The organism is Methylosinus sp. R-45379 (genome assembly GCF_001644125.1).
Lineage (GTDB): Bacteria > Pseudomonadota > Alphaproteobacteria > Rhizobiales > Beijerinckiaceae > Methylosinus.
Genome location: NZ_LUUM01000271.1, coordinates 1 through 57,671 on the forward strand (window position 1 = coordinate 1; position 57,671 = coordinate 57,671).

Annotated in this window: 45 protein-coding genes and 6 pseudogenes (1 of these 51 running past the window's edge); 28 read left to right on the forward strand and 23 right to left on the reverse strand. The window is 62.4% G+C overall.

Annotated features, from left to right (window positions below; genetic code table 11):
• Window positions 1-235, forward strand: a pseudogene (locus A1351_RS16900) (IS21 family transposase); the annotation flags it as partial.
• 98 nt (window positions 236-333) lie between these two features.
• On the opposite strand, the gene A1351_RS16905 reads toward A1351_RS16900, so the two are convergent.
• The 3 genes from A1351_RS16905 to A1351_RS16910 are packed head-to-tail and all read right to left on the reverse strand — an operon-like array spanning window position 334 to window position 1,724.
• Complete coding sequence (locus A1351_RS16905) at window positions 334-744, reverse strand: DUF3617 family protein (protein WP_024882226.1); 411 nt, start codon at window positions 742-744, stop codon at window positions 334-336.
• Between the two features lie 13 nt (window positions 745-757).
• A complete protein-coding gene (locus A1351_RS24085; protein WP_083967387.1) occupies window positions 758-925 on the reverse strand; it encodes an OmpA family protein in 168 nt (55 codons plus the stop codon).
• A gap of 7 nt (window positions 926-932) precedes the next feature.
• Window positions 933-1,724 carry a DUF4892 domain-containing protein gene (locus A1351_RS16910; protein WP_051465626.1) on the reverse strand — a complete coding sequence of 264 codons (792 nt, stop codon included), beginning with the start codon at window positions 1,722-1,724 and terminating at the stop codon, window positions 933-935.
• An 89-nt stretch (window positions 1,725-1,813) separates the two neighbouring features.
• Here A1351_RS16910 and A1351_RS24865 point away from each other — a divergent pair, with 89 nt between their 5' ends.
• Window positions 1,814-2,419, forward strand: a complete 606-nt coding sequence (locus A1351_RS24865; protein ID WP_157096359.1) for a hypothetical protein — start codon at window positions 1,814-1,816, stop codon at window positions 2,417-2,419.
• Entirely contained in the window at window positions 2,376-2,879 is a 504-nt protein-coding gene (locus A1351_RS16915; RefSeq protein WP_064033548.1) for a hypothetical protein, read from the forward strand. Before A1351_RS24865 ends, A1351_RS16915 begins: the two co-directional genes overlap by 44 nt.
• A 421-nt stretch (window positions 2,880-3,300) precedes the next feature.
• Here the strand turns inward: A1351_RS16915 and A1351_RS16920 are convergent, their stop codons facing one another.
• The 5 genes from A1351_RS16920 to A1351_RS25885 all read right to left on the reverse strand — a co-directional run bounded on the left by A1351_RS16920 (window position 3,301) and on the right by A1351_RS25885 (window position 9,024).
• Window positions 3,301-4,320 (reverse strand): hypothetical protein, encoded by a 1,020-nt coding sequence (locus A1351_RS16920; protein WP_024882228.1) that lies wholly within the window; start codon window positions 4,318-4,320, stop codon window positions 3,301-3,303.
• A gap of 3 nt (window positions 4,321-4,323) precedes the next feature.
• Entirely contained in the window at window positions 4,324-5,325 is a 1,002-nt protein-coding gene (locus A1351_RS16925) for an ABC transporter substrate-binding protein (RefSeq protein ID WP_024882229.1), read from the reverse strand.
• Between the two features lie 122 nt (window positions 5,326-5,447).
• A complete protein-coding gene (locus A1351_RS26255; RefSeq protein WP_348625831.1) occupies window positions 5,448-5,609 on the reverse strand; it encodes a hypothetical protein in 162 nt (53 codons plus the stop codon).
• Window positions 5,581-7,674 carry a TonB-dependent siderophore receptor gene (locus A1351_RS16930; RefSeq protein WP_036310364.1) on the reverse strand — a complete coding sequence of 698 codons (2,094 nt, stop codon included), beginning with the start codon at window positions 7,672-7,674 and terminating at the stop codon, window positions 5,581-5,583. Before A1351_RS16930 ends, A1351_RS26255 begins: the two co-directional genes overlap by 29 nt.
• Before the next feature lie 474 nt (window positions 7,675-8,148).
• On the reverse strand, window positions 8,149-9,024 hold the full coding sequence (locus A1351_RS25885) for a hypothetical protein (protein WP_245291677.1): 876 nt from the start codon (window positions 9,022-9,024) through the stop codon (window positions 8,149-8,151).
• 904 nt (window positions 9,025-9,928) lie between these two features.
• Between A1351_RS25885 and A1351_RS16940 the strand changes: the two genes are divergently transcribed.
• On the forward strand, window positions 9,929-10,957 hold the full coding sequence (locus tag A1351_RS16940; protein ID WP_036290077.1) for an iron ABC transporter permease: 1,029 nt from the start codon (window positions 9,929-9,931) through the stop codon (window positions 10,955-10,957).
• Window positions 10,950-11,753 (forward strand): ABC transporter ATP-binding protein, encoded by an 804-nt coding sequence (locus tag A1351_RS16945; protein ID WP_024882231.1) that lies wholly within the window; start codon window positions 10,950-10,952, stop codon window positions 11,751-11,753. Before A1351_RS16940 ends, A1351_RS16945 begins: the two co-directional genes overlap by 8 nt.
• Before the next feature lie 138 nt (window positions 11,754-11,891).
• Here the strand turns inward: A1351_RS16945 and A1351_RS26025 are convergent, their stop codons facing one another.
• Window positions 11,892-12,044 carry a hypothetical protein gene (locus A1351_RS26025; RefSeq protein WP_371441504.1) on the reverse strand — a complete coding sequence of 51 codons (153 nt, stop codon included), beginning with the start codon at window positions 12,042-12,044 and terminating at the stop codon, window positions 11,892-11,894.
• Here A1351_RS26025 and A1351_RS26260 point away from each other — a divergent pair.
• Window positions 11,982-12,197: a hypothetical protein gene (locus A1351_RS26260; protein ID WP_064033549.1), complete on the forward strand. Its 216-nt coding sequence runs from the start codon at window positions 11,982-11,984 to the stop codon at window positions 12,195-12,197. The genes A1351_RS26025 and A1351_RS26260 overlap by 63 nt on opposite strands.
• Here A1351_RS26260 and A1351_RS26265 read toward each other — a convergent pair.
• Both A1351_RS26265 and A1351_RS16955 read right to left on the reverse strand, forming a co-directional pair.
• A pseudogene (locus A1351_RS26265) lies at window positions 12,157-12,294 on the reverse strand (DDE-type integrase/transposase/recombinase); the annotation flags it as partial. The gene A1351_RS26260 and the pseudogene A1351_RS26265 sit on opposite strands and share 41 nt — an antisense overlap.
• Window positions 12,295-12,366: 72 nt before the next feature.
• Entirely contained in the window at window positions 12,367-16,500 is a 4,134-nt protein-coding gene (locus A1351_RS16955) for a non-ribosomal peptide synthetase (protein WP_064033550.1), read from the reverse strand.
• A 666-nt stretch (window positions 16,501-17,166) separates the two neighbouring features.
• On the opposite strand from A1351_RS16955, the pseudogene A1351_RS25895 reads away from it, so the two are divergent.
• Window positions 17,167-17,307 (forward strand): annotated as a pseudogene (locus A1351_RS25895) (IS6 family transposase); the annotation flags it as partial.
• An 81-nt stretch (window positions 17,308-17,388) separates the two neighbouring features.
• A pseudogene (locus tag A1351_RS25900) lies at window positions 17,389-17,803 on the forward strand (hypothetical protein); the annotation flags it as partial.
• A gap of 80 nt (window positions 17,804-17,883) precedes the next feature.
• Here the strand turns inward: A1351_RS25900 and A1351_RS16970 are convergent.
• Genes A1351_RS16970 through A1351_RS16985 form a run of 4 tightly spaced genes read right to left on the reverse strand, consistent with a single transcriptional unit; the run spans window position 17,884 to window position 26,928 of the window.
• Window positions 17,884-19,278: an efflux transporter outer membrane subunit gene (locus tag A1351_RS16970; RefSeq protein ID WP_051465640.1), complete on the reverse strand. Its 1,395-nt coding sequence runs from the start codon at window positions 19,276-19,278 to the stop codon at window positions 17,884-17,886.
• A complete protein-coding gene (locus A1351_RS16975; protein WP_064033551.1) occupies window positions 19,275-22,544 on the reverse strand; it encodes an efflux RND transporter permease subunit in 3,270 nt (1,089 codons plus the stop codon). The genes A1351_RS16970 and A1351_RS16975 overlap by 4 nt, the downstream gene beginning before the upstream one ends.
• Window positions 22,541-25,642: an efflux RND transporter permease subunit gene (locus A1351_RS16980; protein ID WP_064033552.1), complete on the reverse strand. Its 3,102-nt coding sequence runs from the start codon at window positions 25,640-25,642 to the stop codon at window positions 22,541-22,543. The genes A1351_RS16975 and A1351_RS16980 overlap by 4 nt, the downstream gene beginning before the upstream one ends.
• Entirely contained in the window at window positions 25,639-26,928 is a 1,290-nt protein-coding gene (locus A1351_RS16985; protein WP_371441505.1) for an MdtA/MuxA family multidrug efflux RND transporter periplasmic adaptor subunit, read from the reverse strand. The genes A1351_RS16980 and A1351_RS16985 overlap by 4 nt, the downstream gene beginning before the upstream one ends.
• A gap of 168 nt (window positions 26,929-27,096) precedes the next feature.
• Here A1351_RS16985 and A1351_RS16990 point away from each other — a divergent pair, with 168 nt between their 5' ends.
• Together A1351_RS16990 and A1351_RS16995 are read left to right on the forward strand one after the other, a co-directional pair.
• Window positions 27,097-27,807, forward strand: a complete 711-nt coding sequence (locus A1351_RS16990; protein ID WP_024882074.1) for a response regulator — start codon at window positions 27,097-27,099, stop codon at window positions 27,805-27,807.
• Window positions 27,804-29,117: an ATP-binding protein gene (locus A1351_RS16995; RefSeq protein WP_036310330.1), complete on the forward strand. Its 1,314-nt coding sequence runs from the start codon at window positions 27,804-27,806 to the stop codon at window positions 29,115-29,117. The genes A1351_RS16990 and A1351_RS16995 overlap by 4 nt, the downstream gene beginning before the upstream one ends.
• A gap of 59 nt (window positions 29,118-29,176) precedes the next feature.
• Here A1351_RS16995 and A1351_RS17000 read toward each other — a convergent pair whose 3' ends face one another.
• From A1351_RS17000 to A1351_RS17010, 3 genes are read right to left on the reverse strand one after another with little or no spacing between them, the layout of a single operon-like run.
• Window positions 29,177-30,283 (reverse strand): hypothetical protein, encoded by a 1,107-nt coding sequence (locus tag A1351_RS17000; protein ID WP_051592309.1) that lies wholly within the window; start codon window positions 30,281-30,283, stop codon window positions 29,177-29,179.
• Entirely contained in the window at window positions 30,271-31,536 is a 1,266-nt protein-coding gene (locus A1351_RS17005) for a glycosyltransferase (RefSeq protein WP_051465594.1), read from the reverse strand. Before A1351_RS17005 ends, A1351_RS17000 begins: the two co-directional genes overlap by 13 nt.
• Window positions 31,533-32,810 carry a glycosyltransferase gene (locus A1351_RS17010; RefSeq protein WP_024882078.1) on the reverse strand — a complete coding sequence of 426 codons (1,278 nt, stop codon included), beginning with the start codon at window positions 32,808-32,810 and terminating at the stop codon, window positions 31,533-31,535. The genes A1351_RS17005 and A1351_RS17010 overlap by 4 nt, the downstream gene beginning before the upstream one ends.
• A gap of 331 nt (window positions 32,811-33,141) precedes the next feature.
• Between A1351_RS17010 and A1351_RS17015 the strand changes: the two genes are divergently transcribed.
• The 3 genes from A1351_RS17015 to A1351_RS17025 all read left to right on the forward strand — a co-directional run bounded on the left by A1351_RS17015 (window position 33,142) and on the right by A1351_RS17025 (window position 36,555).
• Window positions 33,142-34,014: a hypothetical protein gene (locus A1351_RS17015; protein ID WP_024882079.1), complete on the forward strand. Its 873-nt coding sequence runs from the start codon at window positions 33,142-33,144 to the stop codon at window positions 34,012-34,014.
• Window positions 34,015-34,052: 38 nt separating this feature from the next.
• Entirely contained in the window at window positions 34,053-35,288 is a 1,236-nt protein-coding gene (locus tag A1351_RS17020) for an HAD-IIIA family hydrolase (RefSeq protein ID WP_036310333.1), read from the forward strand.
• Between the two features lie 121 nt (window positions 35,289-35,409).
• Window positions 35,410-36,555: an AGE family epimerase/isomerase gene (locus A1351_RS17025; protein ID WP_064033554.1), complete on the forward strand. Its 1,146-nt coding sequence runs from the start codon at window positions 35,410-35,412 to the stop codon at window positions 36,553-36,555.
• Between the two features lie 33 nt (window positions 36,556-36,588).
• On the opposite strand, the gene A1351_RS24095 is transcribed toward A1351_RS17025, so the two are convergent.
• Window positions 36,589-37,047 (reverse strand): DDE-type integrase/transposase/recombinase, encoded by a 459-nt coding sequence (locus A1351_RS24095; protein ID WP_083967391.1) that lies wholly within the window; start codon window positions 37,045-37,047, stop codon window positions 36,589-36,591.
• A 102-nt stretch (window positions 37,048-37,149) separates the two neighbouring features.
• On the opposite strand from A1351_RS24095, the pseudogene A1351_RS24100 reads away from it, so the two are divergent.
• Window positions 37,150-37,469 (forward strand): annotated as a pseudogene (locus tag A1351_RS24100) (transposase); the annotation flags it as partial.
• Between the two features lie 36 nt (window positions 37,470-37,505).
• On the opposite strand, the pseudogene A1351_RS24105 reads toward A1351_RS24100, so the two are convergent.
• Together A1351_RS24105 and A1351_RS17040 are read right to left on the reverse strand one after the other, a co-directional pair.
• Window positions 37,506-37,877, reverse strand: a pseudogene (locus tag A1351_RS24105) (IS6 family transposase); the annotation flags it as partial.
• A gap of 209 nt (window positions 37,878-38,086) precedes the next feature.
• On the reverse strand, window positions 38,087-38,722 hold the full coding sequence (locus tag A1351_RS17040) for a GntR family transcriptional regulator (protein WP_024882084.1): 636 nt from the start codon (window positions 38,720-38,722) through the stop codon (window positions 38,087-38,089).
• A 271-nt stretch (window positions 38,723-38,993) separates the two neighbouring features.
• Here A1351_RS17040 and A1351_RS17045 point away from each other — a divergent pair, with 271 nt between their 5' ends.
• The 8 genes from A1351_RS17045 to atzF are packed head-to-tail and all read left to right on the forward strand — an operon-like array spanning window position 38,994 to window position 47,245.
• Window positions 38,994-40,106, forward strand: coding sequence for a BMP family ABC transporter substrate-binding protein (locus tag A1351_RS17045; protein ID WP_024882085.1), 1,113 nt, complete (start codon window positions 38,994-38,996; stop codon window positions 40,104-40,106).
• A gap of 31 nt (window positions 40,107-40,137) precedes the next feature.
• Window positions 40,138-41,259, forward strand: coding sequence for an ABC transporter permease (locus tag A1351_RS17050; protein WP_024882086.1), 1,122 nt, complete (start codon window positions 40,138-40,140; stop codon window positions 41,257-41,259).
• 4 nt (window positions 41,260-41,263) lie between these two features.
• Window positions 41,264-42,190 (forward strand): ABC transporter permease, encoded by a 927-nt coding sequence (locus A1351_RS17055; RefSeq protein ID WP_024882087.1) that lies wholly within the window; start codon window positions 41,264-41,266, stop codon window positions 42,188-42,190.
• A gap of 15 nt (window positions 42,191-42,205) precedes the next feature.
• The gene (locus A1351_RS17060) at window positions 42,206-42,904 is read left to right on the forward strand and encodes a cysteine hydrolase family protein (RefSeq protein WP_024882088.1); all 699 of its coding nucleotides are present in this window, start codon (window positions 42,206-42,208) and stop codon (window positions 42,902-42,904) included.
• 7 nt (window positions 42,905-42,911) lie between these two features.
• Entirely contained in the window at window positions 42,912-44,444 is a 1,533-nt protein-coding gene (locus A1351_RS17065; RefSeq protein ID WP_064033555.1) for an ABC transporter ATP-binding protein, read from the forward strand.
• On the forward strand, window positions 44,444-45,112 hold the full coding sequence (locus A1351_RS17070) for a cysteine hydrolase family protein (protein ID WP_024882090.1): 669 nt from the start codon (window positions 44,444-44,446) through the stop codon (window positions 45,110-45,112). The genes A1351_RS17065 and A1351_RS17070 overlap by 1 nt, the downstream gene beginning before the upstream one ends.
• Entirely contained in the window at window positions 45,105-45,458 is a 354-nt protein-coding gene (locus A1351_RS17075) for a cupin domain-containing protein (protein ID WP_024882091.1), read from the forward strand. Before A1351_RS17070 ends, A1351_RS17075 begins: the two co-directional genes overlap by 8 nt.
• A complete protein-coding gene (gene atzF, locus A1351_RS17080) occupies window positions 45,455-47,245 on the forward strand; it encodes an allophanate hydrolase (RefSeq protein ID WP_024882092.1) in 1,791 nt (596 codons plus the stop codon). The genes A1351_RS17075 and atzF overlap by 4 nt, the downstream gene beginning before the upstream one ends.
• Before the next feature lie 88 nt (window positions 47,246-47,333).
• On the opposite strand, the gene A1351_RS17085 is transcribed toward atzF, so the two are convergent.
• Window positions 47,334-48,236 carry a DNA-binding response regulator gene (locus tag A1351_RS17085; protein ID WP_036290041.1) on the reverse strand — a complete coding sequence of 301 codons (903 nt, stop codon included), beginning with the start codon at window positions 48,234-48,236 and terminating at the stop codon, window positions 47,334-47,336.
• Window positions 48,226-51,621: an ATP-binding protein gene (locus A1351_RS17090; RefSeq protein WP_024882094.1), complete on the reverse strand. Its 3,396-nt coding sequence runs from the start codon at window positions 51,619-51,621 to the stop codon at window positions 48,226-48,228. Before A1351_RS17090 ends, A1351_RS17085 begins: the two co-directional genes overlap by 11 nt.
• Window positions 51,622-51,934: 313 nt before the next feature.
• On the opposite strand from A1351_RS17090, the gene urtA reads away from it, so the two are divergent.
• The 6 genes from urtA to fmdA all read left to right on the forward strand — a co-directional run.
• A complete protein-coding gene (urtA, locus tag A1351_RS17095; RefSeq protein ID WP_371441506.1) occupies window positions 51,935-53,134 on the forward strand; it encodes an urea ABC transporter substrate-binding protein in 1,200 nt (399 codons plus the stop codon).
• Between the two features lie 76 nt (window positions 53,135-53,210).
• On the forward strand, window positions 53,211-54,137 hold the full coding sequence (gene urtB / locus A1351_RS17100; RefSeq protein ID WP_024882096.1) for an urea ABC transporter permease subunit UrtB: 927 nt from the start codon (window positions 53,211-53,213) through the stop codon (window positions 54,135-54,137).
• A complete protein-coding gene (urtC, locus tag A1351_RS17105) occupies window positions 54,134-55,282 on the forward strand; it encodes an urea ABC transporter permease subunit UrtC (RefSeq protein WP_064033556.1) in 1,149 nt (382 codons plus the stop codon). Before urtB ends, urtC begins: the two co-directional genes overlap by 4 nt.
• A gap of 5 nt (window positions 55,283-55,287) precedes the next feature.
• Window positions 55,288-56,034 (forward strand): urea ABC transporter ATP-binding protein UrtD, encoded by a 747-nt coding sequence (gene urtD, locus A1351_RS17110; protein ID WP_198022879.1) that lies wholly within the window; start codon window positions 55,288-55,290, stop codon window positions 56,032-56,034.
• Between the two features lie 8 nt (window positions 56,035-56,042).
• Window positions 56,043-56,732, forward strand: a complete 690-nt coding sequence (urtE, locus tag A1351_RS17115) for an urea ABC transporter ATP-binding subunit UrtE (protein WP_024882099.1) — start codon at window positions 56,043-56,045, stop codon at window positions 56,730-56,732.
• A gap of 26 nt (window positions 56,733-56,758) precedes the next feature.
• On the forward strand, window positions 56,759-57,671 hold the 5' portion of the coding sequence (fmdA, locus tag A1351_RS17120) for a formamidase (protein WP_024882100.1). Its footprint extends 317 nt past the window's final position; only the first 913 of its 1,230 coding nucleotides appear in the window; the start codon lies at window positions 56,759-56,761; the stop codon falls past the right edge of the window.

The following is a 57,671-nucleotide window of genomic DNA, read 5'->3' on the forward strand; positions in this document are numbered from 1 at the left end:
GGGCGATCATCGCGGGCGAGCGGACCAAGTTGCAGGTCGCCCAGTTCAAGCTCTCCTACAGCCGCGCATTCTTCCTCCGCGCCTACCCGCAGCAGACGCATGAGATGCTGTTCGACGCCCACAACCACGCCTTCCGCGTGCTGGGCGGCGCGCCCCGGCGAGGTGTCTATGACAACATGCGCACCGCGATCGACAAGATCGGGCGTGGCAAAAACGCCAGGTCAACGCCCGCTTCATAGGGAACATCCTCGCTGGCGATGGCCCCGAAAGACACCAGGCCTACGCAGATCGCCAGTGGAGCGAAAAGCGTCGCGCGCAACCCGAGGCCTCCCGTCAAGGACATGCGCCGATGCGCCGGCCCCTGGTCCCGATGACCTGCTGATCGCCGCCCGGCCCCGACATCGTCATCGTCCCTTCATAGCTCGTCTTGGCGTAAGTGAGGTCGGACGCCATGGTCATGCCCTGACAGACGGTGGAGAAGCGGATTCTCGGGCCGTCGAGTTTCAGATCCTTGATCGTGCATTTGCCTTTCCGATTTTCCGCGCTCAGGGCGGCGGCGATTCCTTTTTCATCGCCATTGGCGCTCTTGGCTTCTTCCGCGGTGATGCAACGTTCTGTGGCGGCGCCGACCGGCTGCCCCTGTAGTAATGGCGTCACCGACCACAAGCCGGGCTCCAGACGTTCCTGCGCTATCGCCGGAACGACGGCGCACAGCGCCAATGTGACGAATGTCATTCTCTTCATGCTTCTCATGTCCTTATCGCTCGACCAGTTCGACGCGACGGTTCTTGGCGCGTCCGGCGTCATCATTGTTGAGGGCAATCGGCGACGACATGCCGGCGCCGAAAGGGGTGAGCCGCGAGGGATCGACGCCGTGATCGCGTGTCAAAGCGACGACGACGGCCTTGGCGCGGCGATCGGACAAGCCGAGATTATAGCCAAATTCCCCCTGATTTGTCGGTGTGACCGGCGACGATCAGCTTCAAGCCGGGCTGGGCCGCGAGCAGCTTGGCGATTTCGACCAGCGTCGGCTTCGACTCTGGCTTCAGATCCGACTGGTCGGTGTCGAAGAATATGCCGTAGAGCGCCACACGGCCCGAGGCCCCGAGCCCGGAGGCCATCGCGCCGGCGTCAAGAAAGACAATTCGGTCGACTTGGATCGGCTTCAGTTCCGCGGTCGTGACCGAGATGATCGGAGCGCTCCGGCTTTCGCCCACCAATATGGCGGCGTAGACATCCCCTTCCGCGCGCGCGAGCTTGGCCAGCACATAACGCACGCCTGAGCCGAAGCGTGCATTGACCATGGCCCCTTCGAGTTCCCCGCCGAGACGAAAATAGGAATTTTCGCCGCCGAGGCAGGTTCGATCGCCGCATTCGAACAGAATTTCGAACCCTTTCGTCTCGAGCGAGGATTTGAAATTTTGTTCGATTTCGAGAGCCGAGCGATCCTTCGGCCCGTCATAGCGTATAGTGGTGATCCTGCCCTGCAGCGTGAGGCTGACGCCGGCCAACTTGTCGCCGGAAGCTTTGAGATCCATCGGACGGTCGAGCAGTCGCGCTTCGCCGAACTGAGATTGCTTATAGACCGTGATCTCCGAGCCGGCGTAGCGGCCGACCAGAGGATGATCCTGCGATCCGCGAAGATCGGCGGCGCAGGCCGATTCGGCGCAGAGCGCCAGCGCGATCAGTGTGACGGCGGGAAAGAACAACTCGCATTTCGACATATTCCTGCTCCTGCCCGTTTTGCCGGGAGCGAGGTCTAGGCGTTCAGAGTGTTGAATGCTATTCCCCGCGCGGGGAGGTCCGCGCGATAATGCCCGCCAAGAAGAACACGGCCCGGCGCAAATTACATGCGCTCGATCTATTGTGCCGCGCCGGGACCGGGATCGCGCCGATCGCCCCCGCAGCCTGCCGCCAGATTCGCGAGTTGGTCGGAGCCGATGCGGCGTCGATTTTCTGGCTCGACGAGAACGGCCTTCCCCAGGGCTTCTTCCATGAGGATTCGCCGGAGAGCGCGCGCGACCTGTTCGTCAATGAATTCGAGCGGCTGTTCATCGGCCCGGCCGAATTGAACGTAACGGCGCTGGCGCGTACGCCGGGGCCGCGCGTCGGTCGCATCGCGCGGCCGGGCAAAGCCTATTTCTCTTCCAACACCTTCAACCTATTGGTCAGGGCGAGCGGCCATCATCACAGTCTCGATCTGAGAATCGATCTCGACGGACGCGCGCGCCGTCGTGCTGCTGTTTCGCGGCGGTCAACGCGCTTTCGAGACGACCGACGCGGCCGCGCTGGAACAGGTCACCCCCTATTTGCAGCAGGCCATCGCCTCGCCTGTGAGACAACAAGTCTGGAGTTGCAGCGCAAGAAGGGGACACATGCTGATCGATGTCTCCGGCGAGCGCTTAGCGATGCTCGATGAAGAGGCCGAATTGTTGTTGAAGATGTGCACGCTCGTGGGACAAGAGATCCGCCTTTGCGGACCCATCCGCTCACCGCCCCGCGTCGTGCGCGAGTTGTGCGCACGGCTCCAAGGCCGAGCGATCGTGCGCGAGACGCTGCCGATCCCCGGCGGCCGCCTCGAGGTGACGGCGCGTCGGCTGACGGCTCCGGAGGGCGGCGCCGAGCAGGTTCTCGTCACGTTCGAACTGGAAGAGCCTCGACGGCTCGAGACGATCGATCGTGTGCTCGCACTCGACGTTTCTCCGCTTCAACAGAAAATCGCCTTTGTCGCGGCTCTCGGAGGATCGCGCGGAGACAGCCTCTCCGAAACGGGAATCAGCAACGAAGCTTTGAAGAAACATCTCGCTGCGATTTATGCGGCCGCGGGCGTCGACAGCTGGGAGAAGCTCACGAGAGAACTGAACCTCGGACGCCCTTGATCGCCTGGGCGAAGCGCCGCTCGGCCGCGACGATGACGCTGGCGCAGCGATTGTCCTCGCCGGTCGAGAGCCCTCGAGGCAATGCCGAACGGGTCTCATCGATTCGCCGACTGGGTGAGGGAAGCGTTTCCACGGTTTTTCGAACTCCGGAATATAGCGTTGGACCGCGCGTGAACGTCGTCTGGAAGTTGCCGCGCAATAGCAGTGCTAACCTGGTTGTGGAGAGGACAGTTTGAACCTGGCCCCTCCGCCAGAAGTGTGAGCGCCGCCAAGCCGGCTCGACGAGCTCATCAGGCTCGTCACGAGCCATTCCAACACACGCTCGTCGGGCGATGGCCCGACCGACGCTGCAAGTTCGAGATGCTCGGCAGCCTCGCATCCCCACCGTCGCCCGGCGCGCGCGGCAATGGACCCGCGGAACTCACGAAAATTTTGTGGCGCTGATATCGAACCGACAAACATTGTCCTTCTTATAACGATCGAACCAAGCCTTCTCCATCTGCTGCACATTAAAATACAGCCTATCATTGGCGATGTCGCCATAACCCGCGCATAGCTCCTTGCGAGACGGCGCGGTAAGATGGGCCGCACGCCAGCGAGCTTCGAGCTCCGTGATGATTTGATCGCAGGAACAGGCCTCGGCCCAATCGAGACTTTGCTCATCGAGTGGGAGGCTGATGGCCATGGCTTCCGCTTCGTCATCGGGCGACCGGCGAACATGCTCGATCCACTTTTTTTCCGACCGCCAATTAGGCCTGTCATCACGAAGATAGTCTTTGAGGCGCGCGGGAAGCGAATCTATTTCCTGCTCGGTGAGACTCTGCTCCTCGACACCACGCGCCACGCCGGAATAGAAAAGCGGAATAGCCCAGCGCTCGTGGGACGCGGCTGGAATGCGGTCCAGATCAACCAGCAGCTCGTCCAAGCTCGGAACACTGTCACGGATCAACAAGATCCGCTGTTGCAGCTTCAGACCGAGTTCCGCAGCCAAATGCAGAGTGTCGAGCTGGAATTGGTAATTGCCGGCCATATTGTTCCAATGATCGTGACGAGCGCCGTGGCCGCTGAACGTCGCCACCACTGTGTCGATCCCGAGAACGCGCCGCTCCAGCAGCCATTGCTTCATCTCTCGTCGCGGTCGATGCGCAACGCCGCCGAGCAGAACGACGTGGCTTTTCCAGCCGAGGTTCTTCTCCAGCTCGCGAAGAGCTTTGGTCGTCGCCAATGTGTAATCATGGCTGTTCCCATACCAAGGCGCGATCTCGAAATCTTCGTGTCCGTCATTACGCCATTCGATGAAGCGTTCGACCAGGGCGACAAAACGTTCTAATGGCGCCGGTCGCAGCCTATAGCTCTTCAGCTGGCAATAGCGGCAATGATGGAAGCATGCCGTGGCGTTGGCGTGGAGATGAATGCCGGTGATGATGATTTCTCGTGGCATGACTCAGCGTCGCTCCGCGTCATTCGAAGCGAGGAAGCGGGCGTATTCCGCCGAGCCCGCATTTTCTCGCAAAACCAGGGCTTCGTCGATCGCATCGTCGGTGAGGACGACGCCGTAGACATCCGCATAGGCCTGCCGCAGCTTCATGCGAAATCGCCACCCGGCCCACTCCGGATAGATGACTTCCGACATCCATTGCAACATGATCGGCTCCTCGACCATTCCTTCCATGCGCGTTCCCCCATGCGGCTCGCGATAGACTTTTCGCGATCGAACGGCGGGCACACATCGTAGCGCAGGATTATCCAGCAAGCGACGAACCGCGTCGTCGCTCGGATAGGCGGAAATTATGATGACCTCCGGCTCGCGCACGATCAGCTCCTCGATCGTCATATGAGGCGAATGCAGCGAAGCACCGATATTGTCCGCATTCACCCGATCGAGATCGGCGTCGATTCCCGTTCCGCCGAACGCCATGATCAGCGGGTCGATCTGGAAGAGATAGGCGACCTTGCGACGAACTGGCGCAGCGGGGCGATCCTTCGAAAAGGCGTCGAGTTCCGCCTGATGACGACGAATCAGGAAGTCCACGCGCTCTTGCCTGTCGGCAATGGCGCCGATCAATCGCCAGAGCTGTTCCACGCTCCGCGACACATCGCCAGACGCTCGGCTATCGAGCTGAACCAAGGGTGCGCCGATCCTCAGCAAGGGAGCGGCGAACCACGACCATGACATGATCGCATCGCTTCGCGTCAGCAGAATAGCTTCCGGGTCGCCGGGCGCCACAGTGTCGCCTCCTAGCGTCGGCGCGCGCGCAAGGTCACGCACCGCAGGAAACACCCGACGCAGCAACCCACGGCTCAATTCGTTGCCGCCGAATCGTGGGCTGCTGACAGCGGCGATATGTCCTGGATCTCCATCTATGGTGAGATAGATCGAGGACACCGGCGCAAAGATGAGGGCGTGTTGCGCCGGGACCGCGGCGGTGACGTCGCGGCCTTTCATATCCTTGATCGATCGATGTGGCGAAGGCGACGCGGCATGCGGGCCTCCGGCTGCCAATCCCAGGCATAGGATCGGCAGAAAAGCGAAGCTCCCCGTCGCGAAAGAGCGCAACCTTCGTCCCTTTAGAATTTTGCGGTCGCCGAAAAAGCGACTGTACGCGGCGCACCGAGCATTTCGGTCTGCTGCCAATAGGATGCGTTGGCGATATTGGTCACATCGAGGCGCCAGATCGTCTCCGTATCAAAGATGCGCGTCTCATAGCGTAGACCGATGTCGCCGGTCACGTAAGAGGGTAGCCATTCGATCGCGCGCACATTCGTCGGCGCAAAAACATTGCCGACCTGCGGGCCGACATAGTTGAAGCCGCCGGTCAATGTCAGCCCCTGCACGAAGGGCAGGCGATATTCGACGTAGAGCTTCCCCATGTTTTTTTGCCGAGCCAGAGGGAGGCTGGCCCAGCAGATAGAACGTGTTGGTCTGGGCGATCTTCGCATCGAGAAGCGTGAAGCCGCCGGTGACGGTCAGATCGCCCAATATCTTGCCCGTCGCCGTCATTTCGAGACCGCGATGAAGTTGCCGCCCGTCATTGATGAAAGTATAGCTGCCGCCATTCGATTTGTAATAAGTGTTGGTCTTGTCGATCTGGAACAAAGCGGCGGTGAGCAGAATTTGCGAGACATTGGCTTTCGCGCCGATCTCGACCTGCTCACTGGTCGTCGGGCTGAGCGCCTGGCTGGCGTTGGTCACCGGCAATGAGGAGAAGCTGGTCGAGGCCGTCCCGCCATTTTCGAGCGATTGAATATAGGTGCCATAGCCCGTGAGCCAAGGCAGCGGCTTATAGATCAATGAGGCGGTCGGCGTGAGCCTCGTCTTGTCGAAATAGCTCGATACCGTTCCATTGGTGTTGAAATTCGTCGCCTTGATGTCGGCGAGGCTCGCGCCTGCGAGCAGAGACCATTGCTCGTTGAAGGCTATGTCCTCGCCGATGATCCAATTCGTCTGGTCCAGCTGTTGCTGCCGGAAGTAAGGCTGCGCGCCATTGGTGAAAGTGGGACGCGCGACATAGACGGGATCGGCAGAAACAGGAAAGGAGCCGAGGCCTTTGAAGAGCGTGTTGTCTTGATGCTGGCGTCGTGAGTAGCTCGATCCATAAAGGCCGAATGTCGTCTTGGCCTTTATCGAGAGAAGATCGAGGTCATAGTCGGTGAAGGCGTACCACGCCTGATTGCGCTGCACATGCGGCGCATTATAGAGAGATGCGAGCGAACAGGAGTATGAGCCGTTGCTATACGAGATATTGTCGCCAGCGTAGAGGTTCTCGCTCTCTATATCGACATATTGATAGGCGGCGCGGAATTTAATGTTACGCATCACATCATAGGTGACAGTGGCCCCGAGCACGTCCATATCGTTCTTGTTGAACGTCCACGGCTGGCCGTAATTTTTCGCGGGGTCGAGAATGCTCGCGCTGAAATGCGGAAAAGTCCCGTTGAACGATCCCCAATCGGCGAGCGTGCCTTTCTCGTAAATATGCTGATGCGAATAATTGAGCTGAAACAGCAGCTGTTGCAGCGGTCGCCAATCGAGCGCGCCGCTGACGAGCCATCTGTCGACGAAATTATCGTCGATCGCGGTTTCGCCGCTGCTCTTCACCAAGTTGAGCCTATATCCGAAATCGCTTCCCTTCTCGAACGGGCCACCGAGATCGACATGTACGAAAGGTTGCGAGCCGCCGTAATTGCCGAAAGTGACGCTCGAGAAAGGCGTCAGCGTCGGCCGCTTGGTGACGAAATTGACGAGTCCGCCCACATGCGCAGGCCCATAGAGGAAGCTGGAGAGGCCGGAGAGAACGTCGACGCGCTCCTTGTCCTCCAAAGGCATGACAAGATCGCTGACGCCCGACATGTTGAGGCCGTCGATCTGGCTGAAGCCGCCCTGCTGCTTGACGCCGCGAATAAAGATCGCCGAGCCATAGCCGCGCCCCTGCCCCATATTGAGCTGGGTGAGCGGATTGCCGCGGAAGACTTCGTCCGTCGTCGAGAAGACGCGATTTTCGATATAGGGAGCGCTCACCGAATAAACCGAATAGGGCGTATCCTGTATCGCCCTTTCGCCCCAAGGGCCGGTCGTCGACGTCGCGCCGAAGCGATAGCCGGCCGCGGCGCCGCCATCCACGCCGGAGCGGTTGTGATCGTTGGTCGCGCGCGCCGCGGCGACATCGATCGGAGGAAGCGTCGCCGCCTCCTGCGCGACCGCTCGGCCGAGCGAGGCCGTGATGGCGACGACCGAAGCGCTGGCCAGCAGAGCGCGAGCGATCGAGCCAATCGTAGATAGTGTCGTGGTCTTCATCCTTCAGCACCCCGTGGTTGCCGCTCGGCGGCCAGACTGCGAATCGTGATCCGTGACACGGAACTCATGGACGGAAGCCGCACGGACGCGCGTAACCGCGCCGCGAACATGCGACTTTCGGAGTTCCGATCCCGGCTGAAAATATCGACGCAGAAACGTCACCAAGGCGGCGGGACAAGCCCCCGCCAAGTCGCATTCATCGCGCGGTCGAGAGCGGCCGCGAGACAGGCAAAGCCATCATATCCCCAGAAGGCGTTGCCCTTTCGGTTGAAGAAAGGCGAGAAGGGAAGCGCCACCTGACCACGCTTGCGCCATTCATATTCGCCTCGCGTTTCGCCATTGCCGAAATGAAGCACGAGATCGGGCTTCGCCTCAGATATGTACGAATCGATAGCTCTCTCATCGTGAGTGTCGCGATCGCATTTCAGGCGCGGGGCGCGCTGCTTTCCGGTCTTGCCTGTCCAGCCGGATGCGTCACCGATGCGGAGCCCGAGAAGACGATAGGGCTCGAGCTGCGCCTCGGTCATCGGCCGAAAGAACAGAACAAGCTTCCCCTCGAGCCGAGGCCGGTAGCGCTCGATCCGTTTGCGCTACGAGCGCCTCGCCCTTCACGATCGCCGCATCGACGCGACGCGCGACGCGGCGATCGAAACGTTTCGTGATGGCGCGCAGCGAGGCCGTCGTCATGGACGGGCTTTCGAAGCATGTCCAGACGATCGGCGTCGCGAACCATCGTTGCAGCAGATCGGCATAGCCGCCGCGCAATCGCTCGTCGAGCGCGTCGACCTTGCTCGCGAAGCCGATCACCAATTTGCAATCGCTCACGCGGGCGAGATCGATCGCTGATGATTGCGTCATCTCATGAACGGGCTCGAGGCCGATCTCCATGAGCAGCTTGCTGACGATCCAGACGAGCGCCGTCGCCTCGCGGGAATAGGGAAGAACCACACGCTTGCTGATGCTCGTCGTGAGCGGATGCAGCAGCTCGGCGGAACGCAGCGCTGCCGCTGTCTCGACCACCCAGGATCGATAGCCCCCGAGCGGCAGAATCAGCTTCCGCTGCTCCGCCATTTTGGCCTTCGCTATTCCGGCGATATTAGCGCCAAGCGCTGGCATGGGCTCTTCGCTGGCGATGACGGCCCCGCGCGCCAGCGGAAACAATTCCGCGATCTCGTCGATCGCGCGTGCGAGGCGGCGGTCGCCGGCGTCGCAGATATCTTCTCTTCGAAGATCCATGCAGGCGTGAAGCGCGCCGAAGCTCTCGACCCCTTGGAAATAGCCGGGCGCGATCAAGCGCATGGTCTGCCCATAGGCGCCGCAGCCGACCGGACCGTGATCGAGCGGGACCATGTCCAGCGCCGACGCCCAACTCGCGATCGTGTGGCCGAGCAGCCCGCCCGAGCAAAAGTCGATTTTTCCAGCGCTCGGATACGAGGGTGGCGTGCGCGTTTCGATAGTCTCGAAATGACCCGAATCTCGGCGGAGGTCGCGAGTCGAGCGGGGCTTCGCGGGCGATTTTGGTTTCCGGCCGCGAGGATCCTTTTTGTAGAAGGGCTCGCGGGTCTCTTCGACCGTCGTGAGGGGCGGCGCGGCGGCCATTGCGGGGACGCCTATCGTGCCTTTGTGAGCTCCGATGCGCCATCGGATCGGCTTTTTCTGTGGTTTCGGAAGCAGCGGGTTGCGAGGCACGGCAAGCTCGATCGAAGCGGCGACGCCATATAGCCAACAGTATAGCTGAAAGCAGTCAATGATTTTTTATTTGTCTGTAAATGAATAGATATTTTGTCCGCTATGTAACACAACATATGCACGATTCGGTCGTTGAGGCTGGAGTCCCGCCACCGCCTCCCATTTGGCGTTCGAGACCGATGGAAGCCTACGACAATCCCGACCGAGTTTCGGCGCGACGCGGAGTCTATTCCTAGATAGCCGCAGTCTATTCGCAAACCACTGCACGCCTATGCTTTTGCTGGCGTTAGTCTCCAGCCCGAGGCTTCCCCCGTTTCGTCAAAGCCGTCCGCCATTCGGCGCGGAGGGACCCCCGCATCGCGCTGAACGCAATCCCGCGGTTCCCCATCCAAAGCTCCAATCCCGATCGATGGATCGTAACGACAAGCGGCTTTAATTTTCAGTCGTAGACGCTTGAGCTTAAAGAAGCGGCTTTTTCTCGCCGAAAACTCAATATAATGTAATTACATAGACAGCGCATATCGAGCACACGTGCAAGGACCTTATGATGAGGATCATGTCGAAAATGCTTCGCAAGCCAGGCGCTGACTGTGCTCCCGTCCTTCTCTTGATAGCTATTGCTCTATTGGCGCTGTTTTCACTGACGCTGGGGCGCTATCCGGTTCCCTTCGCCGATGTCGCGCGCATTGTCTTCACCACCTTCCCGATCAACGCCGTCGGCGACTATGAGAATGCTCCCTGGGTCGTCGTCGAGATCGTGCGCATGCCGCGCGTTCTACTCGTCACCCTCTGCGGCATGGGGCTCGCAATGTCGGGTGCCGCCATGCAGGGCGTGTTCCGCAATCCGCTCGTGGGGCCGGAGATCGCCGGCGTATCCTCCGGGGCCGCGCTCGGCGGCGTCGCCGCCATAATGCTGTCCTGGCCGCCGCTGGCCATCGTCGGTCTCGCCTTCGGCTCCGGCCTCGCCGCGCTCGCCGCCGCCTTCGCGCTGGCCCGGCTTACGGGACGCGCCAGCACGCTCGCTCTCGTGCTCTCCGGCGTCATCGTCGGCGGCTTCTGCGGCTCGCTCGTCGGCCTGTTGCAGACGCTCGCCGATCCGACAGTGAAGCTACCCTCCATCGTCTATTGGCTGCTCGGCAGCTTCGCCGGCGCGACCTACGAGAAAGTTGCGATCGTCGCCGGCGTCACTCTCTTTGCGGGGACGGCCCTGGTCGCCCTGCGCTGGCGCATCAATCTGCTCTCGCTCGGCCAGACGGACGCGAAAGCGCTGGGCGTGAATGTCGAAGCCTTGCGCTGGGGGCTGATGGGCCTCGTGGCTCTGCTGGTCGCCGCGCAGGTCTCCGTCTCCGGCGGCGTCGGCTGGGTCGGGCTCATCGTGCCGCATCTCGCGCGCATGCTGGTCGGGCCGGAACATACGCGCCTCTTGCCGACGTCCGCTTATCTCGGCGGCATCTATCTCCTCGCCATGGACGATATCGCGCGCAGCGCGACCGAGCAGGAGATTCCGATCGGCCTGCTGACAAGCGCGGTCGGCGCGCCGATCTTCGCTTTCCTCTTCTGGAAGACTCAATCGAAAGGCTGGATGCGTGAGTGAGCCGACGATCTCCCTTACCAACCTCGGCTATTTCTATCGGCCGAACCAATGGGTGCTGCGCCATTGCGACACGCGCGTCGCTCGCGGCAGCGTCTTCGCGCTGCTCGGCCCCAATGGGCGCGGCAAGACCACGCTGCTGCATCTCCTCATCGGAGCGCTGAAGCCCTGCGAGGGCGGCCTCTCGGTGAATGGGCGCATCGCCTTCGTTCCGCAGCTCTTCGAGGTCACCTTCGACTATACCGCACTCGACATGGCGCTCATGGGGCGTGCGCGAAAGATCGGCTTGTTCTCGCAGCCCTCGCGCGACGACGAGGAGGCCGCGCTCGCCGCGCTCGATCGCTTCGGCATGGCCGACTACGCCCAGCGGCCTTTCGGCGAGCTCTCCGGCGGCCAGCGTCAGCTCATCATCTTCGCGCGGGCTCTCGTCGCCGAAGCCGATATTCTCGTTCTCGACGAGCCGACCTCCGCGCTCGACCTCGAGAACCAGTCGCTCGTTCTCGAACGCATCTCCTCCCTCGCGCGCAACGACAGACTGACGATCGTGATGACGACGCATCACCCGCATCACGCTCTGGCGGTCGCCGACGATGCGCTGCTGATGCGCGGGCAAGGCGATTACCTCTTCGGCCGGGCGCGCGAGATTTTGACCGAGGACAATCTCTGCTCGCTCTATCGCGCGCCGCTGAAGCGCATCGCTTTCGAGCATGAAGGCCGCGAAATCGAGACGATCGCGCCAATCCTCACGCCGACGCAAATGGCGCGCCATCATTCCCAAGAGACCATCGGAGCCGAGTAAGAGGCGCGAGAATGGTCGACAATCCCCCGAAGTCGGCGCTGCGCAGCTCGTCTGGCTCAAAAATGCCGACTTAGCTGCGCGGTTGCAGCGCAATTTTTGCCGATAGCTACGCGATGGGGTCCTTGCAGTTCGTTCGGATCAGGCCGCGAGCACCGCACTCGAGATTTCGGGCGCAGTTGTCCCGGCGGCTCTAAATCTGCTCAGCGCGAATTGATTCTTCCTGATGCGATGCATGAGTTCGACGCCGGCAATCGTGATCGCCGCATGTCGGAATCGCTTGAACCGGAGCATAGGACCCAAACGAAGCTTGATGGATCGGTGATCCTGTTCGATCAGATTTTTTCAGGTATTTCGATGATCGAATTCGTGTCCTTGCGCCACCTCGATACTGTGCGAGAAGCTCGCGCGCCGCCCGATGTGACGCCTGATATCCGTCGGGCGTGATTTTGCTCGGCGGCCGTCCGTGGCTCGCGAACGCACGACGGAAAAACGCTTTGGCCGCGGCGACATCGCGCTTGGCGCGCAGCAAAACGCTCGACATCGCGCTCACCACGGAAATTCGCTCCGCGTATCGAGCCAGTATGCCCGTCTCCCGCCGTTTGCGCCAGAGCCCTTACGCTGGCCTCGCGGCGGCGCGTATGATGCGCCCGAGTGTCGCCGCGATGTCGTGATGCGCCACTGGATCGACGACAAGCCGTTCATGGCTCGTCTCGAGGATCTTCGAATGCGTCACGCCCCGCGTCCAGCGTCGATCGGAAATGAAATCGGCGCGCTTCGCCCACCAGATATGAAGATCGGCGTCGAGCGGCTCGACCTGATATTCCCAGAGCATTGTGCGAAAGGCCACGCTGTCGTCATAGAGAAGCGCGAGCACCTCGGTCGAAACCTCCGACCACAGGCCGTGGTCACGCCCCCAAATGCTCGCCGCGATAAAGCGCGCGCGCTCGTCGAGTCCGGCGCCGGCTTCGGTGAGATCGCGCCGATCTTCCTCCGTCAGCTCGAGACGGATGTCCTGGAATTCGGCAAAGCTCTGCAGATGGTCCATCATCGACGCGCCGGGTTCCTCCTTCTGCAGGTCGATCGTGGGATCGAGCAGGCCAATGAAGTCGACGGCTTCACCACCGCGCTCGAGTTCCGCCGCGGTCGCGAGAGCTAGAACACCGCCTGCGCTCCAGCCGATGAGACGATAGGGGCCGACAGGCTGGAGCTCGCGCAGCAAGCCCGCATAGTCTTGCGCCATTTCGTGAATCGAATGTGCTCGGTAATTCGGTTCGAGCAGGGTCCGAGATTGAACGCCGTAAACGCTGCAAATGTTTTCGAGTCGAAGCGCTAGCGGCCGATAGCGCACGATGGAGCCGCCCGCGGGATGAAGGCAGTAGACCTGCCCACGCCCGGCCGCCCCGCAGAGCCGCACGAGAGGCGATGAATGCGTCTGCAGCCCATCACTGAGCAGGCGGGCGAGCATGGCTGGCGTCGGCGCGCGAAAGATGGCGGCGACGAACATATCTTCGCTGAGCGACCGGCGGATGCGTTCGACCAGTTTCAGTCCCAGGATCGAATTGCCGCCCAGTTCGAAAAAATTGTCGTGCATGCCGACGCGCTCGAATCCGAGCGCTTCCTTGAACGCTTGCAGAATGATCCACTCGGTCTGGGTTCTGGGCGGCTCGACGGCTTTGTCGGCGCGTTCGCTGATTTGGGGCAGCGCCTTTCGGTCGATTTTTCCGTTTGCGTTGAGGGGGAGGTCGGGGAGCGCGAGGATGGCCGCGGGGACCATGTAATCGGGGAGCGTGGCCCGCAGCGCAATCCTAGCGCAGTCCACATCGAAGGCGTCGAAGGCGTCCGCCGCCACATAGGCGACGAGGCGCTTGTCGCCGCCCGCGTCCTCGTGCGCGACGACGACCGCGGCGCGGATGTCGGGCAGCTCGGCGAGCGCCGCCTCGATCTCGCCGAGCTCGATGCGAAAGCCGCGAATCTTCACCTGATGGTCGATGCGGCCGAGGAAGAGAATCTGCCCGTCCGATCGGCGTCGGCCGAGATCGCCTGTGCGATAGAGGCGCGTCCCCGGCGCCCCGAAAGGATCTGGGACAAATCTTTCGGCGGTGAGCTCGGGACGGCCGAGATAGCCGCGCGCGACGCCTTCGCCGCCGATATAGAGCTCGCCTGCGACGCCCAGCGGGGCCGGCTCGAGGCGCGCGTCTAGAAGATAGACCTGCGTGTTGTCGATCGGTCCGCCGATTGGCGGATGATCGGCGTCGCTGTCGGCCAGGCGCTGGAGGGTCGAATAGGTCGTGCATTCCGACGGGCCATAGAGATTGAAGACGCCTTCTAGTCGCGTTTCGGCGAGCAGCGCGCGCGCTATCGTCGGGTGGAAGGGCTCTCCTGCGAGATTGACGTAGCGAATGGAGGACGGCAGCGCGTCGAGCCGCAGCAGCTCGCGCATGGCGGAGGGCACGGTGTTGACGATCTGCGGCTCGAGCCGATGGCCAGAGGAAAGGAGCGCGAGCGCATTCTCGACGAGAATGACTTCGCCGCCGAAGCATAGGGGCAGGAACAATTCGAACGCTGACAGATCGAAGCAGATCGACGTCGAGGCGAGCATTCGTCTCGCGCCATCGCCGTGAAAATGGGTGCGCGCCCAGAAGATCATCGCAACCGCATTTTGATGCAGGATCGCGATTCCCTTCGGCTTCCCCGTGGAGCCCGATGTGTAGATGACATAGGCGATGTTTCGCGGGTCGGCGCGAGGTCGGAGCGGGGCGTCGCTGTCGGCGTCGACCGTTGCGTCGAGGATGAGGCGCGGCGCGGCTTCGGGCAGGCGCTCCTGCAGCGATGCGTCGGCGATGGTGACGAGCGGCTTCGCGTCGTCGATCATGAAAGCGAGGCGCGCTCGAGGATAGTCTGGATCGAGCGGCAGATAGGCGGCGCCCGATTTGAGGATGGCGATGAGCGAAACAACCATTTCGACCGAGCGCTCGAGACAGAGGCCGACGATTTTTTCCGGCCCCGCGCCGCGCTCGATCAGCATTCGCGCCAGCTGGTTCGATCGCCGGTCGAGCGCGTCATAGCTCAGCGTCTCGCCCTTGCAGGAGAGCGCGACGGCCTCGGGGCTGCGCCGGGCTTGCGTCACGAACAGGTCCACGATCGACAGATCGCGGGGGAAGTCGGCCGATGTCGCGTTGAAGCCATGGATCAGGAGATCACGCTCGGCCCGAGGGAGCATCTCCAATTCGCCGAGACGCGCATGGGGCGTCGTGACGATCTGGTCGAGCAGCCGCAGATAATGCGCGATCATCCGCTCGATCGTCTCTCGATCGAACAGCGCTGTCGCATATTGCGCCGCGCCGCCGAGCCTTCCATCCGGCTCTTCGGAGAATTCGAAGCTCAGGTCGAATTTCGACGTTCCGCTGTCCGCCTCGAAAGGCTCGCTATCGAGGCCTTGCAGGGAGAAGGCGCGCGCTGGCGCGTTTTGCAAGCTGAACATCGCCTGGAACAACGGGCTGCGCGAGAGATCACGCGCCGGCGCGAGCGCCTCGACCAGACGCTCGAAGGGCAGATCCTGATGCTCCTGCGCGTCGAGGCACATGGCGCGAACGCGGGCCAGGAAGGAGAAAAAATCCGGATCGCCCGTAAGATCGCCGCGCATGACGAGCGTGTTGACGAAGAAGCCGATGAGCCCTTCGAGCTCGACCCGGCGGCGATTGGCGACGGGCGTTCCGACGCAAATATCCTTTTCGCCGCTCCAGCGCGCGAGCAAAATGAAGAAGGCGGCGAGCAGCGTCATGTAGAGCGTCGCGCCTCGCGCGCGCGTCAGCTCCCGCAGCTTCCCCGCCAAGGCGGCCGGAACCATGAAGCTCAGTGTTCGGCCAGCATTGTCCTGGACGGGCGGGCGAGGTCGGTCGGTCGGCAGATCGAGCGTGAAGCGCGCGCCGGCGAGCGCTTCACGCCAATAGGCGAGCTGCCGGTCCTGCACATCGCCGGCGAGCCATTCTCTCTGCCAGACGGCGTAGTCGACATATTGGATCGGCAGCTCCGGCAAGCTCGCGTCGCGTCCGGCGAGGCGCGCCTCGTAGAGGGCCGCGAACTCACGCAGCAGAACTTCGGTCGACCAACCGTCGGAGACGATGTGATGCATGGTGAAGACGACGATATGCTCGTGCGGATCGGACGATCCCATATCGATGACGAGCACGCGCAGCAGCGGGCCGGCCGTTAGATCGAAGGGCCGGCGGGATTCTTCCTCGACCAAAGAAAGGGCCTTTGCTGTCCGTTCCTGCGCCGCGACGCCGCCGAGATCGAGGATTGGGCAGGCGAGCGCAACCGCATCTGCTCCGAGCACGCGCTGACGCGCCTCGCCCTCTATGCTTTCGAACACTGTCCGCAATGACCCGTGGCGCGCGACGATCTCCTCGACGCAAGAGCGGAACACGTCGAGCTCGAGATGGCCCGACAGGCGGACCGCCGTCGGCATCGCATAGGACGACGATTCGAATTGATCGAGAAACCACAGTCGCTCTTGCGAAAACGACATGCGGTAGGACGACGACAGCGGAGCCGGGAAAATTGAAGGCGGCGCCTTTCCAGCTCCGACGTTCAGGGCCGCGATGAGCGCATCCTTATGGGCGCCGAGCGCTTTTTTGATCTCCTCCGTCAGTGCGCCTTTTGGCGCCTTGAATTGGAGGCGGCCCTCTTTCAGAGTGACGTCGATTCGCCGCGTCTGCATTTCCTGTAGGAGCTGCGTTGTGTTCATCGCCCGAATTCCTAGAGTTCTTCGTCGACAGGAGCGGTTACAGCTAAAGTTCGGAATGACGCGGCCGCATCTATCGCGCGCGCCAGTTCGCGCAACGTCGCCGTTCGATAGACGCGCGGGACCATGCAATCGGGGAGCGCGGCGCTCAGCGCAGTCCTGACGCAGTCCACGTCGAGGGCGTCGCCATTGTCCGCTGCGACAACAGGATGCTTGTGGCCGAGAGCGCGCGCGCCGGCGCAGGCCACGCGGTCGAGCGCGTTTGTGTCCTCGACACATGGTACGTGTCTGGAGCGGCCGACAATCGGCAACCTGCACGGATCGGTGCGCGCGTTGGATTCACGCTGCCTCCTACGTTGAAGATAGGCGCCGTCGGTTTCGTCATCAGGTAGGACCGCCGATCCAGAGCTCGCCTTGTCTATGATAACGCGGTCCGTCATGCTCCCCCGATCAATTCTGGCGGGCTCAGCGTCATCATGCGACTCCTGCACGGTCCACGTGTCGCCTGTCGGGCGACGACGCTTCGTCGCTGTGCCTCACCTTGCTCGCAGGTATAGACGTTTGCGGGTGGTAAAATGCGTCAAGCTTTTTTCATGGCTCTGTCGCGAATTTTTCTCGCGGGTCCGTTGGGGCTATGATCGCCGGGCGTGGGGCAGGCGGAATAGTCCGATGATCGATTTCAAGGGCAGCCATTTTGAACGCGACGTGATCCTGTGAGGCGTCCGGTGGTATGTGGCGTATCCGATGAGCTATCGTCAACTCGAGGAAATGATGGAAGAGCGAGGCGTCGAAGTCGACCATTCCACGCTGCTTTTCGACAGGTTTCTCGTCGAAAAGCATCGCGAGGGGCCGACGCGCTGTCCCGCGCAGCTGATTTTCAAAGGAAGCGACATGGAAATCGGCGTCGACAGCTTCGCGGCGATCATCCCCGATCCTGCGACGGGGAAAATCATATCGGCCGCCAAGCGGATGGCGTGTCTGCTCGACGAAGCGGAGATCGACGACCGCGTCGGACTCGATGTGTTCGGCGTCGGCGAACATCATCGCGAAGAATTTCTCGACGCGGCGCTTCCGGCGCTTCCGCCCGCTCGTCGATCTCCATCGGCAGGCGGGTCGCCGCGCCGGCCATGCGGACGAGACGCTCCAGATCGGCGTTCACGCTATGGGCTTCGTCGGCGACACCGACCAGGCCGCCAAGGACGCTTTCTTCCCAGGGTGCGCCTACATGTTCACAGAGATCGGCCGTGAACGAGGTTGGCCGCCTGGCGCCCGCGCTGGTTTCGAGTCGATGTGCTCACGCCATGGCGTCCCACTATCGAGATCATAAGGCGCGATCGCGCCGGGCTCTATGCAAAGGCCCGCCTCTCCCAATCTCCAAAGTTTTGCTCAACGCTCCGAGAGCACGGCGCTCCAGCCCCCTCCGAGCGCCTTCATCAGATTTGCGCTCGCCGCGAGCCGGCTCTGCCGAATTTGCAGCTCGGTCTCTTCATTGGCGAGCGCGGCGGCTTGCGCCGTGACCACTGCCGTATAGGCCGAGGCGCCGGCTTTATATTGGTTGAGCGAGATCTCCACCGCGCGCCGCGCGACTCGAACCGCTGCCGCCTGCGCCGCGGATTGTCGCGCGAGGATACGAAGATTTGAAAGTTGATCCTCCACCGCCTGGAAGGCCGCGAGCACTGTCTGACGATAATTGGCGACGCTCTGCTCATATGACGCTCGGGCGGCGTCGACCGTCGCCTCCCGCGCGCCGCCGTCGATCAGCAGCCGACTGCCGCTCGCCGCCAGCGACCAGGCGGCGTTGCTGGCCGAGACCAGCGGCGAAGCGCCGGCATAGCCGGCGGCGGCGGTGAGGTCGATGGTGGGGAAATAGGCCGCGATTGCGACGCCGATCAGCGCATTCTGCTGTTCCATCTTGCGTTCCGCCGCGGCGATATCCGGCCGACGCTCGAGCAGGGACGACGGAAGCGCGGCGGGGGGCGTCGGGACGGCGCGCGGCAGCTCACCGCGCGGAATCGACAGGGCGGAAGGAGCCCTGCCCGTCAGCAAGGCGATCGCATGCTCATATTGGGCGCGCAAGACTTCCGCGCCGATCGCCGAGGCGCGCGTCGTCTCGAGCTGGGTCTGCGCGGTGATCACATCCGACTGCGAGGCGACGCCAGCCGCATATTGGTTCTGCGTGATCGTCAGGCTCCGCTCATAGGCGTTCACCGTCTCGTTCAGCAGCCGCGCCAGCGAGTCCTGGTAGCGCAGCGCGAAGTAATCGGTGACGAGCGTCGCTTGCGCGGAAAGCGTGAGATCGGCGAGTTCCGCGGCGCTCGCTCCCGCGCCCGCTTCGGCGCTCTCGATCTGCCGGCGGATCTTTCCCCAGAGATCGATCTCCCAGCTCGCCGTGCCTTGCGCATTCTGTGTCGTGGCGATCGATCCGGAACTGCGCGCGCGCGTCGAAGACACGCTGGTCGACACGCTCGGGAATAGGCTCGACCGATCCTCCCGCGCCACGGCGAGCGCTTGGCGATAGGCCGCCTCATAGGCCTTCAAATTCTGATTGTCGATCGCGACCTGTGGAACGAGCGCGTCGAGGATCGGGTCCTCGAATACGCGCCACCAAGAGCCGCGATCGGCGCCGTCGGCCGGCTCGGCGAATTTCCAGCCTTTCGGCGCCTCTTTGAATGCGCCGGGCGCGACGACCTCTGGCCGCACATAATCGGGACCGACCATCAAACAGCCCTGAAGCGACATGACGGCGCCGCAGAGCCCGAAGAACATAGATGGACGCCTCATTCCGCGAGCTCCGCGACGCTCGATCCCGGAAAGGCGCGCCGCCAGAGCCGGTGCGACCACAGCGAAAGCCGTCCGAGATAGAGATAGACGACGGGCGTCGTATAGAGCGTCAGAAATTGGCTGACGATCAGCCCCCCGATGATCGAGACGCCGAGCGGACGCCGCAGCTCCGCCCCGACGCCGTGATCGAGCACGAGCGGCACGGCGCCGAGCAGAGCGGCGAAAGTCGTCATCATGATGGGACGAAAGCGCGCGAGGCAGGCGCGATGAACCGCTTCCGCCGGCGACAGCCCGTCGCGCTCGGCTTGCAGAGCGAAATCGACGATCATTATCGCGTTCTTCTTGACGATGCCGATCAGCAGGAACACGCCGATGAGCGCGATGACGCTGAAATCCACGCCGGCGAGGATCAATGCGAGCACGGCGCCGACGCCCGCGGAGGGAAGCGTCGAAAGGATCGTCAGTGGATGCACATAGCTCTCGTAGAGAATTCCGAGCACGGCATAGACGGCGAGGAGCGCCGCTCCGATCAATAGAGGCATGGTTCCAATGAGCGATTGGGACGCCCCGGCAGAGCCGCCGAAGGCGCCGTGGATCGCGTTCGGCAGATGAATGTCGCCGACCGCCTTGTCGACGGCCGCGGTCGCGTCGGCGAGCGTCGCGCCCGGCGCGAGATTGAATGAGATCGTCGTTGCGACGGCCTGGCCCTGGTGGTTGATCTGGACAGGCGTCGTCGATGGCTCGAGACGCGCGAAGGCGCTGATCGGAATCATGGCTGCGCGGCTGGAGCTGACGGCGGCCGCGCTCGACGCACGGCCGCCGCTGCTCGTGGCGATCGAATTGGTCGCCTTGTTGCGCGCCGAGGCGATCACGGAGGTCGGCTGCGAGGACGCGACGGAGACGGTGCCGTAGGTGGCGTTGGTGGAGGTCGTTCCGCTCGCGGTCGCTCCCGAGGTGCTGACATAGATTTGCTCGAGCGAGGAAGGGTCCTGCAGATAGCGCGGCGCGATTCCCATGACGACGTGATATTGATTTTGTTCCTGGTAGATGGTCGATACCTGCCGCTGCCCGAAGGCGTCGTAGAGCGTCGCGTCGATGACGTCTGGCGTCACGCCATAGCGCGCCGCCGTCGCGCGATCGATCACGACCTTGGTTTCGAGGCCGCCGATCTGTTGATCGGATGTGACGTCGACGAGCGCTGATTGCTGCTTCATCGCCGCATAGAGCTTCGGCGCCCAGCTCCGAAGCGTGGCGGCGTCGTCGGAGAGCAGCGTGTATTGGAATTGCGCGAAGCTCATGCGGCCGCCGAGAAACAGCTCCTGCCGCGGAAACATCATCACATCGGCGCCGGGAATAGCCGCGAGCTTGGGGCGCAATCGCGCCATGACCGCGAAGGCCGAGTCTCGCCGCTCTTCGAGCGGCTTGAGCGTCGTGAACATTCGCGCTTGATTGACGGCGCCGTCCCCGATGGAGGCAGTCACCGTCTCGACGGCGGGATCGGCCCGCATGATCGCGAGCGTCTGCTCGACCTCGAGACGCATCGCGTCGAAGGAGATGCTCTGATCGGCGCGGACCCCGCCCATCAACAATCCGCCGTCCTCGAGCGGAAATAGGCTCTTCGGCGCCACGGCGAAAAGGAAAATATTGAAGCCCACAGTCAGAAGCAAAGAGAAGAGGACGAGGCGTGGATGGGCGAGCGCGCCGCGCAGAGAAAGATCATAACCTTGACGCAGGCCGTCGAGCGCGGCGCCGGTCGCGCGCGCGAGACGGCCTGCGGGGCGGTCGTCCTTTCCCGCGAGGAAGAGCGCGCATAGCATCGGCGTCGCCGTGAGCGCGAGCAGCAGGGACACGCCGATCGCGATCGACAGCACGATCGCGAATTCCCGGAACAGTCGACCGACGAGGCCGCCCATGAGAAGGATCGGCAGAAACACGGCGACGAGGGAGACGCTCATCGAGACCACGGTGAAGCTCACTTCGCCGGCCCCGCGAATGGCGGCCTCTATGCGCGAGGCGCCGGCCTCCCTGTGCCGCGCGATGTTCTCGAGGACGACGATCGAATCGTCGACGACGAAGCCGGTGGCGATCGTCAGCGCCATCAACGAAAGATTGTCGAGACTGTAATCACAAAATTTCATCACGGCGAAGGACCCGAGGATCGACACGGGCACGGTCACCGCGGGGATCAGCGTCGCCTGCGCGCTGCGCAGAAAGACGAAGACGACGAGCACCACGAGCGCCACTGCGATAACAAGAGATTGCTCGGCATGAGCGAGCGACGAGCGTATGGTGACGCTGCGGTCGCCGGAAAGGCTCAGCTCTATATCGCCGGGCAAAGCGGCGCGCAGCTGCGGCAGCAAGCTCTTCACGCGATCGACGATCTCGACGATATTGCCGCCCGGCTGCTTGAACAGGATCATTACGACCGCGGATTTGTCGTTGACATAGCTGATGTTGCGAACATTCTCGACTGAGTCTTCGACTTTTGCGATATCGTGCAGAAGCACGGGCCGGCCGTCGCGATAGGCGACGACGAGATCGGCATAGTCGCGAGCGCGCGTGGCCTGATCATTCGCATAGAGCTGGAAGCGGCGCTCGCCCTCGTCGATCGCGCCTTTGGCGCTATTGGCGTTCGCGGCCGAGAGCGCAGCCCGGATCTCCTCCATGGCGATCCCGTAGTCGAACAGAGCCCGGGGATCGAGATCGACGCGCACGGCTGGGAGAGAGCTGCCGCCGACATCGATATTGCCAATACCATCGACCTGGAGAAGGCGCTGCTGAAGAACGGTCGCCGCGCTGTCGTAGAGCTGACCGGGCGTGAGCGTCTTGGAGGTGAGCGCCAGGATCAGGATCGGCGCCTCGGCCGGATTGAATCGGCGATAGGTCGGCTTGGCGCGCAGCGCTGTCGGAAGATCGACGCGCGCGGCGTTGATCGCGGCCTCGACATCGCGCGCCGCGCCATTGATGTCGCGATCGAGACCGAACTGAAGAATGACTCGCGTCGAGCCGACGGCGTTCTCGGACGTCATTTCGGCGACGTCGGCGATCTGGCCGAGGCGCCGCTCGAGCGGCGCCGCCACAGTGGCCGCCATCGTCTCCGGGCTCGCGCCCGGCATTTGCGCCTGCACCATTATGGTCGGGAAGTCGACCTTGGGAAGCGGGGCGACCGACAGAGTTCCGAAGGCGAGTAGTCCGGAGACGGCGATCGCGAGCGTGAGCAGCGTCGTCGCGACGGGGCGGCCGACGAAGAGGGCCGCCATGCTCATGTGAGGCTCTCCCGCCGCTCTGCGCCGAAACGTCCTCGCAATCGTGCGGCCAATCGATCGAAGGCGAGATAGACCGCGGGCGTCGTGAAGAGGGTCAGCAATTGGCTGACGGCGAGGCCGCCGATCATGGCGACGCCGAGCGGCTGGCGCAGCTCCGAGCCATTGCCGGAGCCGAGCGCCATAGGCGCGGCGGAGATCAGCGCGACCATCGTCGTCATCAGGATCGGCCGGAAGCGCAGAAGGCAGGCGCGGCGAATGGCCTCGCGCGGCGGCAGGCCCTCGTCGCGCTCTGCGACGATGGCGAAATCGATCATCATGATCGCATTCTTTTTGACGATGCCGATCAGGAGAATGATCGCGATGATGGCGATGACGTCGAGATCGGAGCCGGTGATCGCCAAGGCCAGCAGCGCGCCGAGGGCGGCCGAAGGGAGAGTGGAAAGGATCGTCAGAGGATGGACGAAGCTCTCATAGAGCACGCCGAGCACGACATACATGACGAGAACGGCGGCGAGCACCAGATAGAATTCATTGGTCAAGGAAGATCGGAAGGCGGCGGTCGCGCCTTGAAAATGCGTCCCGAAGCTCGCCGGTAAGCCGATCGCGTGCTCGGCGTTCTCGACCGCCGTGATCGCCTCGCCCAACGACGCGCCGCTCGCGAGATTGAAGGAGATCGTCGTCGCCGGAAATTGCGCAAAATGCCCGATCAGGACCGGCTTGCGGCCGACGACGACGCGCGCCATGGCGGAGAGCGGCGCCTGTCCGCTGGTCGCCGTCCCCGAGGGCAGATAGATCGAATCGAAAGTGTCGAGTCCGCGACGAAGGTCGGGATCGGCCTCGAGAATGACGCGCATCTGGTTGGCTTGCGTGAAGATCGTGCTGACGATGCGCTGGCCGAAACTGTCGTAGAGCGCGTTGTCGATCGTCGCCAGAGTGATGCCCAAGCGCGCCGCCGTCGCGCGATCGACCTCGATCATCGCAGCGAGGCCGTCGTCCTGGAGGTCGCTGGTGACATCCACCAGCCCGGAGGCCTTGCGAAGCTCGGCGACGAGCTTCGGCGTCCAGGCGCCGAGCTCAGTCGACGAGGGGTTGTCGAGAATGAATTGATATTGCGTCGCGCTGACGTCGGTCTCCACGGTGAGGTCCTGCGCCGGTTGCATGTAGAGCGCGACGCCAGCGACCTTGGCGACATGCTCTCGAATGCGGCGGATGATCTGGCGCGCCGACAGGCGTCGCTCGGATTTGGGACGCAGAATGATCTGCATGCGGCCCCTGTTGAGCGTCGTGTTGTCGCCGTCGATCCCGATGAACGAGGATAGGCCGGCGACATCCTCGTCTTCGAGGACCGCCTTGGCGAGATCGGTCTGCAGCTCGCTCATGCGTGCAAAGGAGATGGACTGCGCCGCCTCGGTGACGCCTTGGATGACGCCCGTGTCCTGTACCGGAAAGAACCCCTTCGGCGCGACAAGAGCGAGCGCGGCCGTCAGGACAAGAGTGGCGACGGCGACGGCGAGCGTCACATTTTGATGATCGAGGGAGACAGCGAGCGCTCGGTCGTAACCGGCGAGCAGAGAATCGAACCATCCCCTGTCGCTAGCGCGCGCTTCTGACTGCATGGGCCGCTCGCGCAAGAGCCGCGCGCACATCATCGGGACGAAAGTCAAGGACACGACGGCCGAAATGACGATCGCCGAGGCGAGCGTCACCGAGAGCTCATAGAACAGACGGCCGATCATGTCGCTCATGAAGAAAAGTGGGATCAGCACGGCGAGCAAGGAGACGGTCAAGGAGACGATGGTAAAGGCGATCTCTCGCGAGCCTTTCAGCGCCGCGTCGAAGGGGCGCATGCCGGCTTCTATGTGACGGCTGATGTTCTCGATGACGACGATCGCATCGTCGACGACAAAGCCCGTCGCTATGGTCAGCGCCATCAAGGAGAGATTGTCGAGGCTGAATCGCCACAGATACATTGCGGCGAATGCTCCGACGAGCGAAAGCGGAACCGAAAGGCTCGGAATGAGGGTCGCGCGCAGATTGCGCAAGAATAGGAAGATCACCATCACGACGAGGGCGATCGCGAGGACGAGCTCGAATTCGACGTCGGCGATCGAGGCGCGGATCGTGGTGGTGCGATCGACCAGAACCTCGGCTCGAACCGAGGAAGGGAGACCGCCTGTCAGCTGCGGCAGCAACGCTTTGACTGCGTCGACGACATCGATGACATTGGCGCCGGGCTGGCGTTGGACATTGAGCAGAATCGCCGGCGTCGTATTCACCCATGCCCGCAGCTGCGTGTTCTCCGCGTCCCGCTCGACCTTCGCGACATCCGCGAGCCTGACAGGACGGCCGTTCTTATAGGCGATCACCGAATCGAGATAATCGCGCGGATCTTGAATCTGATCGTTGGCGTCGATCGTATAGGAGCGACGCGCTCCGTCGAGCGTGCCCTTCGGCGTGTTGACATTGATATTGCCGAGCGTCGTGCGCAGATCGTCGATGTTGAGCCCATGCGCCGATAAGGCGCGAATATCGGCGCGCACGCGAACCGCCGGCTTGTGGCCGCCCGCGAGCGTCACGAGGCCGACGCCAGCGAGCTGCGAGATCTTTTGCGCGAGCCTTGTGTCTGCGAGCGTCTGGAGCTCGATCAGCGGCGTCGTCGGCGAAGTCACGGCGATGACGAGAATCGGAGCGTCGGCCGGATTGATCTTGGCGTAGACGGGCGGCGTCGGGAGATCGCTCGGCAACAGATTCGTCGCGGCGTTGATCGCCGCCTGCACCTCCTGCTCGGCGATATCGAGCGACAGCGACAGATCGAATTGTAGCGTGATGACGGAGGCGCCGGCCGAGGACTTCGAGGACATCTGACGCAGGCTCGCCATCTGCCCCAGCTGTTTCTCGAGCGGCGCCGTGACGGCGGAGGTCATGACCTCCGGACTGGCGCCCGGATAGAAGGTCTGCACCTGGATCGTCGGATATTCGACGGTCGGAAGCGCAGAGAGGGGAAGATAACGCCAGGCGACGACGCCGACGAAGAGCAAGGCCGTCATGAGTAGCGTCGTCGCCACCGGCCGCAGAATGAACAAGCGCGACGGATTCATGGGAGCGCCAGACCCAAGCGCGCCGACTGCGCGCCGGGGATGCAAATTTTCGCGCCCTCGCTCAGGCGATCGGCGCCTTCGACGACCACGCGATCGCCCGGCGCCAGACCGGACAGGATCACGACGCTTCCGCTGGCGGTCGCACCGGTCGATATCTTGCGCACGGAAACCGTGTCGTCGGGGTTGACGAGATAGACGAAGGTCCCCGGCGCGCCGGCGCGCATGGCGGCCGCGGGCGCGACGATCACGTCCCGCTGAGTGTCGAGCAGCAGCTCGACATTGACGAATTGATTGGGAAACAGCGAGCCGTCGGCGTTCTCGAACAAGGCGCGGAGCTTGACGGTTCCGGTGCTCGTGTCGATCTGATTGTCCACCGCGTCGAGAACGCCGACGGCGAGCTTTTCCGCAAAGGCGCGGTCATAGGCCGTCACGGCCGGACGCGCGCCTTCGCGCAAACGCTTCATGAGCTTGCGCAAGCTCTCTTCCGGCAAGGTGAAGACGACCGAGATCGGATCGACCTGAGTGACGACCACCAAGCCGTTCGTATCCGCAGGCGTGACGTAATTGCCGAGGTCGGTCTGGCGCAGTCCCACGCGGCCTCGGATCGGCGAAACGATACGACAATAGGCGAGGTTCAGCATTTGCGCGTCGACCTGCCCCTGGTCGCTGCGCACGATCCCCTCATATTGGCGGACCGTGGCCGCTGCGGTGTCGACCGTCTGCTTGGATGTCGAATCCTGTTTTATCAGACGTTGGTAGCGTTGCAGATCGAGACGCGCATTGTCGAGCAGCGCCTGATCCTTCTCGAGCTGCCCTTGGTATTGGGCGAGCGTCGCTTCATAGGGGCGAGGATCGATCTGGACGAGCAGCTCGCCCTTCTCCACCATCTGCCCCTCGTGGAAATGGATTTCGGTGAGGTAGCCGCTGATCTGCGATTTGACAGTCGTCGTCGCGATCGAGGTCAATGTGCCGAGCGATGTGAGAATGATCGGCACATCGCCTTTCGTCACGGTCGCGACGGAGACCGATTGGGCGGATGCGAGGCCCGGGGACCCTACCGGGGGGAGGCCGCCAGGCGCGCCCATGCCGGGGCTTTTCCATGGCGCTCGCAGAAGCACAATCCCCGCGATGACGGCGAACGCCACGATCGGGCTCAGCCACCGGCGAGCAGTCGCTCCGATCGCACGGGCCGGGCGATCGGAAGTTCTGTAGAATGAGAGGCGCTTTTCCATGAGAACGGGCGAAACCCAAGGCCGAGGCGACGCTGCCCGGTCATCGACCCACATATGAAACCAAGCCTCGGCAGTTCTCAACTAATTGCTTGTTTATTTGATATTTTCACGCAATGTGTCAGTATCGACACATGTCGAATATTGCCGATCGGCCCTAACGCGCCTATCCATGTGTGTCGCCTCGGCGACCTCGGCGCGCGGTCTCGGGAGTCCGAAGTAGCGTTGAACAAGACCCACAACATCCTCATTGTCGAAGACGATCTCGAGATACGCGATCTTCTCGCCAGCTTTCTGCAAGCCAAGGGCTTCGTCGCCATGGCTTGCGGCAGCTCCGAGGAAGCCGGGCCGATCCTGGCGCGGGAGGAAATCGATCTCGTTCTCCTCGACGTCATGCTGCCGGGCGCGGATGGATTCGAGTTCTGCCGCAGCCTGCGTTCGTCTGGCGGCCCGCGCATCATCATGCTGACGGCGCTGAGCGAGCCGGTCGACAAAGTCGTCGGGTTGGAGCTCGGCGCCGACGATTATGTCGGCAAGCCTTTCGATCTTCGCGAGCTGCTGGCGCGTATTCGAGCCGTGCTTCGCCGCCCACCGGTCGGCGAACGTTTCGACGCGGAGCTGGTCTTGCGCTTTTCCGGCTATGCCTTCCATCCGCAGCGCCGCTTCCTGCGCTCGCCAACCGGCTTGCGCGTGCCACTCACCGGCGCCGAGACCGATCTGCTGCTGGTGTTCTGCCGGAACACGCGCCGAATTCTCTCACGAGAGGAGCTGATAAATCTCTCGCGTGGCGAAGGTTTCGCCATTGCGCCGCGATCTGTCGATCTCCTTGTCAGCCGTCTTCGCCGCAAGCTTTCTGGCGACGATCCGTTCACCGACGTCATCCATACGGTGCGCGCGGATGGATACGCGTTCCAGCCGGAAGTCTCGATCGAATGATTCAGCGCTTCTTCGCGACGACGCTCGGTCAGATCATTGCGATCATCGCCGTGTCTTCCGCGACGACCTTCTTTCTATTCCTCGCCATTCTATCGACCATCAACACCAATCTCCCTCCGCCGCCGCCATGGCCTTGGCCGAGCGCCTATCGAATCGCGTTCCTCTTCGAGAGCGTCCTCGGAGCGCCGGAGGATGCGCGTGCGGCTATCGTCGCCCGCGCGCGCCGAAGTGATTTCGTCGTCCAATTGACGTCCGCGCCGGTCATTTGCGACGGCAACGACAAGGACGCTCAGAATCTCCAATCGGCGCTGCGATCGAAATTCGACCATGCTCTTTCCGAACCGACTGTCCGCTCTTGCGGCTCCGGCGACCCGGTGACCGATCTTCAAGCGCTGTTACCATTGAATGGACGAACGCTGGAGGTCCGAACCGGCAACCCGGGAGCACAATATTTTCCGTGGCTCACTTTTCCGCTCGTGGGAGCCCTGCTGTTTCTCTGCGTCGCGCTCGCCGCATTGTCCGCTTGGGCCGTTTGGCGCGTCACCGGACCGTTGCGTCGTCTCGCCGACAAGGCCGACGCCTTCGGACGCGAGATCACGCTGGAGCCCATCCAGGAAGAGGGGCCGCTGGAAATACGACGCGCGGCGAGAGCCTTCAATCTGATGCAGGAGCGCGTCATGCGCTCTATGAGCGATCGCACGCGCATGCTCGCGGCTGTCGGGCATGACCTCAGGACGCCTCTCACGCGCATGCGCCTACAGCTGCAAGCTGGAAAAATGGAAAGTCTCAGAAGCAAGCTTCTGCGCGATGTCGATCTGATGCATTCGATGGTCGCCTCGACACTCTCCTTTCTCAACGGCGCCTTCGACGAGGAAGAGAAGGAATGGCTCGATCTCGGCGCTCTTTTGTCGACCTTGTGTGACGAATTCGAAGAAACGGGAGCCCGGATCGCTTATGAAGGCGGCGCCGACATTCGCTTTTTCTGTCGACCCAACGCGATCAATCGCGCCCTGACCAATCTGATCGAAAATGCCATTCATTTCGGCAATCGCGTCGACGTTTCCGCTTCGACGGACGGAACTCGCATCGTGCTAGACGTGGCCGATGACGGTCCCGGCGTTCCTGCCGGACGCATCGAGGAAATTCTCGAACCTTTCGTTCGCCTCGACCCTTCGCGCTCCGCGCGGCCCGGAAGCGTCGGCCTCGGACTTTCTATCGTCAAAGAAATCGTCGAAGCGCATCGGGGCCGGCTCGACCTCCGCCACCGCGAGCCGCACGGCCTCATCGCCAGAATTGTATTTCCGATCTAGTGGGTGCGACCGCCGCGCGACGAGCCGCGACGCCGTCAGGACCGGCGGAAGTCGTTATCTCAAGGCTGCGTCCAAGCCTCGACGCCATCTTCGGTCAAACGCACCGGTGTCGCTTCCCCGCCGGCAACATTGAGCGCACCGATCAGTTCCGACTTGCGCTCGGGCGGCGTCATGAACAAAAGGAAACCTCCTCCACCGGCTCCCGACACCTTACAGGCATAGGCGCCGGCGTCATGCCCGATCTTCAGCAGTCGCTCGATGAGATCGTTCGAAATCGTTGCCGCGGTGCTTTTCTTCGACAGCCAAGACCGATTCAACGTGTCTCCAAAAGCACATAAATCACCTGCGAGCAATGCGCGCTTCATCGCGAACGCCGCCTCTTTGAGCGACAGCATTGCTTCGACGACGCCAGCGTCCTTCGACACGATTCTGCTGATCTGGGCGTCGATGATCGCGTCGGAATCTCGGGACAGCCCGGTAAAGCAAATCACCAGCGACGCTTCGAGCTCCAGCAAGATATTCCTATGCACGCGCAGCGGATTCACGATCACGCGATCCTGGTCGAAGAATTCGATGAAATTGACCCCTCCGAAGGCGGCCGAATATTGATCCTGCTTGCCGCCTGCGAGCCGAAGCTCTCGACGCTCGATCTCGAACGCCAAATGCGCCAGCTCGTAACGTCCGAGCGGCGCGCCCGCATATTCCCGCATTGCCTCGCACATAGCGACGACGAGCGCGGACGACGTTCCGAGCCCAGAACCTGCGAGCGCATCCGCCGTCGTCACTATGGTGACGCCTGTAGATCGCGATAGGACGCCATCCTCGAGAAATCGATTGAATATCCCTCTATGGAGCCGCAAACCAAACGAGCTGTCGATCGGCGTACCGAACGCGTGGCATTCGGTTACCCCCTTGTCGCGCGCGTCGAAGATCACCTTCATATCGTTCCGCGGAGTGACATAGCAATATGCGTAGCGATCGATCGTGCAGTTCAACACCGCGCCGCCATGCAAATCGCAAAATGGCGAAAGATCCGTGCCGCCGCCACCGAACCCCAAGCGCAATGGCGCGCGCGAACGAATGGTCGAGACGGCCGTCGCCTGGACGCTGCGTATTCCGGGCCGAAGGAGGTCTGAGCCGTTAGCGAGAGATTTCATGGCTGACATCCGTTCCCCAGGGTCGATGCCACCAGAGCCTCGAGATTTCGTTCATAGACCGACAAGGAGAAATTCGCGTCGTAATAGGCTCTCACCCCGCTCATTCGTCGCTGCGCTTCTGACGGACTGCGTTCTCGCGCTTTTTCCCGCAGCGCATGTGCGAATGCCTCCGGGTCGTCGGCGACTGTCACCTCTCCGAGAGAGGCGGCGTCATCGTGCATTCCACGTAGAGCGGCGGAGGTCGCGATCATTGGCAATCCGCTCGCCATCGCTTCCAGCGTTTTGATCGACAGCCCGAAGCCCTGGACCATCGGTAGAAGAACGAGGCGAGCGGTTCCATAGACGCTTCGGACATCGTCCACGCGTCCGACGAACCAATCGCGATAGCGTCCGAACTCCTCGGGCGCTTCCGATCGCACGCCGCTATCGACATTGCCGACGATTCTGATGTTGATCCCCGCGATCTTCGGCGCAACCTGCCGCAGAAACCAGACGACGCTTTCGACATTGGCGGTATTGTTGCTCGCTACGATGACGATGTCATCGCCACCCGGGCCGACCGGCGCCTCTGGACCTGCCGGGTAGAGGAGAGCATGGCGCTTCTCCGGAAGCAGTAGCGCGAAAGCTTCGTGCTCTTCCACATTCACATGCAAGAGCAGATCGGCGCGCCGCATGCTCTCGAGCTCGACTGCGAGCATCGACTCGTAGCTCGCATGTGGACGCAGCCACCCGATCTTCGTATTCATCAGCATGAATTGACGCGCTTGCAGATCGTGACTGTCGAGAAGAATAGGCGAGCGTCCCCGGGAGAGACGCACGGCCACAGGCATCAAAAAAAAGTGATTGCAGTGCACGAGATCGAACGATCGTCTCTCGAGATCTTTGGAGAACAGCGCTCGCTCCGCAAGAGCCGTGCGGATGATTGCCTGATTGCCATGCGCATACGGCCAAACGGCATCGCGAAGGAATTTGGGGTGCAAAACCGTGCGGAGGGGGGCGCCGCCGACGAAGCGCGCATCGCTTTCGAGTTCCGACGTCGACTCGAGGTAGGACCGCCATATCCAGGAGCGGCCGGGAACGAAACCGGGATCAGTGCTGACCGCGATAGTCGAAACATGTGCGCCCATTGCACGATACGCGGCGATTTGACCGAGGATCGACTGGTAGCTTCCGCAGGAATGCCACGCCGGATGCACCACGGCCACTTCCTTGTCGACGAGTGACGCCGAGTGCGCCGGACGGAAGAAGAAGGACTGGTTCATGCGACTAACATCTCTGCAGCTATTCCCGAGAGCGCCTCGACATAAGCATCGAAACCGAACACTCGATCGAAAAAGCGGCGGGTGTCGCTCGTGCAATTCGGCGTGACGCCATCGCCGCAGCTCGAGCGCGCATGAACGTGCCGCAGCGCAGCGGCGAAGCTCGGCGCATCCGCGGCGACGGTGACGTTGCGAATCTCTTGCAAATCGACATTCAGGCCACGAAATGCAAGCGGCGTCGCAATCAGGGGCGCACCACTGGAAAGAGCTTCCACCGTCCTGATCGACAGCCCGAATCCTCCCAGTGTGGGCAGCAAAACGCAGGCTGCGCGTTCATAGACCCACTCGATCTCCGGCACGCGACCCAAAAATAGATGTCGATATGCGTCGTACAGTCGCTTGTCGCGGGCTTTGATCACTTGATCGATATCGCCGACGATGTCGATCGAAACCTGCGGCGCCAGAGGCAGAACCTCCTCCAACAGCCATTTGATTCCAAGATAGTTCGGATAGTGTCCGCTCGCGACAGCTATGATCCTCTCGCTCCTTCGCGATTGCGCCGCCGGCGGAACCGCAGGGTAGACGAGCGCATGACGCATTTGCGGCAGCAAGCGCTCGAACAGCTCGCACTCTTCGTAATTGAGATGCACGCAAATGTCCGCTGTTCTCATCCACTCGAGCTCGATAGCGAGAAGCGCGTCGAATCCAATTTGCGGGGAAATAAAGAACCCATCTCGGTTACGAAGCAGGAATTGAGAGGCTTGGACGTCATGCGTCTCGAGAACCACGGGCGCTCGACGTTTTCCTACCAATCGCCGCACGAACGGCAATGTGAAGAAGTGATTGGCGTGAACCAGGTCGATCGCTTCGTCGTCGAGGCCGTTGGGTAATGGCGTCCGCTCGACGAGCTCGATCAGCCACGACGCTTGGTCCCCGTGGATGAGCGGCCACCATCCGTCTTTGAGCAAGGAGAGGCTCGCCAAGCTTCGAGTGGGCGGACCGGAAAAATAGCGCTCGTCGACCGGCAGATCGTGAGTTTCGCTCAAATACTTCCGCCACCGCTTTCCGCGAGGCGCCTGGGCGGTCGGCGCATCCATCAGAGCGATCGACAGGACGCGCGCGCCGAGCGCGCGATAGGCCAGGGCCTGGGCGCAAATGACGCGATAGGTTCCACATGACGACCAAGCTGGATGAACGATGGCGACCGTTTTCCCATCGAGCTTCCGGCCGAATAACCGGGTGGGGCTCGGATTGTTCGTTCTCTCGAAGCGCGGCATGTCGTTCAAGAAGCCTTCTTTGGAACTGCCACCCGCGCCCCTTTAGCGCCTTAGCCGGGGAACTGTGTTTCCAGATGATGTCGCATTCGAGTTAAAAGCGACATCTTGTAGAGAGTCGGAAAAGCGCGACATTGTTTCGGGATGCAGTCTTAATTTCGCCATACGCAGGACTTTCTGCTTCAGCTGAAATTGGTGTGACGGATGCATCGCGCGGCGTACCCTCTACTCGAACGTCGGGGCTTTCGCGGTTGGAACGCAGCGGCAATTTCGAGCCGCGATTCCTGGCGTCGATCAAATGGGATATTCGTCCGCATAGGATACGGAACTACAGATGAACGAGACCGAGTTCGATCAATCGCCCGCCGCCGACCGACGATATGGAGTCTCGATTGTCGCCAATGACAAAGTGATCGATTGGTTGCTACCGTTCTTGGAGAGCTATAGCGTCACGAACTCCTCGCTTCCGCTCTATCTCATCCCCTACGATGACAATATGTCTCTAACCAAACGCGCGGCGGAACTATATGGCGCGACGATTGTCGAAAGCGAGCCGGTTGAAATCGATCGATTGTCCTATCAACTCTATCCCGGGATCTTCAACGCGAATCGACGCCGGCTTCGTAAGCTGCAGGCGCTCGTACTGCCTCTCGACGAGGTCGCCTACGTGGACGTCGATGTGATCCTTTTTCGGGATCTGAGGCCGGTTTTCGGTCGGCTCGAAAGGGGGAAGGTCGAGTTCATCGTCGCATCGCCGAGCTTCGACTATGTCTACAACGAGAATCGAAAAAGACACGCCTTCTTGGACGACGCTCTCTTATTCAACGACGGATTTTGGGTGACGTCGAGCCGCTTCCTCACGCTTTCCGATGTTCTCGCAACGATCGACAGCGACGTCGAGATGTTTCACGACATTCGCAAGCGAGGTCAGCTGTTCGCGCAGCCTCTGATGAATTTTGTCGTGCATCGGCGTGGGTTGAAGACGGCGCTATTGCCACATTGCGTCGACAATGCTTCGCATGAGAATTTCTACAAGGCGCCCGGAATCACCTTCCGAGATGGCAAGCCGCTCGATCCCGATGGCAAAGAGATTTATCTGGCGCATTGGGCGGGAGCGCTCTCTCTTCCGTCACACGATATATTCGCTGGCGCCTGGAAAGAGCTTTCGAAAGCGGCCTGGTCCAAATTTCAGAAGCGAACGACCTGACCTTCGATGGAATGCCCAGACGAGAGGTTCGCGGCGCGATGGTGACGAAACAGGCGGTAATATTGGTCGGCGGCAAGGGAACTCGTCTCGGCGCCTTAGCGGCCGCAACTCCGAAGCCGCTCATGGCCATCGACGAAGATATGGTGTTTCTCGACCTTCTGCTGTTCGAAATCGCTCGCCACGGGTTCCAGGATATTCTATTGCTCGCGGGACATTTGGCCGACAAAATAGCGCAGCGCTACGATGGCCGCTCCATTCACGGAGCGGCTGTCCGTGTGATCGTCGAGAGCGTTCCGGCGGGAACAGCGGGCGCATTGAAGAATGCGGAGCCATTGCTCGACCCGATTTTTTTGCTGGTGAATGGCGATACGCTGTTCGACGTCAATTTGCGGCGGCTCACGGCGTTGATAGAGAGCGATCCAAACCTCATGGGCGCGCTCGCGCTCCGTCGGACATCGAATGCGAGCCGTTACGGCAGCGTGGTAACGGAGAATGGATATGTCGTCGCCTTTCACGAAAAGCAGTGTGGCGCCGGGGCGGCGTTGATCAATGGCGGCGTCGGCGTGTTTCGACGGGAGATATTAGGCTGCGTCGGAGAGTGGCCGAGCTCGATGGAGTTGAACGTTTATCCTCGACTCGCGAAAGCGCGCACGCTGGCCGGGGCAGAGTTCGAAGGCTATTTCATCGATATCGGAACGCCAGACTCTCTCTTCGAAGCGCGTCGTGACCTTTCCGCTCGACGTCGTCCTGCCGTGTTCTTTGACCGCGACGGGGTGCTCAATCGCGATTTTGGCTATAGCCATCGTGCGGAGGAGTTCGATTGGATTCCGGGCGCCATTGAAGCCATTCGTTGCGTCAATGACTCGGGGGGCTTGGTCATCGTGGTCACCAATCAATCGGGCGTTGGGCGCGGGCTCTTTCGCATCGAGGATGTCCAACGCTTTCATACGGCCATGTCCGAGCAGCTCGCTGCGGCGGGCGCGCACATCGACGCGTTCTATTTCTGCCCCTACCACCCCGAAGCCATCGATATCGAATGGCGGCACCCGGATCATCCAGATCGTAAGCCCAATCCGGGCATGATCCTGCAGGCATTGGAAGACTGGCCGATCGACGTCGCTATGAGTTTTCTCGTTGGCGACAAAGAAAGTGACGTAGAGGCGGCGCGGCGTGGAGGGATCCGAGGACTATTGTTCCCAGGGGGCGATCTCTATGAGTCTATACGACCGGAGATCGAGCGTGTTGCCGAGCGTCATGCTCGCGCGAAATCGTAGGGGCGCCGATCGGCGTGGAGACGTGCTCGCCCGGCGGCTCAGAGAACCTACCGTCGACATGCGTCGATCGCGCGCAAGTCTATTCGCCTACGCCGAACGTCACGAACCCGAGAGGAATGATATGACGAGAGTGGTGGCGCCGTGCTCCGTCTGCGCCTGGTTGAAGGAGAAAGCTCTTCCCTTATGGTCGTCGGTCGGATGGGATCGGGATACGGATTCGTTTGTCGAACGTCTCTCCTCTCGAGGAGAGCCTCTGCTCGACACGCCGAGGCGAGCTATGGTGCAAGCTCGCCAGATTTACGCTTTTGGGACAGCGCATAGAAACGGCTGGCTTTCGGACAGCGAGGACTTGGTCTCGCGGGCGGCCGATTCGATGGTCAGGCGATATTACGGCGTCGATGGCGCGCGTGGCTGGGCGTTTTCTGTCGCGCGTGACGGCGCAGTCGTCGATAGTCGTCGCGATCTCTATACGCATGCGTTCGTCCTGCTAGGCTTGGCGACGGCCTATGAGACGACACAGGATCGCGCCTATATTGCGCTAGCGGATAAGACACTGGATTTCCTGGACGGATACATGGCCTCGGCGCATGGTGGATATATCGAGACGCTCCCGGACTCCCGCGGCCACCGTCGTCAAAATCCGCACATGCATTTGCTGGAGGCGCTACTTGCGCTTTTCGATGCGACAAAAAGATCGAGCTATTTCGAACGCGCGACGGCAGTGCGCGACCTGTTCTTTGCGCGCTTTCTTCAAAGTCAAGGCTCGGTCGTCGTCGAGTTTTTCGACAATGAATGGCGTCCCCTCGACAGCCCTCACTTTCCTTTCGAGCCCGGCCATCACTTCGAGTGGATCTGGCTATTGGATCGCTACGAAAAATTGCAACGGTTCGATCTGGCGAACGCTTTGGATCGACTCTGGGACACGGCGCTGCACGTTGGCGTCGACTCCAACTGCGAAATCTTCGCGCGCGGGACGATTGGCGGAGCCGTGGATCGTTCGACGCGCCTCTGGTTTTATACGGAGGCGGCAAAGGCCGCCTTGGTGATGAGTGCGCGACAGGAGCGTTTCTGCGGCCCGACGGCGAAGGACTTCCTGGACGCGATGCACGAACGGTTTCTCGAGCCAGCTCTCTCGGGCAGCTGGATCGATGAATTCGACGCCCACGGATGCGTGAAGAACGATTTTGCTCCTGCGAGTTCGCTCTATCATATCTGTTGCGCTGTTGACGCTTCGGAAAGCGCCGGCGCACCACCTTGGCGGCGATGACTAAAGCGGTTTCCGTGCAATTTTTGCCGATAGCTACGCGATGGGGTCAGGCAGTTCGTTAGGATCAGGCAGCGAGCACCGCACTCCAGATTTCGGCGCAGTCGTCCCGGCGGTTCTAGATCTGCTCAGCGCGGATCGCCCCTTTCTGATGCGATGCATGAGCTCGACGCCGACGATGGTGATCGCCGCATGTCGGAATCGCTCGAGCCCGAGCATCGGCCCCAAACGAAGCTTGGTGGATCGGTGATCCTGTTCAATTCGGTTATTCAGGTATTTCGAAGATCGAATTCGAGTCGGCGCGCCGCGACGATGCTGTGCGAGAACCTCACGCGCCGCCCGATGTGACGCCTGATATCCGTCGAGCCTGATTTTGCGCGGCGGCGGTCCGTGGCGCGCGAACGCGCCACGGAAACACGCTTTGGCGGCGGCGACATCTTGCTTCGCGTGCAGCAAAAAGTCCGGGACTGTCAGGAATCTTGTGTGTGAGGCCATAGTAGAACCGCAGGAGGCGAGCTATTGCGATTAAGAAGGACACATTGGACCAATAGTTGTCGGGACGCGATCCGAAGGAGGTTTTTTCCAAGGGTGGCTTGGTCGACGGTCATCGACGCCGTGCTGGAGACCGTCGCCGAATGGCGGAACCGGCCGCTCGAGGCGATGTATCCCTTGGTCTTCTTCGACGTGCTGCGCGTGAAATCCGCGATGAGGGCTTGGTTCGGAACAAGGCGGTCTATCTCGCGTTCGGCGTCACGGCAGACGGAACGAAGGACATTTTGGGGCTTTGGATCGAAACCGCGGAGGGCGCCAAATTTTGGCTTGGGGTGATGAACGAGCTGAAAAACCGCTGCGTCGGCGACATACTGATCGCCGTGGTCGACGGCCTGAAGTGCTTGATGCCGGAGGTCATAGCCCAAAATGACCCGCGACAAAAAATTTACGACAAACCCGCCATGCCGGCCGATCGCCTTGCGTAAGAAGCGCAACGCAGCTTTGCGGTCCCTCTTGGCTGTCAGCAGGAAACCCACCGTCGCGCCCGCCTTGTCGACCGCCCGATAGAGATATTTCCAGCAGCCTTTGACTTTCACGTAGGTCTCATCGAGACGCCAGCTGGATCCGATCGCGCGCTTGCGAGCACGGAACTGTTTCTTCAGCAAAGGCGCATACTTGACGACCCAGCGGTTGAGCGTGGAATGGGCGACTTCGGCGCCTCGCTCATCCATCATTTCCTCGAGCTGACGATAGCTCATCGGATACGCCACATTCCACCGGACGCCCCATAGGATCACGTCGCGTTCAAAATGGCTGCCCTTGAAATCGATCATCGGACTATTCAGCCTGCCCCAGCCCGGCGATCATAGCCCAAACGGACCCGCGAGAAAAATTCGCGACAGAGCCCTTCGGTCTTCCCTACAGGCTCTTCGTCTTCACCAGTGGCCTTTCGGTCACATCGCTTTCGGTTACCGGGGTCTACGTGTGGTGGCGGAAGCGGCGGTCGTATTCCCGTGTCGCGTTGTCTTTTAATCGGGCCAGCTCAAGAGTTCGTGGCGATCACATCGTCGTTGACGAAAATCACGCTCGCCGCGCCGACGACGGTCAAATGATCTCGGGCGGCCGATCCGGCGGCCGCCGCGTCGCGCGCGAGTATCGACTGGACGATGCGGTCGTGCTCGCGCCAGGATTTTTGCAACCGCCCGTCGAGCCGAAATTGCGCGCGACGGAACGGCGCCAACCGGCGACGCGTCTGCGAAGCGAGCTCGCACATATGCGGCGAATGCGCGCCGCGATAGAGACGCGTGTGGAAGTCCGAATTGAAGAGCTCATAGTCGGCTTCCGCCTCTCGCGCGACAAGCTCGGCGGCGGCTCTATGCTCGATCTCCAGCGTGCGGCGCTCTTGTTCGGTCATGCGTTCGGCGCAAAAGCGAGCGCAGATCGCTTCGAGTTCGGCCATGCTCTCGAACATGGATGCGAGATGCGCGCGCGAGACGACGGCGACGATGGCGCCGCGATTGGGACGACGTTCGACGAGACCCATGGCCGAGAGTCGGTTCAACGCCTCGCGCACCGGCGTGCGCGACACCTTGTAACGGTCGGCCAGCGAAGCTTCGTCCAGCTTTTCGCCCGGATGCATGCCGCCGGTGACGATGCGATCCGAAATGGCCCGCACCATCTGGTCGACGGTCGTGCCCGCGCGCACGAGCTTCCGTCGGCTTTCGCTCGGTCTCGCCTGGTCCTCTTCCGATGACAATGAGCCGATCCTCCATCGCCGCTTCCGTGCGCTGATGACCAAATCTTCGGCATAAACTGCATGCAAATGCCGAATGATAGGGCAGTTAGTAAGTTATAACTTATTACAGTCATTGAAACAATTAGATTTCTGCGTATGGACTATCAATTGCATACACATTGCAGAGCCGCCGCGGGGCGGAAAGGAGCTCTCCATGACGCGACGCATGATTTTCGACAGGCGGCATCTCCTCCAGGGCGCAGCGGCGGGGCTGGCGGCTTCGGCGCTGGGCGCGCGGCCCGCGGCCGCGGCGACCGTGACGATCGGCTTCATCTATGTCGGCCCGAAGGACGACTATGGATATAATCAGGCGCATGCCGAGGGCGCCGCGGCGGTGAAGAAGCTGCGTGGCGTCACCGTCATAGAGGAAGAGAAGGTCCCGGAGACGATCGACGTCGTCAAGACGATGGAGTCGATGATCAATCTCGAGGGCGCGTCGCTGCTGTTTCCGACGTCCTTCGGCTATTTCAATCCCTTCGTGCTGCAGGCCGCGAGCAAATATCCCCAGACGGAGTTCCGCCACTGCGGGGGACTGTGGACCGACAAGAATCCGAAAAATGCTGGCTCCTATTTCGGCTATATCGGCTCCTGCCAATATCTGAATGGCGTCGTCGCCGGCCATATGACGAAGACCAAGAAGCTCGGCTTTGTCGCCGCCAAGCCGATTCCGCAGGTGCTTCTCAACATCAATTCCTTTTTGCTCGGCGCGCGCTCCGTCGATCCCGACATCACCTGCAGGGTGATCTTCACAGGAGAGTGGTCGCTCGCGGTCAAAGAAGCGGAAGCGGCCAACGCTTTGCTCGATCAGGGCGTCGATGTCGTCACCTGCCATGTCGACAGCCCCAAGGTCGTCGTTCAGACGGCGGCTGCGCGCGGCGCCTATGTCTGCGGCTATCACGCGGACCAACGTCCGCTCGCGCCAGAGCGCTATTTGACCGGCGCCGAATGGAACTGGGCGACAGTCTATAAAACATATGTCGAGAAATTTTTGGCCGGCCAGCCTTTGCCGAATTTCACGCGCGGCGGCCTCGCGGAGGGCTTCGTCAAGACGAGCCCCCTCGGCGCCATGGCGCCGGATGCGGCGAGGCGGCAATTCGAGGCGAAAAAGGCCGAAATGACCAAGGGCGGCTACGCGATCGTCGCCGGCCCGCTGAAGGACAACAAGGGCGCGCTGGTCGTGCCCGCGGGCAAGAAATATCTCGAGACCGCCGTCGAGCTCGAGAGCATGAATTATCTCGTCGAAGGCGTCATCGGGGCGATCTCCTGACATGGCCTCGGGCGCGCATGGAGCGGACGACATGACCGAGACGATCACCGACGACCCGGCGAGACGAGGCGAGCGCCGCGACTTTGCGACGGAGCGCGCCTGGATCGCTCGCCGAGCCGAGCCGCTCGTCATCGTCGCCGCCTCCTTGCTCGCAGGCTGCGGGCTGTTCAGCCTGCTTCTTTTGACGCTGGACAAATCGCCGGCGCAATTTTTCGAGCTGCTATGGCGCGGCGGCTTCGGCAGCTGGTTCTCGATCCAGAACATGTTGTCGCGCGCCGCGCCTCTGCTGCTCGCCGGACTTTGCGTCGCTCTTCCCGCCCGGCTCGGGCTTCTCATCATCGGCGGCGAAGGCGCTATCGCGCTCGGCGGCGTCGCCGCCGCGGCGACGGGCTCGGCTCTCTCATCGGCGCCGGCGCCGCTCGTCGTCACGGCCATGGCGCTCGCCGGCATGGCGGTCGGCGGCGCTTGGATCGGCGCGATCGGCGCCCTGCGTCATTACCGCGCCGTCAATGAGACGATCTCCGGCCTGCTGATGGCCTATATCGCCATCGCGCTCATGAATCATCTCGTCGAAGGCCCTTTGCGAGATCCCGCTTCCCTCAACAAGCCGTCCACCGCGCCGCTGCCGGACGCGGACCGCATCGGCTCCATTCCGGGGACCGACGTGCATTGGGGGTTGGTCGTCGGCATTGCTTTCTGCCTTCTCGCTTCCGTCCTGATCGAGAAGACCTCCTGGGGCTTCGCCGCGCGAATCTCCGGCGGCAATCTGCGCGCCGCACGCATACAGGGATTGCCGGTCGGCGCGCTGATCGTCGCCTTCTGCGCGCTCGCGGGCGCCGCTGCTGGCCTCTGCGGCATGATCGAAGTCGCGGCAGTCCATGGCGCCGCCAATGCGTCGCTCGCCTCGGGCTACGGCTACACGGGCATCCTCGTCGCCTTTCTCGCGCGGCAAAATCCGCTCGCGATCATTCCCGTGGCCATGCTGCTCGGCGGAGTCGGCGCCGCCGGCGGACTCATACAGCGCCGCATGGAGCTGCCGGACGCCACGATCCTCGTCCTGCAAGGCATGGTCTTCATCGTCGTTCTATTCGCCGAGACGCTCTATGGGCGATTCCATATTTTTACGCCCGAGCGCTGGGCGCGGAAAGGCTGACGCGATGCAGACGACCGACATTGGATATTGGAGCGTGCCGCTCGCCATCGTCGGCGGCGCGATCCGCGTCTCGACGCCCTTCATCTTCGTCTCGCTCGGCGAGACGATCACCGAGCGCGCCGGGCGCGCCAACATAGGGCTCGAAGGCATTCTGATCTTCGGCGCAATGTCGGCCTACGCGACAGCCGTGCTATCGAATTCGCCCTGGCTCGGCGTCGCGGCCGCCGGCGTCTCGGGAATCGCCGCCGGCCTGCTGCACGGCTGGATCTGCAAGTTTCCGCGCGTGAACGACATAGCGATCGGCATTGCGCTCATGCTGCTGGGAACTGGGCTCGCCTTCTTCTTCGGCAAGGCGTTCATCCAACCTTCCGCGCCGCGCTTGCCAGCCATTTCCTTGGGCTTTTGGTCCGACATTCCGCAGCTGCGCGCCGCGCTCGACGTGAACGCGCTGTTCGTCATCGGCGCGGCGCTCGCCGTTTTCCTGCAATGGGCCTTTCGCAACACACGCGCCGGCCTCATTCTCAGAACCGTCGGCGACAGCTCGGACGCGGCGCGCGCCATGGGAATCGACCCCGATCGCGTGCGCCTGCTCGCGACGGCGGCGGGCGGCGGCCTCGCGGCGATCGGCGGCGGCTATCTCTCGCTCTATTACCCCGGCAGCTGGAATGAGAGCATCTCGTCCGGCCAAGGCTTGATGGCCGTGGCGCTCGTCGTCTTCTCGCGTTGGAATCCACTCGGCTGCTTCGCGGCGGCCCTGCTGTTCGGCGGGGCCGGCGCGCTCGGCCCGGCGCTGCAATCGGTCGGCGTGACCCATGGCTACTATCTGTTCTACGCCGCGCCTTACGCGCTGACGCTCGCGATCATGATCGCGACCTCTTCTCCCGGACGAGCGCTCGCCGGAGCGCCGTGCGAATTGTCGATCACGAGATGAACAGGAGACGACGCCATGAACGAGCGCGCCGCCGCGGAACGATATATCGCCGCCGACCCTTATCCCTGGCCCTATAATGGCGCTCTGCGTCCCGATAATACGACGCTCGTCGTCATCGACATGCAGATCGATTTCTGCGGCAAGGGCGGCTACGTCGATGCGATGGGCTATGATCTCTCGCTCGTGCGCGCGCCGATCGAGCCCATAAAATCCGTGCTCGGCGCCATGCGCGCCAAGGGCTATCACGTCATCCATACGCGCGAAGGGCATCGACGCGACCTCGCCGATCTGCCGGCCAACAAGCGGTGGCGCTCGCGCCGGATCGGCGCCGGCATCGGCGATCCCGGCCCGTGCGGGCGCGTTCTCGTGCGTGGCGAGCCGGGCTGGGAAATCATCGAGGATCTGGCGCCGCTCGACGGCGAGCCGATCATCGACAAGCCGGGCAAGGGCTCCTTCTGCGCGACCGATCTGGAATTGATCTTGAAGCAGCGCGGCATAGAAAACATCGTGCTGACCGGCATCACCACCGATGTCTGCGTCCACACGACGATGCGTGAAGCCAATGACCGTGGCTTCGAATGTCTGCTCCTCGAAGACTGTTGCGGCGCCACCGACCTTGGCAATCATCGCGCCGCGGTCGAGATGATCAAGATGCAAGGCGGCGTCTTCGGCGCGGTGGCGACCTCCGCCGCGCTGCTCGCCGCGCTTCCGTGAGGCTCGAATGAGTGGCTCCGCGACAGGACGCGCGATCGAGGTCGAAGCGCTCGGCATGACGATGCGCTTCGGCGGCTTCCTCGCCCTCGATGACGTGTCCATGCGCGTCGCCGCGGGCTCCTTCCACGCTCTGCTCGGCGAGAATGGCGCGGGCAAGTCGACGCTCGTCAAATGCATGCTGGGCTATCAGAGGCCGAGCGACGGGCAGATGCTCGTCGACGGCCGCGAGGCGCAGATCCTCGGCCCGCGCGACGCGGCGACACTCGGGCTCGGCATGGTCTATCAGCATTTCACCTTGGCGCCGTCGCTGACGGGGGCCGAGAATCTCGTGATCGCGCGCGCCGATGCGCCCTTCGTGATCGATTGGCGAAAGGAGCGCGCCGCGCTCACGCAATTCATGGAAACCATGCCCTTCCGCGTCCCGCTCGACCGGCCGGTGGGCGCGCTTTCCGCGGGAGAGCGGCAAAAGCTCGAAATCGCGAAGCAGCTCTATCTCGGACGGCGCTTTCTCGTCCTCGACGAGCCGACTTCCGCGCTGACGCCTGACGAGGCGGAAGAAGTTCTGGGCCATGTGCGCGCGCTGACGCGCAGCGGCGCGCTCACCGCGCTGATGATCTCGCACAAGTTCCGCGAAGTCTTCGCCTTCGCCGACGACGTCACCGTGCTGCGCAAAGGCAGGCGCGCCGGCGGCGGCGCGATAAGCGCGCTCGACCGTTCCGCGCTCGCGGCGATGATGATCGGCGAGCAGAAGATCGCGACGCTCGACGCCCGCGCCGCCGTCGCCGAATCGGCGGAGCCCGTGCTGGAAATAAGAACGCTCCGGGCGCCGAACAGCGCCGGGCTGAAATCGATCGAAATCGACGATCTCGTCCTTCACGCCGGCGAAATCGTCGGAGTCGCCGGAGTCGCCGGCAATGGGCAGAGGGAGCTGCTCGACGTCCTTGCAGGCCAGCGCGCGCCGAAATCCGGCAAGATCAGGGTCAAAGGCTCGCGCTATGGCGCGACGCGCGCCGAAATGAAGGAGCTCAATGTGCGCTTCATTCCCGAGGAGCCGCTGCGCAACGCCTGCGCGCCGCTGATGAGCGTCGCCGAAAATCTGGCTTTCCGAACTTTCGATCTCGATCGCGACGGAAGGTCACGGCGCTGGCTCGACGGTCGGGCGATCCGTCGCGACGCGGAACGGCTCGTTGATCGCTTCGAGGTCAAGACCGCCTCCCTTGATGCGCCGATCGCGACGCTTTCCGGCGGCAATGTCCAACGCTCCGTCCTCGCACGCGAGCTGACCGGAGACGTCGATCTCCTCATCGTCGCCAATCCTTGCTTCGGCCTCGATTTCGCGGCGGTGGCGGAAATTCGCGCTCGTATCATGCAAGCCCGCAACGCCGGCGCCGCCGTATTGCTGGTTTCCGAGGACCTCGACGAGCTTCTGGAGCTTTCGGATCGAATTCTCGTCATGTCGGAGGGCGCGATCGTCTACGAGACTCCGATCGCGACCGCCGATGCGCATGAGATCGGCCGGCATATGGCGGGGAGGTGCTGATGGCGAAAATCATGGCGGAGCCGTTCGCCTTCGAGTTCGAGCCGAGCGCGCTCGCGCTGGTCATCATCGATATGCAATGTGACTTCATCGAGCCCGGCGGCTTCGGCGAGAGCCTCGGCAACGACGTCTCCCGGCTTCGCGCCATCGTGCCGACCGTGCTGCGTTTGCTGCTGAGCTTTCGCGCGCGCAGCCTTCCCGTCATCCATACGATGGAGTGTCATCGTCCCGACCTGTCGGACTGCCCTCCCGCCAAGCGCGACCGCGGCGCTCCGCGCCTGCGCATCGGCGATCCGGGTCCGATGGGCCGTGTGCTGATCGCCGGCGAGCCCGGCGCCGCCATATTGCCCGAGCTCGCCCCTCTCCCCAGCGAGATCGTGATCGAAAAGCCAGGCAAGGGCGCCTTTTACGCGACCTCACTACAAGAAGAGCTGACGCAGCTCGGCGCTCGGCAGCTCGTCTTCGCCGGCGTCACCACGGAAGTCTGCGTGCAGACCACGATGCGCGAAGCCAATGACCGCGGCTATGAATGCCTCCTCGCCGAAGATGCGACCGCGAGCTATTTTCCGCATTTCGAGACCGCTACGCTGGAGATGATCCGCGCCCAAGGCGCGATCATCGGATGGACAGCGAAGACCGAGCAAATTCTCGCGGGGCTGCGCGATGGCTGATCGATGCTACGCCGATCTCCTCGCCGGCGGCTGGCGCGCGCTCACCTTCTCGCCTTTTCGCGATGGCGTCGACATTTGCTGGCTCGAACGCGGCGAGACACCGAACGACCCTTCGCTCGCCGTGCTCCGCTACGCGCCGGGCGCGTGCGTCCCCAGACATAGGCATATGGGCCTCGAGACCATCGTCGTTCTCGACGGCGCGCAGAGCGACGAGACCGGCGAGCTGCGCGCCGGCTCCGTGGCGCTGAACGTCCCCGGCACCGCGCATTCGGTCTGGTCGAAGGACGGCTGCGTCGTGCTGATCCATTGGACGAAGCCTGTCGAGATTCTCGATTCGGAGCGATGATGCTGCAATTCGACATCGAAAGCCTTCTCGACGCTTATGCGCGAGGCCTCTCGCCGCTCGCGGTCGTCGAGACCGTCTATGACCGGCTCGAGGCGGCGGCGGATCCAGGTATTTTCATCCATCTCGCGCCTAAGGAGGCGCTGCTGCGCGAGGCGGCCGCGCTCGGCGCCTTCGACCCCGCCATCCCGCTCTGGGGCGTTCCTTTCGCCGTCAAGGACAATATCGACGTCGCCGGAATGCCGACAACCGCCGCTTGCCCGGCCTATTCTCATGTCCCACAGGTAGACGCGACCGTCGTCGCTCTGCTGAAGCGCGCGGGAGCGCTCTGCATCGGCAAGACGAACATGGATCAGTTCGCGACAGGTCTCGTCGGCGTCCGAACGCCCTACCCCGTTCCGCGCAACGCGATCGATCCGACGCTCGCGCCAGGCGGCTCGTCTTCGGGCTCGGCCGTCGTCGTCGCTCGAGGCATCGTCGCCTTCGCGCTCGGGACGGATACGGCGGGCTCGGGGCGCATACCGGCGGGGCTGAACAATATCGTCGGCTTGAAGCCGACCCTAGGGGCGCTCTCGACCTCGGGCGTCACGCCGGCCTGCCGGTCGCTCGATTGCGTCTCCATCTTCGCTCTCACTGTCGAGGACGCCTATCGCGTCTTCGAGATCACGGCGACGCATGACGCCAGCGATCCGTTTTCCAAGAGAGTCCCGAAAGCTCCGCTCGGCGCGCGGCCTCCGCGGCTGCGCGTCGGCGTCCCGGCGGAGCCGCGCTTCTTCGGCGACGCGCGAATGCGAGCGGCCTATGACGCTGCGCTCGGGCGGCTCGAGCAGCTCGGCTGCCAAATCATGCCGCTGCCTTTCGAAGATTTCCACGCCGTCGCCGATCTGCTCTACAGCGGCGCTTTCGTCGCCGAGCGCTACGCCGCGATTCGCGCGTTCATCGAGACCAATGCGGCGGCGCTGCATCCCGTCACTCGCGCCATCATCTGCGGCGCGAGCGGATTGTCGGCAGTCGACGCTTTCGAGAGCGCCTATGCGCTGCGGGCGCTGCAGGCGCGCATCGAGCCGCTGCTGGCGTCGGTCGATCTTCTCTGCGTCCCCACGGCGCCGACCCATTACACGCTCGCGGAAATCGCGGCGGAGCCGCTCGACGCCAACACGCGGCTCGGAACCTACACGAATTTCGTCAATTTGCTCGATCTCTGCGGCGTCGCCGTTCCCGTCGGCGCGCTCGCTGATGGCCGCCCGGCGAGCGTCACCTTATTGGCGCAGGCCAATCGCGATGCCCTCGTCGCGGCGCTCGCGCGCGACTTGCACGCAGACGAAGGGCTCGGCGCGACCAGCTGGCGAAGGCGGCCGCGCATTGCGACTCCGCCCGACGATGGAGAGCGGATCGAGATCGTCGTCGTCGGCGCGCATCTCTCCGGCATGCCGCTCAATGGCGATTTGACGGCGCTCGGTGCGAGATTCGCGCGCGCGACACGCACGGAACCCGGCTACCGGCTTTATGCGCTTGCAGGCCAAACGCCGCCGAAGCCAGGTCTCATCCGGGACGAAACCGGCTCGGGCGGCGTGGAAATCGAGGTCTGGACGCTGGACGTCGCCGCTTTCGGCCGCTTCGTCGCGGCCGTTCCGCCGCCGCTCTGCATCGGAACAATCCGCCTCGCAGACGGGTCTGCGCCGAAGGGATTTCTCGTCGAGCCCGCCGCTCTGAGCGACGCCGCCGACGTCACAGGCCACGGCGGCTGGCGAGCCTACTGCCTCGCGCTCGCGGAGCAAAAAGCCCGATGAGGACGCGTCCGCCCTCGTCTCCTGCCGATCGGTAGGACGCGGTCCAAAATTGCGACCAGCTCGGCGCTGCGCCGCATGATGACGCTTCTCAAAGGCGTTCGATAATCTGAATCGCCATGCGAACGGCAGCTGTTCTGTTCTCGACGCCCATCTTTTTGTAGATTTGCTCGAGGTGCTTGTCCACGGTTCTCGGGCTCAGTCCCAAAATTGCGGCGATATCCGCATTCGATTTTCCCCGCGACAGCCAGAGCAGCACTTCGGATTCGCGCGGCGTGACCGACAGAGCGCGCGACAGCGCGCCTTCCGCGCCGCTCTCATCGGCTTCCGTCAGGCAGAACAGCAGCTCGTCCCCGCTGACGAGGCCGAGATAGAGAATGCGGATTCTGACGCCGGCCCTGGTGGTGATGATCGCCTCCTTCTGCGCATTCGCGCGCCCATCGGGCATGAGCGCGCGCAATTGCGCGGCTCGGCGCGAGACCGTGACGTCGTCGTCTTCCATGTCGAGATCGAGCAGCGAGCGGGCTTTCGGCGTGCTCCAAATCACCGAGCCGCGTCGGTCCGTCGCCAAAAGATGACGGCCGGAGGCGTCCAGCGCAGATCGAGCGCGCAGGGCCATGCGGGACGTCGCCATATGCGCACTCAGCCGCACCAGCAATTGCTCGACGACGATCGGCTTGGTCACATAGTCGACGCCGCCGACGGTGAAACCTTGAACGACGTGATCGGTGTCGCTGAGCCCGGTCATAAAGATGACGGGCACGCCGGCGAGACGGTCGTCCCGCTTGAGACGGCGGCAGACTTCGAATCCATCCAGCCCCGGCATTACAGCATCGAGCAGGATAATGTCGGGCGTCAAGCGCTCCAAAATGGCGAGAGCCGACTCCCCACTTCGCGCGACGAGCGCCGTCGCGCCGCGATCCTCTATAGCCGTCGCAAGGAAGGCGAGCGCGCCGGGGTCATCGTCGATGATGAGGATCACGCTAGACTTCATCTCTCGCTTCCATCTGATCTCGCTGATCCGAGCGCACTTGCGACCTCCGCGCGACGGTCACGAGCTCGTCGAATTTCATCTCGATCGACAGCCGGCTCAGCGTCTCGACGAGCGAGTCTTCCTCTGGAAACTCGGCTCGATACTTCTTCAGCAACGCAGTCACTCCGCGCGCATGGCCGATCTCCGCGAGCGCGACGATATCATCGACCGGCAGCCGCCGTCGCGCCCCGGCGTCGCGGGCTTCCGCGTCAGGCCGCGACGCGCCGAATCGCCAGACGAGATCGCAGGTCGCGGCGATGAGGTCGAGCAGATCGCCGAGCTTGAAAGGCTTCACGAGATAGCCTTCGTATGTGCATCGATCGATGTCGACATCGAGCTCCTTTTCGGCGTCCGCCGAAAGCATGACGATCGCCACGTCTCGCCCTTTGCGACGCCTCACCGTCTGAGCGACCTCCCAACCCGATGGCCCGGGCATGTTGATGTCGAGCAATACGAGCTGGGGAGCGACTCGCTCGACCAGATCGAGACAGGTCGTCCCGTCCCGCGCAGTAAAAACGACGAAGCCGAGCGGCGCGAGCAGGCGCGCGACCAGCTCCCGATGGCTCGCCTCGTCATCCGCGACGACCACAGTGACGCGTGCGCCGTCATAGCCGCTGATCTGCGAATAATCCGGCCGCGCCGAAATGATCGGCGGCGCCGATTGCGGGAGATAGAATTTGACCGAGAACAGGCTGCCGTGGCCGACGCTGCTGCGCAAAGAGATCGCGCCTCCGAGCACCTCGGTCATGAGCTTGGTGATGGTGAGGCCGAGCCCTGTTCCCGGCGCCCATTTTCGTCCGACGGATTCGAGTCTCTCGAACGGACGAAATATTCGCTCGTGCTGATCCGAAGCTATGCCGGGACCTGTATCCTCGACCTCGAATGTCGCCATGTCGCGGTCATAGACGATCGTGAATCGAACTTCGCCGACCTCGGTGAACTTCACAGCGTTCGACAGGAGATTGAGCAGAATCTGCCGAAGCCTCTTCTCGTCGATCCGCACCCATTTCGGCAACGAGCCTCGAACCTCGTAGCGAAACGCCACGCCCTTGGCCTCCGCCTGCAGCCGAAACATGTCGACGACCTGCCGCAGCACCGCCGGCAGACGCACATGGTCGCGATGCACCTCCATGCGGCCGGCCTCGATCTTGGCGATGTCGAGCAGTCCGTCCACGAGACTGGCCAGATGCTCCGCCGAACGACGAATCGTGCGCAGAGCGTTTGGGTCGGAGGGAACCGACGGCGTCCGTCGCTCGAGCAGCTGAACATAGCCGAGAATGGAATTGAGAGGCGTCCGGAACTCGTGGCTCAAGCCGACGACATAGCGGCTTTTGGCGATATTGGCGGCCTCCGCCGCCTCCTTCGCCTTCTGCAATGCGCGGTCGGTGTTCTTATGCGCCTCGATCTCCTGCATCAACAGCGTTGTCTGGCGCTGCGTCTCCTCTTGCGCCACCAACCGGCTCTCCTGCGCCAGCACGAAAAACCAGGAGATGATTCCCGAGATCAAGCTCAAGATCACGAAGGCCTTGAGCAGAGGCGGTCCGATGAGCGCGGGTGCGATGCGCGCATCCAGAACCGCCTGCCAATAGACGAGCCAGAGCGCGCCGCCCAGCAGACAAATGATGAGGGCGAAGATGACGAGATAACGCCCGACATTCGAGCCGAGCATCTCCGCCGCACGCTCCGACAGCACACGCGCGAGCGAGCGTCGCAGCTGGTCCGCGAGCCGCGTCTCCGGCTTGCAGGCGTCGCCGCAGCGCGCGTCGAGCGTGCAGCATAGCGAGCAGATCGGGCCGGCATAGGCGGGACAGCTCGCCATGTCCTGCGGCTCGAACTCATGCTCGCAGATGCAGCATTTTTGCGCTTCCGCCGAGGCCGGCGTCCGCTCACGCCGGGCGATGTAGAATCGGCCTTTCGTCGCATAGGCGATGAGAGGCGTGGCGACGAGCGCCGCAGCGAGAGCGAGATAGCAGGACATGGCGCTCAACGTTTCGCCCAGCGCCCCGGCGTGCGCGGCGATCGACAAAACGCTGGCGAAAAGCGTCGCGCCGCAGCCGACCGGATTGATCTCATAGAGATAGGCGCGCTTGAACTCGATGCCCTTCGGGCTGAGGCCGAGAGGCTTGTTGATGGCGAGATCCGCGAACAGCGTGCCGATCCATGCGACCGCCACATGTGAATAGAAGCCGAGAATGCCTTCGATCGCACGATAGACGCCGAGCTCGATCAAGACGACCGCGATGACGATGTTGAACACCAGCCACACGACGCGGCCGGGATGGCTGTGCGTCAGCCGCGAGAAGAAGTTCGACCAGGCGATCGATCCCGCATAAGCGTTGGTCACATTGATCTTCAGCTGCGAGACAATGACGAAAGTGGTGGCGAGTCCGAGGCCGATCGTCTCGTCGCGCACCACATAGCCGAAGGCGACGACATACATTTGCGTCGGATCGCCGGCGTTCTCGGGCGGGACGCCGTGCTTGAAGGCGAGATAGGCCAGAAACGACCCGGCCAGCATTTTGGCCGCGCCGACGACGATCCAGCCGGGACCGGCGGCGATGAGCGACGCCCACCACCTCGCCCTTCCGACCGTCGCGGCTCCGGGGAGGAAACGCAGAAAATCCACCTGCTCTCCGATTTGAGCGGCGAGCGCGAAGACGACGCCGGACGCGGCTCCGAACAAAGTGAGATCGAGCTTCCCGTCGAGCGGCCCGATGCGGCCGGTGAATTTCGTCCAAGCGGATAGCGTCGCATGATCCTGCAGCGCGATCGCTGCGAAAGGCGCGACATGGAGCGCGATCCAAAGGGGCTGCGTCCACATCTGGAATCGGCTGATCGATGTGAACCCATGCGTGACGATCGGCAGCACGGCGAATGCACAGACGAGATAGCCGAGAGCATCCGGCACGCCGAGTCCCGCCTCCAGCGCCTTGGCCATGATCGCGGCCTCGATGGCGAAGAAGATGAAGGTGAAGCTCGCATAGATGATCGAGGTGATCGTCGATCCGAGATAGCCGAAGCCTGCGCCGCGGGTCAAAAGATCGATGTCCGCGCCATAGCGCGCGGCATAATAGGCGATCGGCACGCAGGTGACGAAGATGATCACGCTGACGACGATGATCGCCGCCGCGGCATTGGTGAATCCGCAGGTCAAAGTGATCGCGGCGCCGATGGCCTCGAGAGCCAGGAAGGACACTGACGCAATGGCGGTGTTGGCGACGCGAAACGGCGACCATCGGCGCGCGCGTTCCGCGGTGAAGCGCAGAGCGTAGTCCTCGAGGGTCTGATCGGCGACCCATTTATTGTATTCGCGTCGGACCCGAACGATCCGCTGCTGTGCCGTCATCTCCGATCGCCCCTGCGCCCCGCGCTTCGCCGGGCGCCGACGAAACTACGCCTCGCCACGGCGAATCCACCGCCCGTATTTCGTTCGCGACGCCCGTTTCCGCGGCACCGACGCTGAGCCGACGCCCTTCGCCATTCGACCCGATCGCGAAGATAGCGGCGCGATATGCGTAGGCGAATACGCGAATCGACGTATGGCCTCGCAGCCCGGCGGAAGGCCAGTCTTTGCCGGAGGACGGGCTCGTCCCGACAGTGTGAGGGGAGACTTTATGACCACCAAATCCGGCGACGCGCGCAATCTATCCCGCCGTCAAATGCTTTCGGCGTTCGCGGCGACACCTGCGCTCGGCTTCATCGGACGGTCGGCTCTGGCGGCCTCCGCCGCCAACACGACTGGGCTGGCGGTGACGGATAGCGAGGTCACAGTCGGAATATTGCATTCCGTCACGGGAACCATGGCGATCAGCGAGACCGGCTCCGTCGAGGCGGAAAAGCTGGCCATCGAGCAGATCAACTCGATAGGCGGCGTGCTCGGCCGCAAAATCAAATTCGTGCAGGAGGACGGCGCCAGCGACTGGCCGACCTTCGCCGAAAAGGCCAAGAAGCTTTTGGTCAACGACAAATGCGCCGCCGTGTTCGGCTGCTGGACCTCCGCCTCGCGAAAGGCGGTCCTGCCGGTGTTCGAGCAGTACAACGGCATGCTCTATTACCCGACCTTCTATGAGGGGCTCGAGCAGTCGAAGAACGTCATCTACACGGGTCAGGAGGCGACGCAGCAGATCATCGCCGGCTTGAACTGGGTGACCAAGCAGAAGGGCGCCAAGAGCTTCTACCTGCTCGGATCCGATTACATCTGGCCACGCACCTCCAACAAGATCGCCCGCAAGCATATCGAGAACGTGCTGAAAACCAAGGTTGTCGGCGAGGAATATTTCCCGCTCGGGCACACACAGTTCAATTCGGTGATCAACAAGATCAAGCTGACCAAGCCCGATGTGATCTACGCCATCATCGTCGGCGGCTCCAATGTCGCCTTCTACAAGCAGCTCAAGGCGGCTGGCATCGATCTGTCGAAGCAGACCTTGCTCACGATCTCCGTGACCGAGGACGAGATCGACGGCATCGGCGGTGAGAATATCGCCGGCGCCTACGCCTGCATGAAATATTTTCAGTCCTTGGACAACGCCAATAACAAGGGCTTCGTCTCCGCCTTTCAGAAGAAATGGGGCGACAAAACCGTGATCGGCGACGTTACCCAGGCCGCCTATCTCGGTCCCTGGCTGTGGAAGCTCACCGTGGAGAAGGCCGGCTCGTTCGATATCGACAAGGTCGCCGCCGCTTCGCCCGGTGTCGAATTCAAAGGCGCGCCGGAAGGCTATGTGCGCATTCACGAGAACCATCATCTCTGGTCGAAGACGCGCGTCGGGCGCGCGCGCGCCGATGGACAATATGAGGTGATCTACGAAACCGCCGAGCTCGTTCAGCCGGATCCGTTCCCGAAAGGCTATCAATGAAGGATCGGCGGACCGGGCGACTGGTCCGCCGATTTACTTCGGCCGCCCCTTTTCCTCACGACATATGGAGGCTCGGATGCTCGGCGACTATTCGCTCAGTGATCTCGGCTCGATCTTCGTCATGCAAGGATTCGCCGGACTTATCCTGTTCTCGGTGTTTCTGCTCATGGCGCTCGGCCTCGCGATCATCTTCGGTCAGATGGGCGTGATCAACATGGCGCATGGCGAGTTCATGATCCTCGGCGCCTATATGACCTATCTCACCTCCAAGCTCTTCGAGACGTATCTTCCGGCGCTGTTTCCAGGCTATTTCTTCGTTGCGATGATCGTCGCCTTTCTCGCTGCGGCGCTGCTCGGCGCCATGGTCGAATGGGCGCTGATCAGCCGTCTCTATAAGCGCCCTCTCGATACGATGCTCGCGACCTGGGGCCTCAGCCTCATTCTCCAGCAGCTCTATCGCTCCATCTTCGGCGCGCGCGAGGTCGGCGTGGAGCTGCCGCCTTGGATGCTCGGGTCCTGGCAGATCACCTCCACCATAGAGGTGCCGATCAACGGCATGTTCGTGATGGCGCTGACAGCGGTCATCACCGCCGGAGTCGCTCTGCTGATCTACAAGTCTCGCCTCGGTCGCCAAGTGCGCGCGGTCGTCCAGAACAGAGTGATGGCGGGCGCTGTCGGAATCGACACGCAGAAAGTGGACCGCGCGACCTTCGCGCTCGGTTGCGGAATCGCGGGAATAGCAGGGTCGGCCTTCACCATGGTCGGATCGACAGGGCCGACCGCCGGCCAGCTCTACATCGTCGACTCCTTCCTCGTCGTTGTCTTCGGCGGAGCGCAGAGCCTCATCGGCACCATCGCATCCGCCTTCGCGATCTCGCAGTCGCGATCGACGCTCGAATTCTTCACCTCCGGCTCCATGGCGCAGGTCGCGACGCTGATCGGCGTCGTCGTCATTCTGATGCTGCGTCCGCAGGGCCTGTTCGCAACCAAGGTGCGGCGATGAAACTCCGTGGAGACAATGCGCTTTTCCGCCGGTCCGAGCTCTTGGGCCTCCTCGCTTTCGCGACGCTCATCCTCGTCGTGCTGCCGGCTGCTCTCGACATCTTCCGGCTCAATCTCGTCGGAAAATATCTCACCTACGCCTTCGTGACGATCGGCCTCGTCGTATGCTGGGGCTATGCCGGAATTCTGAGCCTCGGCCAGGGAATTTTCTTCGGTCTCGGCGGCTATTGCATGGCCATGTTCCTGAAGCTCGAAGCGTCGAGCGTCGAGAACACGAAAATCCAATCGACGCCCGGCATTCCCGACTTCATGGACTGGAATCAGCTCACCGCGCTGCCGTGGTTCTGGAAGCCGTTCGAGAATCTCGGCGTCACGCTCGCGGCGGTGGTGCTGGTTCCGACGCTGTTCGCCTTCATCATCGGCGCGGCGATGTTCAAGCGACGTGTCGGCGGCGTCTACTTCGCGATCATCACTCAGGCGGTGGCGCTGATCCTCACAATATTGATCGTCGGCCAGCAGGGCTACACCGGCGGCATCAATGGCATCACCGATCTGCGCACGCTCAAAGGCTGGGACATTCGCTCGGATGGCGCCAAGCTCACGCTCTATTATATCGAATGCGGGCTGCTGCTCGCCGCCATCGTCGCAACGCAGCTCGTCACGCGATCGAAGCTCGGCCGCATTCTCGTCGCCATGCGCGACAAGGAGGACCGCGTGCGTTTTTCCGGCTACTCCGTCTCGAGCTTCAAAATATTCGCCTTCTGCTTCGCGGCGGCGCTCGCGGCGCTCGGCGGCGCCATGTTCACATTGCAGGTCGGGTTCATGTCGCCGTCCTTCGTCGGAATTGTTCCGTCGATCGAAATGGTGATCTACACGGCGGTCGGCGGACGCTCATCGATCCTCGGCTCCGTATGCGGGGCGCTGCTGGTCAATTTTGCCAAGACGCGACTATCCGAAAGCTTTCCCGAACTTTGGCTGTTCGGACTGGGAGCGCTGTTCGTCGTCGTGGTGCTGTCGTTCCCGGAGGGCCTTGCGGGAGTCTATCGCAGCTCCGCGCCGCGCCTCGCGAGAAGCTTCGTCGCGAAGCTGCGGGCTCTCTGGCGCACGCCGATGACGCGCTCTCTCGATCATGAACTCGCGGAGTGACGCCATTGTCGACACATCAGGATTTCCTTCTCTCGGTCGAAGCATTGTCGGTCTCCTTCGATGGCTTCAAGGCCGTGGACGACGTGTCGCTCTATGTCGAGCCGAACGAGATTCGCGTCATCATCGGCCCGAACGGCGCTGGCAAGACGACGGTGCTCGATCTCATCTGCGGCAAGACGCGCGCCACCTCCGGGTCGATTCGCTTTCGCGACAAGGAGCTCACTCGCATGAGCGAGAACGGCATCGTCGAGGCGGGGGTCGGACGCAAATTCCAGAACCCGTCCATCTATGACGATCTCACCGTGTTCGAAAATCTGGAGATTTCCTACCCGCGCGGCCGTTCCGTGCTCGGCGCGCTGCTGTTTCGTCGCGATCGGGCGGTTCGCGAGCGCATAGAGGAGATCGCCGAGACGATCTATCTCGCCGATCAATTGGCCGAGCGCGCCGAATATCTCAGCCATGGGCAGAAGCAGTGGCTGGAGATCGGCATGCTGCTGATTCAGGACCCCGAGCTCTTGATGCTCGACGAGCCGGTCGCAGGAATGAGCGTCTCCGAACGGCGCAACACGGCGGAGCTCTTGAACAAGATCATCGTCGGCCGATCAGTGCTCGTCATCGAGCACGACATGAAGTTCGTCGAGGACATCGCACATCGCGTCACCGTTCTGCACCAGGGAAAGGTGCTGTCGGAAGGCTCGATGGAGCATGTGAAGACAGACCCGAAGGTCGTCGAAGTCTATCTCGGACATTGAGGAGCGCCATGCTGGCCATCGAAGGATTGCGGGTCGCCTATGGCGAGAGCGAGGTCATTCACGGCCTCGAGGCGGAGGTCGCGCCGAATGAGATCGTCGCGTTCATGGGACGCAACGGCATGGGCAAGACGACGCTCATGAAGGCGCTGATGGGCATTGCGCGCACGACCGCCGGCGCCGTGCGAATCTCCGATCGCGACATCACTGCGCTGAAGAGTCACCAGCGCGTCGCCGCCGGCCTCGCCTATGTGCCGCAGGGCCGGATGATTTTTCCGGCGATGACGGTCGAAGAGAACATCGAGACCGGATTGACGGTCACGGGCGAGCGCGAGGTTCCCAAAGACATATATGAGCTGTTTCCCGTGCTGCTGGATATGAGACGGCGCAAGGCCGGCAATCTTTCCGGCGGCCAGCAGCAGCAGCTCGCTATCGCGCGCGCGCTCGCCTCGCGACCCAAAGTGCTGCTGCTCGACGAGCCGACGGAAGGCATACAGCCTTCGATCATTCGCGAGATGGCGCGAATGCTGAAGAAGATCCGCGATACGCGCGGATTGTCGATCGTCGTCTCCGAGCAGGTCCTGTCCTTCGCGCTCGACATCGCCGATCGCGTGCTGGTGCTCGAGAACGGCGAGATCGTCCATTCCGAGAGCCGGGCGACGATCGACGAGACGAAGGTCGCAAACTTTCTGTCGGTCTGACCGGCTAACCACGAAGGGAGAGAACAATGGCCGAAACATTGATCAAGGTCGATCTGACCCAATCCGCATTCGAAAACGATATGGTGCACAATCGCTGGCACCCGGACATACCGATCGTCGCCTGGGTGAAGCCGGGCGACGACTTCATCATCGAGACCTATGACTGGACCGGCGGCTTCATCAAGAACAACGACGACGCCTCGGACGTGCGTGACATCGATCTATCGATCGTGCATTTCCTGTCGGGACCGATCGGCGTCAAAGGCGCGGAGCCCGGCGATCTCCTCGTCGTCGATCTGCTCGACATCGGCGCGAAGCCGGAGAGCCAATGGGGCTTCAACGGCTTCTTCTCCAAGCAGAACGGCGGCGGCTTTCTGACAGAGCAGTTTCCGCTCGCACAGAAATCGATCTGGGATTTCGAGGGACTGTTCACCAAATCCCGTCACGTGCCGGGCGTGCGCTACGCCGGCCTCATCCATCCCGGCCTGATCGGCTGCTTGCCCGACCCTAAGCTGCTGGAGACATGGAACACGCGCGAGGAAGCGCTGATTGCGACCAATCCGACGCGCATTCCCGGGCTCGCCAATCCGCCTTTCGCGCCGACGGCGCATCTCGGCCGCCTCGAAGGCGAGGCCAAGGCGAGGGCCGCGGCGACGGCCGCGCGTACCGTGCCGCCGCGCGAGCACGGCGGCAATTGCGACATCAAGGATCTCTCGCGCGGCTCGAAAATTTACTTTCCCGTCTATGTGCCGGGCGGTGGATTGTCGATGGGCGATCTGCACTTCAGCCAGGGTGACGGCGAGATCACTTTCTGTGGCGCTATCGAGATGGCCGGCTGGCTGCATTTGAAGGTCGACGTCATCAAGGACGGAATGTCGAAATACGGAATCAAAAATCCGATCTTCAAGCCGAGCCCGATTACCCCGACCTACAATGATT

Excerpts from the sequence above, each read along its gene's own strand:
- A1351_RS16995 (WP_036310330.1), top strand. The coding sequence starts at position 27,804 with ATGATTCAGCGCTTCTTCGCGACGACGCTCGGTCAGATCATTGCGATC.
- A1351_RS17085 (WP_036290041.1), bottom strand. The coding sequence starts at position 48,236 with ATGAAGTCTAGCGTGATCCTCATCATCGACGATGACCCCGGCGCGCTC.
- A1351_RS16905 (WP_024882226.1), bottom strand. The coding sequence starts at position 744 with ATGAAGAGAATGACATTCGTCACATTGGCGCTGTGCGCCGTCGTTCCG.
- A1351_RS24865 (WP_157096359.1), top strand. The coding sequence starts at position 1,814 with ATGCCCGCCAAGAAGAACACGGCCCGGCGCAAATTACATGCGCTCGAT.
- A1351_RS17010 (WP_024882078.1), bottom strand. The coding sequence starts at position 32,810 with ATGCCGCGCTTCGAGAGAACGAACAATCCGAGCCCCACCCGGTTATTC.
- A1351_RS17000 (WP_051592309.1), bottom strand. The coding sequence starts at position 30,283 with ATGTCAGCCATGAAATCTCTCGCTAACGGCTCAGACCTCCTTCGGCCC.
- A1351_RS17075 (WP_024882091.1), top strand. The coding sequence starts at position 45,105 with ATGGCTGATCGATGCTACGCCGATCTCCTCGCCGGCGGCTGGCGCGCG.
- A1351_RS26260 (WP_064033549.1), top strand. The coding sequence starts at position 11,982 with ATGCATGAGTTCGACGCCGGCAATCGTGATCGCCGCATGTCGGAATCG.
- A1351_RS16975 (WP_064033551.1), bottom strand. The coding sequence starts at position 22,544 with ATGAGCATGGCGGCCCTCTTCGTCGGCCGCCCCGTCGCGACGACGCTG.
- urtB (WP_024882096.1), top strand. The coding sequence starts at position 53,211 with ATGCTCGGCGACTATTCGCTCAGTGATCTCGGCTCGATCTTCGTCATG.
- A1351_RS16915 (WP_064033548.1), top strand. The coding sequence starts at position 2,376 with ATGCTGATCGATGTCTCCGGCGAGCGCTTAGCGATGCTCGATGAAGAG.
- A1351_RS16920 (WP_024882228.1), bottom strand. The coding sequence starts at position 4,320 with ATGCCACGAGAAATCATCATCACCGGCATTCATCTCCACGCCAACGCC.
- A1351_RS16955 (WP_064033550.1), bottom strand. The coding sequence starts at position 16,500 with ATGAACACAACGCAGCTCCTACAGGAAATGCAGACGCGGCGAATCGAC.
- A1351_RS17040 (WP_024882084.1), bottom strand. The coding sequence starts at position 38,722 with ATGGTGCGGGCCATTTCGGATCGCATCGTCACCGGCGGCATGCATCCG.
- A1351_RS16985 (WP_371441505.1), bottom strand. The coding sequence starts at position 26,928 with ATGTGGGTCGATGACCGGGCAGCGTCGCCTCGGCCTTGGGTTTCGCCC.
- A1351_RS26025 (WP_371441504.1), bottom strand. The coding sequence starts at position 12,044 with ATGCTCCGGTTCAAGCGATTCCGACATGCGGCGATCACGATTGCCGGC.
- A1351_RS17020 (WP_036310333.1), top strand. The coding sequence starts at position 34,053 with ATGGTGACGAAACAGGCGGTAATATTGGTCGGCGGCAAGGGAACTCGT.
- A1351_RS17055 (WP_024882087.1), top strand. The coding sequence starts at position 41,264 with ATGCAGACGACCGACATTGGATATTGGAGCGTGCCGCTCGCCATCGTC.
- A1351_RS16970 (WP_051465640.1), bottom strand. The coding sequence starts at position 19,278 with ATGAGGCGTCCATCTATGTTCTTCGGGCTCTGCGGCGCCGTCATGTCG.
- A1351_RS17045 (WP_024882085.1), top strand. The coding sequence starts at position 38,994 with ATGACGCGACGCATGATTTTCGACAGGCGGCATCTCCTCCAGGGCGCA.
- A1351_RS17025 (WP_064033554.1), top strand. The coding sequence starts at position 35,410 with ATGACGAGAGTGGTGGCGCCGTGCTCCGTCTGCGCCTGGTTGAAGGAG.
- A1351_RS17015 (WP_024882079.1), top strand. The coding sequence starts at position 33,142 with ATGAACGAGACCGAGTTCGATCAATCGCCCGCCGCCGACCGACGATAT.
- A1351_RS16980 (WP_064033552.1), bottom strand. The coding sequence starts at position 25,642 with ATGAATCCGTCGCGCTTGTTCATTCTGCGGCCGGTGGCGACGACGCTA.
- atzF (WP_024882092.1), top strand. The coding sequence starts at position 45,455 with ATGATGCTGCAATTCGACATCGAAAGCCTTCTCGACGCTTATGCGCGA.
- A1351_RS16940 (WP_036290077.1), top strand. The coding sequence starts at position 9,929 with ATGCTTCGCAAGCCAGGCGCTGACTGTGCTCCCGTCCTTCTCTTGATA.
- A1351_RS17090 (WP_024882094.1), bottom strand. The coding sequence starts at position 51,621 with ATGACGGCACAGCAGCGGATCGTTCGGGTCCGACGCGAATACAATAAA.
- A1351_RS16930 (WP_036310364.1), bottom strand. The coding sequence starts at position 7,674 with ATGAAGACCACGACACTATCTACGATTGGCTCGATCGCTCGCGCTCTG.
- A1351_RS17070 (WP_024882090.1), top strand. The coding sequence starts at position 44,444 with ATGGCGAAAATCATGGCGGAGCCGTTCGCCTTCGAGTTCGAGCCGAGC.
- A1351_RS17065 (WP_064033555.1), top strand. The coding sequence starts at position 42,912 with ATGAGTGGCTCCGCGACAGGACGCGCGATCGAGGTCGAAGCGCTCGGC.
- urtA (WP_371441506.1), top strand. The coding sequence starts at position 51,935 with ATGCTTTCGGCGTTCGCGGCGACACCTGCGCTCGGCTTCATCGGACGG.
- urtC (WP_064033556.1), top strand. The coding sequence starts at position 54,134 with ATGAAACTCCGTGGAGACAATGCGCTTTTCCGCCGGTCCGAGCTCTTG.
- A1351_RS25885 (WP_245291677.1), bottom strand. The coding sequence starts at position 9,024 with ATGGTCCCGCTCGATCACGGTCCGGTCGGCTGCGGCGCCTATGGGCAG.
- A1351_RS17060 (WP_024882088.1), top strand. The coding sequence starts at position 42,206 with ATGAACGAGCGCGCCGCCGCGGAACGATATATCGCCGCCGACCCTTAT.
- A1351_RS17050 (WP_024882086.1), top strand. The coding sequence starts at position 40,138 with ATGACCGAGACGATCACCGACGACCCGGCGAGACGAGGCGAGCGCCGC.
- A1351_RS16925 (WP_024882229.1), bottom strand. The coding sequence starts at position 5,325 with ATGAAAGGCCGCGACGTCACCGCCGCGGTCCCGGCGCAACACGCCCTC.
- A1351_RS24095 (WP_083967391.1), bottom strand. The coding sequence starts at position 37,047 with ATGGCCTCACACACAAGATTCCTGACAGTCCCGGACTTTTTGCTGCAC.
- A1351_RS16910 (WP_051465626.1), bottom strand. The coding sequence starts at position 1,724 with ATGTCGAAATGCGAGTTGTTCTTTCCCGCCGTCACACTGATCGCGCTG.
- A1351_RS17005 (WP_051465594.1), bottom strand. The coding sequence starts at position 31,536 with ATGAACCAGTCCTTCTTCTTCCGTCCGGCGCACTCGGCGTCACTCGTC.
- urtE (WP_024882099.1), top strand. The coding sequence starts at position 56,043 with ATGCTGGCCATCGAAGGATTGCGGGTCGCCTATGGCGAGAGCGAGGTC.